Origin of the sequence: Crateriforma conspicua, from assembly GCF_007752935.1 — a bacterium.
Classification (GTDB): Bacteria; Planctomycetota; Planctomycetia; order Pirellulales; family Pirellulaceae; genus Crateriforma; species Crateriforma conspicua.
The window spans coordinates 634,383-692,053 of the sequence record NZ_CP036319.1 but is presented as its reverse complement, the minus strand read 5'-3'; the positions used below and the strand labels follow the sequence as shown (position 1 = coordinate 692,053).

Here is a 57,671-nt window from a genome sequence, read left to right as displayed (position 1 = left end):
TCAATTCCGCGTCGCTCGCTTCCCTTCGCTTTTCATAACCTGGCTGCTGCCCAATGCCAGGCTGGATCGATAGGAAACACCAACAGCATCCCGTTATGATCCGCGTTCATTTTTTGATTCGGATAGGTTCATCAATTCGTTGAGAGTCCGCTGCAATTCGTCGACATAACGGACCAGCCCTCGCCGCGTGGCGGGTAACAATTCTGCGTCCGGGTCTTGTGCCAACGGAGAAACCAGACGAGCCAGGGTGTCGCAGTGCCCCTTTGCATTGCCGAGTAATTCATCCGCGTGCCCGCGGAGCACGACGCCGCTGGGGCCTGGCTCCGAAACTTCCTCGCCGCGGGCAGGGTTTTCTACTTCAGATCGATCATCGGGGCGGTTGGTATTTTCATTTGCGGGGCCATCTTTGGCGCCCCTCGCACAACCATCGTTGGCCGACACGGACGAACCCTCCTCGGACCGGGCCGCCCTTTCGGCTTTTCTGGCCGTTCGTTCCAAACCGCTCGCCGAGATCTCTTCACCGAGCTTCTCCGCGGTCGCCAAATAGGCTTCGAACCATTCATCCGGGATGGAAGCGCGTTTTTGCCAGCGTTTGGAATCGTTATGAGAAATCCCTAGATCCTGCAATTTCAAACGGTCGCCGTGACCACTTGATCGGCGGTCGCCCCCACGAAGTCGCATCGCGGCAAGCATCTTGCCGGCCTTCCGCTCGGCTCGCAGCTTGCTGGCCGCGGCGCGGTTCTGGGCGTCTAGGTTTCTGAACACGGTTCTCGCCATGTCCTGAAGAAACGCGCACTTGTCTCGGATCTCCGCGACTTCCGCCAAATCGTCGCTCTCGGCCAATTGAATGGCCAGTCGGTCGATTTTAGCCAGCTGCCCCGCTTGTGGCTCTAGTTTTTGCATCACCCCTGCACCCCTGCACCCCTGCACCCCTGCACCCCTGCACCCCTGCACCCCTGCACCCCTGCACCCCTGCACCCCTGCACCCCTGCACCCCTGCACCCCTGCACCCCTGCACCCCTGCACCCCTGCACCCCTGCACCCCTGCACCCCTGCCAACGCGACAGACGGTGAATCGGTTGCCTGAATTGGAAGCCGGTGACTGTACACCAACCGGGGGAGGCGGTCAAAAAAACCTTGGTTTGCCGCTGACACGTGTCCGTCGATTCAGCGTCACACGGTTGGCGTATGATGCACTCGGTCCGGGTCGCTAGGATCGGTCACGATGCGGTCAAGGAGGTCTTGCTCAGCAAGGCGGCTGGAAAAGGACCGGGCGTTTGGAAAAAAAGACGGGCGTTTCGGTGAAGACCGACCGGAGTCGGATTTCTTTTAACTTGCTGGGCGAAGAATCCCGCGTACCTTTTTCCCAGATGTCCAGCCAGTTTCCATTCTTCGTCGTCGGTTGCCCGCGATCCGGAACCACTTTCCTGCAGGTGTTGTTGAACCGACACCCGCATGCATGGGTGCCTCCGGAGCTGAAGCTGTTTTTCTTATATCACGGTTGCCCCCGATGGGTCCGACGAAAGACGCTTCGCCGGATTGAATCGGATTGTTCGGTCGCCTTTCCCGCCGACATGCTGCGTGGCGATCGCCGAGTTGATGAGATCTATGCCTACTTGCACCGACTTTATCCAAGTCACGGAATCGATCGGAACCGCGTGTCGACGACCGATGTGGGGCACGCGCCGCAGCAGCAATGTTTGTTGGGCGACAAGACGCCTGAGTACTCGTACCGTCTGGACTGGATCGATGAAGTCTTTCCCGATAGCCGTTGGATATTCGTCGTGCGTGATCCACGGGATGTGGCGTTAAGCCTGACGGGCGTTCCGTGGCTGCGCACCAGCGTGCGAGGTGCGGCATTGCTTTGGGACCGAACACAGCGTCGCTTGTTGGACGCGGCCGAACGTTGGCCACGACGTATTTGCTGGGTGCGTTTCGAACGGTTGGTCACGCGTCCCGAACAGGAACTTGCCGATGCACTGACATTCTTGGGTTTGTCGGCGGACGAATCGATTCTTTCGACGCTTCAGCGGCCTAGCGTCCACGATGCCTCTTGCTTTCCCGAACGCGAACGGGCCTGGAAGCAGACGGCATTGAATCCGCCCGACCTTGCCCGGGTGTCCGCTTGGCGGCGAAATCGTGCCGCCATCGCCGAGCCGGTGGAGCGTGTTTGCGGACAAACCATGGATCGAATCGGATACGATCGTGTAGCGACCAACGGCGGTGGGTGTTCGGTGACCGACCTGATTGCCGCCAATGCTTCACTGGCTCGTTCGTTGATTGGTCTGCCGCCGGCTGTGTGGTGTTCCGAAATGGCTTACCGCTTGAGAGACGGCCGAGGCATCTTCAATCGTTCAGCGCTGCTCAATCGATCAGTATCGCAGGCATGTTCGTCGTAGTTTGGGATCTATTTTGGACGGTGCTTTGGGCGGTGTCGGTCGGGCTGTTGGTGTCCGGCAGTCACCGATTTGCCGCGTTGCAAGTTCCCGACAGACTGACGTCTCGGTTCGCCGCGACGTTGGTGGTGGTCTGGTCGTGCGTGGTCTTGGTGGCATCGTTTTGGGGCTTTTTGGGAATGTTTCACCCTTGGGTGTTTCAGCTTTCGTTGGCTGTGATCGGTGTCGCTTTTCGACGGTGGTTCCCGCCGACGCGCAATGGGCGGCCGACGGGCATGCGAATATTCAGCAAGTCCGGTCGTCACAGGGCCGTGCGGTTGGGATCGGCGTTGATGGTTTCATCAATGATCGCCCACGTGTTGATGTATGGCGTTTCCAGGTATCCGGTCGACTGGGATTCATTGGCCTATCACTTGCCCATCGTAGATCACTGGATCCAGACCGCCGACTTATTCAATCAACGTTGTGCGTTCTGGTATGTTCCGGGCAACAACGAATTGGTCACCTATTTTTGGGTCGCCGGTTACAGCGGGGATTTCTTTGCCGGATTGACCAATCTTTTTGTCGCTTTGTTGCTGCTGTGTGTGGTCAACGAAGCCTTGATCGACGCACGAGTCCCCGCCGTGATGCGATTGGCGGCCTGTGTTTCAGTGTCGGCCACTTCGGTGGTCAGTCGACAGTTGATCAGCCAAGAGAACGACCTGGCCGTCGCCACCTTGCTTGCTTCCGCGGCTTGTTTCGCATGGCGTTGGTTGGCCGACGATCGACAACGGTTACCGTACCTGGCGGCGATGTCCATCGGTTTGTTGTTCGGGATCAAATACTACGCGATCGGATATGCGTTGGTGGTCGTCGGCGTCGTTGCCGTCTTTGCACTGCGGACCGGCGGATGGAAATCGACCGCGACTTGGCTGACGTGTTGCGTGACTGCGATCGTTTTGTTGGCGGGGGTCTGGTACGGTCGCAACTGGCTGCTGGAAGGCACACCACTGTTTCCGAAAGGTTTCAAAGTCTTGGGGATGGCGGATCAATGGGATGCGATGAGGCCGGGAAATCGCTTCAGCACCTTGATGCGTGGTGGCGACGCGGAGATTTTCCGAAAGCTGTCTTGGGCCTGGGCTGAACAGGACGGTCCATCGACATGGCTGGCGACGATGACCGGCGTTTGCGTTTCGATCCCGATCGGACTCTATTACTGGTGGTCAAAGCCGAAGCAAAGCTATCTGGTTTTCCTGGCATGGTTAACGCTGGGATCAACGTGCGTCTATATCATGACGCCCAACGTGATTGAAACGGTTTTTGGCACGCAGAACATGCTGGCGATGCGCTACCACAGCGTCCGCTTCGGTTTCGCGCTGGCGGCGATCGCGACCGTATTATGCTTTGCCACTGTCGCATGGCATCGCGGGCGACTGGGGCAATTCCTGGGCATCGTGGTGGCCGTCTTGGTCGGCATGGACGTCATCCTTCATGCGACGGTGGCCATGGGACTGACGGCGTTGCCAACGATGTTCAGGGTCGAGATGAAGTCGATTGCCCGGGACGCGGGCGAAGCATGGTTCTTTTGGCCGTTGGCAAGCGTCGACATCGCCCTAATTTACTTCATTACTTGTGAATCGAAGGGCTGGCTGTCGCGTCACATACGCACCGCAGGGATCGCCTGTGCCGGGCTTGTTTTAGTGGGCGTTGCGTACGCTTCGCTGACCTGGCACCGTCAATATGAGTCCTTCTATTCGGCCCGAGACACTCGTTCGACTTGGCAAAGCACGATCGACGCCGCCATGGTGGACGAATCGGAACCGCGGATCATGGCATGTTTTTACCGTTATTATTCACTGCTGGGTTCGTACCGGCAGCGGGATGTGGTCCGGCCACTGTACATGCCAACGCTTGATGCAGTCCAACAGGAAATTCACCAGTGGCAGCCGGATATCATTGTGACATTTCACGACGACCGCCACTGGACCAAGACCTATGCACTGGTCCCCGAGTGGATCCAGAATCACCCCGAAGCCTTTCGCCAGCGCGACACCGCAGGACGCTTCCTTGTCGCGGTGCCGAAGCATAAGGAAAAGAGCCATGATGTATCGCCGTAGTGGTTTTACCTTGATCGAATTGTTGGTGGTGATTTCGATTGTGACCGTTCTGATATCGTTGCTGGCACCGGCGACGCAATCGGCACGCGAGGCGGCCAGACGCACACAATGCCTTAGCCAATCCCGACAATTGGGATTGGGGATTCAAATGCACATCGACCGGATGAAATACCTGCCGGGCAACGGTGGCGACGATGGCGAAAGCCGCATCAAGAATACCGACGGTGAAATGGTCCGGGTCGGAACCTTCGATCGACAGATCGATCAACGGTTTTGGTGGGGCGTTGGGATACCGTTTGCGCATCCCACCAAGCAGACCGGCAGTTGGGCCTATGCGATTTTGCCCATGGTGGAGCAAGTGGAATCACATCAAAGCATCCGTGTCGAAAACGCGGGACCGCTGTTTCGTTGTCCCAGCCGGCCGCGAGGCGAACCGCTGCCGCCGGTCAATGATGAAAACGGGGAATACGATGCCGGCGATCGCGCTTGGGCGAAAACCGATTATGCCGGGAATGCGATGATTATGCTGAATTATCCCGAAGCATTGCGCCCGGCGCACATCATTGACGGCTTGAGTCAGACCATCGCTTTCGGTGAAAAGGCGTTTGATCCTTTGGTGCAAACGGAGACCAGTTGGTATTGGGACGAGCCGATTTTTACCGGCGGAAGCCGTGGAACGGTGCGGGACGGCGTGCTGATCCAGCCCGATCAGCCCGAAATTGAATACAAACACAACTGGGGTTCGTCACATCCGGGCGGCGCCGTGTTTGCACGGTTGGACGGCGCAGCAGATCTTGTCTCACGACAAATCGATTGGTTGGTGTTGCGGGGACTGCTAAGTCCGGCCGGTCGCGAAACGGAGCAATCAAGTGAATAGGCGATCAGCAAACATCATCCTCCCGGCGATCAGTGCCTGTATTTGGTTGGGGGCAATCATCATGCCTCACCAAATCGTCAATGCCACGGAACTGACGCATCAATTTGGCCCCGGAAGTTTCGGTGATCCGGCATGGATGCGTCGATACAATCCGGCATTGGAACATTTCCAACTGGATCGCGGTGGTTGGCAAACCAACTATCGCGGCGGCGATGGTGCCCAGCCGATGAACACAGCTGGTTTCAAGAGTCGGTTCAAGGTGGACGGCAATTTTACAGCCGGTCTGAATTACACGTTATTGCAAGCGGACACGCCGCCCAGGGGCGGCGGTGTGGGAATCCTTTTCCGCATTCATTTCGGCGACGACGCGAATATCACCACGATCGGCCACGTGCGTCGGCCCGGCGGTCAAATCATCATGTTCGTCAATAGCAAACACGACGGTGAGTCAACCTATCAACAATTCCCGGCACGATTGGGTGCATCGGAGATGGAAATTCGTCATCTGGGCGACGGACAGTACGCGTTTTTCGGTGGCAGTGGCGGGGCGATGGCCAAGGAACTGTGCAGAGCCACGGGTCCGGTCGGAAAACCCGGACAAATTGATATCTGGGCGACGACCGGTCAGACGACGACACCCTTGAAGGCCACCGTGTCCGCTGTCCACGTTGACGCGGAAGAGTTACCGGTGGGGCAAGTCGCGGCAACGCCACGACGTTTCCCTTGGTATTGGATCGCGTTCTGCGCAGCGATGGTCGGCGGCTTCGGCTGGCTTTACCGAAGCCTTAAAACATCCAGCGAATGACCGCATGCTGGGAACTGTCTATCCATGGGTCGGATCGTGGCATCTGAGCTGAAGACGCTAGCCGCAGGTGAACCGGCGACGCTAGCCGTGGGTGCGACGAAGACAACGCTTGTGATCGGATACCCGACCTTATTAGCCACGATGAAGAAACCGGTTCGACGAGTGAGCGTCAATGACGCCATCGCTGTCGTCAATTCATGACCCCAAACAAGAGAAACGTCCGTAACAGAACGCGAATCTCAAACGTTTACGGTGCTGGATCAATGGTCGCCCGGTTGATCGGCAACGTACATGTCATTTTTGGTCAGACCGAACTTTTCGATCGCTTCGACGAAGCGTCCCATGTCGATCGGTTGATCATCAAAGTTGTTCGTACCGAAACTGAATTTTGCCCCCATCGACTTTGCAAGTCGAATGAACCGGTCACTGGGAAGTCCGCTGCTGGCATTGATCTCCAGCGCCACTTCGTTCTCGATCGCCGCGTCGATGATCGTTCGCATCCTTTCATCGGTCCACAATGCGTCGTACAGGTGTTCCACTGGTGGCGGCAGGTACGTCGGATTGGCCAGGATCGTCACGGGTTCGGACAAAACCTTTAGGTTGTGAAGCATGTAGCGTTCCATCCATGCATCCGGATCCTTGATGTCATAACCTTCAGGCATCCACAGTTTGACCGGTGGGCTGTCCTCGGTCGGCATGGGCATGATCATGGTATCGGCCAAGACGAAATCGAGCCGCTTGAGTAACTGCGGCGAATGACGATCCATCCAATCGCGGTCGTTGACCTGCAGTCCCACAAACACTGGCTTCGATCCGATGGAATCGAGAAAGGATTTGAGTTGCTCGTCAGTTTCGATTGGCCAGCCCGCACCAAGATTGCGTAACACACCCACATTGACGCCGGTGGCACAACGCCGATGAACGGCTTTGTCCACCGTCATGCCACCGCGCAAATGAACGTGATAGTCAATCACGGGAATATTCTGTGACGCCAATCGATCCATTTGTTCGGACGACACGCCATACCCACTAACGCGCGGGTCAGTGGTGGCTTCATCCGATGACTTGTCACTAATCATGCGGATTGCGACACGGCGAAAGGCGATCCGGCTGTCGGGATCGTGGGCCTGCAAAGCCACGGTTCCCCGTGACAGAATTCGTTTCGAACGCGACTCTGCTCGCGGGGCATCGTCTGGTTCGACGTAGTCGACCGTTGGCACATCATTCACCCAAACTCGAATACGTCGGCCCGCCACCTTGATTCTCAATTTGTTCCAGACGCCGTCGCCGGCAAACCGATCGTAGACATTTCGAACACCGTACAGGCTGCCGGTTCGCTTGAGTTCGCGGTAGTTGCCCTTCGCCACATAGGTGTCATTGATTTGGACTTCGTACCCACGCTTCGGCCATCCGGACTGTTGAAATGCGGTATGAAAAAAGACGCCGGAGTTGCACCCCACTTGCGTTCGATATTCTGCAATGAGTTCGAAGTTTTGAAAGTCGTGATTTCCGGCGTTTCCGACATAGAACAAATGGCTCCGCGGTCCATCAGCAACCAGGCAATCGTCTTCGACCCGCCAAGTCTGCGGATTTTCGGCGGCCTTCCATCCTTGTAACGAAACGCCGTCGAACAATTCCTGCCAATCGTCAGCCGACGCCGTGCCCGCGACTAACGCTACGACGCACGCGGTGAGCGCTGCAATCCCTTGCCCATGAAACGGAGGACGTCGAAATACCGAAGAAAGTTGAAGGTTCACGTGATTGTTCCGGTGGAGTCATTCTTGACGCGATCGCCCAAGGGTCGACGGCACAGGCAAAGAATAACCGCCAGCTTCGCCGCTGTTCATTTCAAAGCCCTTGTGCGTCAAGCGGTCGCACACATGTCCTTCGATGCATGGCCTGATAGCCTTAAGACTTCAGCGGCAACGCGGTCAGCGAAAGTCACGTGACTTGGTGGTCAAACCGGTGACCTTTTCGGACAGATCCGTCAGATTGCCGACGATGACATGAATCACGTTTTGGCGGTTTTCCAGTTTGCCGTCGACCATCCATGCATTACTGCCTTTGGCGACGCGAAACTCACGTTTCCATACATCGGCAAACATCACCAAGTTTATCGGTCCCGTTTCGTCTTCGATCGTGACAAAGGTGATCCCTTTGGCGGTCGCCGGTCGCTGGCGCATCAATACCAAACCGGCCACTCGGACGTGACGCCCGTCACGCAATCGGGGCAGGTCACAACTGCGAACACAACGTTGGGCATCCAGTTCACGTCGGACGAACGCGATCGGGTGTCCCTTTAAACTCAGACCCGTCGCCTCATAATCGGCATAGACTTCCTGCAGGTCGCCCATCGGTGTCACCGATTCGGGGACCGCTTCATCGTCATCAGCCGATGCGAACAGCGGTGTGGCATCGGGTCGTTGTTCTTGGGCAAGCGATTGCCAAAGTGCCGCGCGACGATCCCCACAGATGGATTGCAACGCATCGGCATCGGCCAAGCGAGTGATGACCGCTTGCCCGACGCCGGCTTGGCGGGTCAGATCGGCCATCGACCGATACCCGGTTCTTGGACGCCGCTGGATCAAACGTTCGGCATGATCGATCGCCAAGCCGCGAACCGAACGCAGGCCCAATCGCACCGTCTGCCCGGCGTCTTCCAACGTCGCGTCGATCTGGCTGTGATTCACATCGGGCGGTCGCACGGTGACACCATGATTTCGCGCATCAGCGATCAATTGCGCGGGCGCGTAAAATCCCATCGGTTGGCTGTTCAACAGGGCCGCACAAAAAGCGGCGGGGTAATGACACTTCAAGTACGCCGATGCATACACCAACAGTGCAAAACTGGCCGCGTGTGATTCGGGAAATCCGTATTCGCCGAAGCCACGGATTTGGCGAAACACTTGTTCGGCAAAATCACCGGTCAAACCATTGGCGGTCATGCCTTGCAGCAACTTGATTCGAAACTTGTCGATGATTCCCGGACGACGCCACGCCGCCATGGCCCGCCGCAACTGGTCGGCTTCGCCGGGCGTGAATCCCGCCGCAACGACGGCCAACTTCATCGCCTGTTCTTGAAAGATCGGAACCCCCAGGGTCTTTTCCAATACTTTCCGGATCGCATCGTTGGGATAGACCACCGCATCGGGATTTTCACGAGCCTGCAAGAACGGGTGCACCATATTGCCTTGGATCGGCCCCGGACGCACGATCGCCACTTCGATGACCAAGTCGTAATAACACTTGGGTTTCAGCCGCGGCAGCATGCTCATTTGTGCCCGACTTTCGATTTGAAAAACACCGACCGTATCGGCGCGACAAATCATGTCATACGTCGCCGGATCGTCCGGTGGCAGATTGGCCAGATTCCAATCACGACCGTGATGCTGATGAACCAATTCAAACGCCCGCCGAATGGCCGAAAGCATTCCCAGTGAAAGCACATCCACTTTCAAAATGCCCAGTTCATCCAAGTCGTCTTTGTCCCACTGGATGACCGTCCGGCCCGGCATCGCCGCGTTTTCGATCACACACAATTCGCACAGGTTTCCCGCCGTCATCACCATCCCGCCGACGTGTTGCGACAGATGCCGGGGGAATCCGATCAGCGTCATCACCAGATGAATCCAACGCCGCCCGAGTTCCGAATCGGGGTCAATCCCCGACTGGCGACACCGATCGGGTAAATCAGGATTCCGGTCATAACTGCCGGCCAACTTGGCCAACGTGTCGATGGCGTCGGCCGATGCCCCCAAGGCTTTACCGACTTCGCGAATCGCACTTTTGCCGCGATACGTTGTCACCGTGGCGGTCATCCCCGCGCGATCGCGACCATATTTTTCGTACAAGTACTGCAGCACTTCCTCGCGACGTTGATGTTCAAAATCGACGTCGATGTCGGGGGCTTCGTTCCGTTCACGTGAAATGAACCGTTCGAACAGCAGTTCCCCTTGGCCGGGATCAACCGCCGTAATGCCCAGGCAATAGCACACCGAACTGTTGGCCGCCGAACCGCGACCCTGACACAGAATGCCCCGACTGCGGGCGAAACGCACCATGTCCCAAACGGTCAAAAAATAGGCTTCGTATTTCAGTTCTTCGATCAATTGGATTTCGTGCTTCAGCGACGCCAGCACATTGTCGGGCACGCCACCGGGCCATCGTTGCTTGGCGCCTTCCCAAGTCAACCGCTTCAGGTGCTCGATCATCGTCATCCCGGACGGTGCGATTTCCTCGGGATACTCGTAACGCAATTCGCTCAAGCGAAACTGGCAACGCTGTGCGATTTCCAACGTTCGACTGACCGCCCGCGGTTGTTCACGGTAAAGGTGTCGGATTCGGGCCAGCGACTTTAAATGTCGTTGGCTGTTGGCGTATCGATCCGCATGGATTTCGGCGATGGTCTTCCCCAGCCGAATGGCCGTGACACAGTCATGCATCAACATGCGATCGGGCGTGTGATAGGCCACACCACCCGATGCCACCAAGGGAACGTCATAGCGCAATGCCAAATCGGCCAACGTTTGTAACCGCAAGTCATCGTCGACGCCCTGGTGCAGTTCGGCCATCAAGTAGCCGCGGTCACCAAACACGTCGCGAAAGTGGGTCCGGATGAATCGTCCCAGACGGGCCATCGCTTGTGGCGTCATCCCCGATCGGTTACCAGCGCTTTCACCGGAGCCGGCTTCGTCGTCCCACACGGATGACGGATCATCGGGCAACACGCCGGCCAACAAACCATCGTTCAGTTCGACGATGTCCGACCAATGAAGCGTACATTGGCCTTTTTCGCATCGCATTCGTCCGCGTGACAACAGACGGCACAATCGACCATAGGCCGCCCGGTCGGTCGGCCAAACCACCATGGACGGGGCATCGACCGGATGCAATTCCGCGCCGACGATGTACTGAATCCCCAATTCGCTTGCCGGTGCAAAGCCGCGGACGACACCGGCAATCGAATGACGATCGGTGATCGCGATCCCCGCGTACCCCAGTTCCGCAGCCTGTTGGACCAATTCGTCGGGATGGGATGCAGCCCGCAGGAAAGAAAAATTGCTGCGACAGTGCAGTTCGACGTACGACATGGAAACGACGAAATCGGGTCCGTGGGCCGAGTTGATGCGACGCGAAAAACCGCCAACCCCACCGGCAAACCACTTAACAAACGAACAGGTACACCAGCGTGGCAAGTATAGCCAGGTTGACGACCGTGGCGACCGCAAACTTGACCCGATAGCTGCCTTTGATGGTCTTGTGCCGAAACCATCGCGATGCCAGCATCCCCCCGGGCCATCCCCCCAACGCGGCGATGGTCACCAAGGTGGACTCGGGGATTCGTCGTCGGTTGCGAATCGCTGACCACTTGTCCCAGCCATAGGCGGCGATTTCGGCCGAAGAAAAAACAAGCACCCAACCCACCACGACCATCCAGCCGATTTGCCAATCCAACACTGATTCGCTCCGAAGCCCCCATAACCATCCCTCATGTCATCACGCCGCCGCCCGAAACGATCCAAAGACTCATCCAAGCGGGCGCTTCCCGACAGGTTCGCCGAAGGACTGGTCGATCCACAACCGGCCACCGACACCGATTTTCAAGATCCACAACGCTATTTCGATCTCCTGCGACGCTGGTTGGATTTGGAATCCGAAGCGGAACGCCAACGCATGGCGCGACGCCGCCAGATGCAACGCCGCGCCGACGTCGAACGAACCGGCGAAACGCTGTTGGCGATGGACATGTCGGATCACCAAATCGGATTGGCGGGCCGATACCTGTTGGAGTTTGTCAAAGCGACCTCCGCACCGCTGCCCATGAACCGGTTGAAGGTCGGATCGCCGGTGGTTATCAGCGACGACGCCGACGAATCCGATGAAGGCGTCGCCGGCGTTGTCAGTCGCCGCAAGTCCCACACGATCCAAGTGGCCACCGAACGCTGGCCCGAAGGCGATCGTTTTCGCATCGACCTTTCGCCGGATGAAACCACACGCCGTCGTCAGTTGGCCGCGATGGCCAAGAGCCAAACCGCCGAGGGCCGCGCCGCGAAACTGCGTGACGTCATCCTGGGAAACCGACCGCTGCGGTTCGGCCAAGAACCCCAAGTGGAATTTCTGACCGACTTGAACCCGCCGCAACGCGAAGCGGTGCGATTCGCGTTGTCCGCCCAAGACGTGGCCGTCATTCACGGTCCGCCGGGGACCGGCAAAACCACAACCGTTGCCGAAATCATCTATCAAACCGTCCGGCTTGGCGGCCGAGTGCTGGCGTGTGCCCCCAGCAATACCGCCGTCGACAACCTGATGGAAAAATTGGTCGACATGCACGACGCCGTCATCCGCGTGGGGCATCCGGCGAGGGTATTTGAATCGCTGCGGGGGCACACGCTGGATGAACGAGTGGAATCGGATCCGTCGGCCGCCGTCATCGAAGACATGCGCCGAGAAGTCGACCAATTGGTCAACGCCGCATCGAAACGTCCCAGCGGACGTGAAGGTTACAAACGACGCGGGCAACTGTTCGCCGAGGCTGGCCAGCTGCGCGGACAAATCCGTGCACTGGAGCGTTCGATCGTCCGTGGCGTCTTGGACGGCGCGGATGTGATCTGCACCACCACGACCATCGATGATGACCTGTTGGGCAAACGCGATTTTGACTTGGTGGTGATCGACGAAGCCTGTCAGTGCACCGAAACCGGGATCTGGCAAGCCGTGGATCGTGCCGAGCGGTTGGTGATCGCCGGTGATCACTTCCAGCTTCCTCCCACCGTGCTTAGCGACCAAGCCGCCGACGACGGGATGCGGCGATCGACGATGCAGCGTTTGGTCGAACGCGACGGCGAAGCGATCCTTCGACGCTTGAAAGTCCAGTACCGGATGCACCAACAGATCATGCGGTTTTCGTCCGATACGTTCTATGACGGTGATCTTGTGGCCGACGCCTCGGTCAAAGATCGTCTGCTGGCTGACCTGCCGCACGTAGAAAACAACCGCTGGACGGATTCCCCCCTGATGTTGATCGACACCGCCGGCGCGGGGATGGACGAACAATTGGAACCCGACGGTTTAAGCAAACTGAATCCGGGCGAAGCCAACGTGATCGTGTTCCTGGTCCGCCAGTTGATTGAAAGCGGCGTGCGGCCATCGGAAATCGCCATCATTGCCCCCTACGCCGCCCAAGTTCGGTGTCTGCGATCCCGACTGGATGACCATCGCATCGAAGTCGACACCGTCGACGGATTTCAGGGACGCGAAAAAGACGTCGTTCTGTTGACGATGGTCCGCAGCAACGAAACCGGGGAAATCGGTTTTCTGAAAGACACGCGTCGGACCAATGTCGCGATGACCCGCGCTAAACGCCGTCTGGTGGTCGTCGGTGACAGCGGCACGCTTGGCAATGATGCGTTCTATGCCGACATGCTGCAGTACTTCGACGACCAATCGGCCTATCACAGCGTCTGGGAATTCGCGAGCGAAATGGGGCTTTGAAAGACGTCCGCGCCGGGGCCAGCGAATTTACCCCGGCACGGCCCGAGACGGGAAAAAGACAATTCGGCGGTTTTTCTTGTCACGTTTTCCCGTGGCTTCCGCTGGGCACTAAGGGCACATCGAATTCCGCGTTTTGATCCCACGTGAGTCGAACGCATCCGATGTCCGCCTCCAAAAGAACCCCAGATGTCTTGATCCAGATTCGCCGACGGGAGCCGCGCCAGATGATGTCCGAACACACCCAACCGACCGATCCGACCATCGCTTTTGTCGTCATTGCCTTGGCAACCATCGCGGGAATCCTGACCAGTTCGATCCTGTAATCACCGCGACGGTGTCGACGGAATTACGCTCACTGCGATTCGTTCCCCGTGATCCAAACACGGGAACTAGTTCGCCGTGACCCACTGCCACGTGGTCAGTTCATCAATGCCGACCAACGCGCCTTCGCGTCCAAAGCCACTGTCCTTATTGCCGCCAAAAGGCACGTGTGCTTCTTCCTGGACGGTCGGCCCATTGATGTGAACCATCGCACAACCACATTGGTTGGCAAACATCCTGGCATCGCCAAGTGAATCAGTGTGGATGGCGGCACAAAGGGCGAACCGGCGATCATTGATGCGATCGATGGCGTCCTGCAAATCGGTGAAGGGCTGGACACAAATGACCGGCCCAAAGATCTCCTGCTTCATGACGTCCATCGAATCATCGACCTCGGCCAGCACGGTTGGCTGGAACGTACGTCCGGAATGCCCGCCACCACACAGCACTCTGGCGCCGCGATCGACCGCGTCGTCGACCAACCGCTGAACTCTTTCGCACTGCCGATCGCTGATCATCGGTCCGATCACCGTCGCGGGATCACGCAAGTCGCCACCGGGCAAACGCGTCGCCAAGTTGACCAGTCGTTCGCACAAATCGCCATGAACACTTTCGTGGACCAGCGCCCAACTGGTGGACATACAAATCTGGCCTTGGAACAGAAACCCGCCCATCGCAATCATCGGTGCCGCCGACTGCAAATCAACATCACCACAAACGACCGCCGGATTTTTGCCCCCCATTTCCAACGTGACTCGTTTGCCATCGACCGCGGCCCGCGTCGCGACACGGCGACCGATCGTCGTGCTGCCGGTGAAGCCAATCATCCGAACGTCAGGGTGGATGGTGAGTGCATCGCCGACCACATCGCCGTCACCAAAGACGACATTGAACAGCCCACGCGGAACCCCGGCACCCTGATAAATTTTGGCCAACATTGCGGCCATGTGGGGTGCCTGTGGTGACGGCAACATGACCACGGCATTCCCGGTCGCCAGTGGCAACGCGCTGTGCTTGACGGCTTTGATCAGCGGTACGTTGAACGGCGTGATGCCAGCGACCACCCCCAGCGGACGTCGCACGGCAAAGCTCCATCGGCCCGGAACGTCGCTGGGCAATGTCTGTCCCAAGATCCGGCGACAGGCACCGGCGGCCGCGCGCAGCACACCGATCGACGTCGCCACTTCACGCTGTGCTTTACTGATCGGCGAACCGGTATCGACGATCAGCGCGTCGACCACTTCATCGGCTGAGTTTTGCAAACCGTCCGCCGCGGCCAACAACCAGGCCTCGCGGTCACTGGGCTTGGCGTCACGGTTCTGTTCAAAGGCGTCGCGTGCCGATGCGACCGCCGAATCGACATCAGCGACCGACGCCACCGCGAAGCGCCCGGCACACCGCTGATCGATGGGACTGTGGTTTTCCCGCCAAACGCCATCGATGGGATCACGCCAAACACCGTCGATCCAATGTCCGAAGGAATCCGTGCTCTGGTCGTTCATTCTTCCGACTTACGTTCCAGACCCAATTTCGCCCCGGAATCCGGCGCGTTCGACTTGGACCGCAAAAGATACACGCCCACGCCAATCGCAAGTGTGACAAAAGCGGCAATGGTGCCGCCCATGTTCACCCGGGCAGAAACCACCATGGTCATCACGCTGAACAGAACAAAAATCGCCGATGCAATCTTTGGCAACCATTGTGAACCCCATAAATCCAAATCACGCTGCTTCCAAACCATTGCAACCGTCAACGCGGAGCAAAACATCAGCGTGAAAGACAGGTATCCCAGCAGGAATTGAAGGTCCGTCCAAAACACGACGATGATGGATGCCACCGCTTGAATCCAAATCGCCCCCAACGGTACGCGATGCTGAAAGCTGAAGAATCTTGGCAAAAAGCCGTCGTCGGCCATCTTGGCGTACACCCGCGGTCCGGTCATCACCAATGCGGAGATCGACGTGGCCAAGGAAACCACGATCACCCAACGAACCAACGTTTCCAAAGTCGTCCCACCAATCGCGCGCGCCGCGATCGTAGCAACGTCCGGCTGGCCGGCGATGGATTCGCGTGATGGAATCAACACGAATGCTGCGTTCAAGGCGATGTACAAGACCGCAACGACCACGGTCCCAACGACCATCGCCATGGGAACGTTCCGCTGGGGGTCTTTCACTTCACCGGCGATATAGATGGCCGCATTGAAACCCGCATAGCTGAACGAGATGTACAACAGGGACGTCGCGGTTTCGCCCCAAGAAAATGGCGGCGTGTCGGCTGCCTGCAACCCCAGCCAGTTCGATGGTCCCACGGTGGCAGCAAAACAAACCAGGCCCAACAAGACCGCCAGCTTCAATGCCACCACAACATCTTGCACCCGAGCAGACGGGTGCACGCTGATCGAGTGCAAAACGGCGGCCGCCACAATGGCCAAAGCCGCGAAGCTGCCGGCGGGAAGGGCCGACGTTTCCGCATCGACCAGATAGACGTCCAAAGCCAATGCGGCCAAGGCGATTGGACCGGTAAAACCTGCCAGCACCGAAACCCATCCGGCGACGACGCCGGCGACCGGGTGCAGCGTCTTGGACAGAAAAAGATACTCACCGCCGGATTCGGTGAACCGACGCGACAGCGCGGCATAACCAATCGCGCCACACACGGCCGCGAAACCGCCGATGATCCACAACACCACCACGGTCCACGCCGAATCGGCGGTCGCGATGGAAAACCCGCTGGTCGTGTAAACGCCAGCACCGATCATGCTGGCCGCGACGATCGCCACGGCCGACGTCAAATCCAAACATCGACGCCCCTGTGACGTCGGCGGTTTCTGTGTCACTCGTTTGCCGACGGCGTTTTGCCGGAAACCGGTTTACGAACCATCGCCGACAACACGGCCAGACCACCCACAAATAGAGCGGCAACGACGATCGACAGAAAATGTTCGGGGGATGTGGCCTGATGCACCGGCCCTTCGTCCACCAGACCGTGGCCCGGGTGCGCGCTGGCCAGACCGCCGGCACAACAACCGCCCAACACCATCAACATCCGACCGATTGCAGCAAAGCGACTTTTCATAGCAGCACGCCCGTGATTCACATAAAAACAGTTGGGTCGAACGTAACCGGTGGCAAACCGATGGACGATCGACTTTCGAATCGGGAAACGCACAAGGATCCCGGCAAACGAACAGTTTAGCCGAAGCGGGGCAGCCCCGGTCAACGGATCATCGGCGATTCGGCGGCCATGCTGTCGCGGTGATTCGATGGATGTCCGTCGTCACCTTTTCGTCAGTGGATCGCTTCAATATCCGCGGCGGGTGTGCCCGCCGGATCGGCCGCGTCAAGTTGTCGCTGGCGTTCGGTGAAACGCCGTTTCTGGTCTTCGGTCAGCTTGTCGACACAGTGGGGACAATGCACACCACGGACGTATCGCGGGTCCTGCTGGTCATCGGCCGAAACCGGCCAGCCACATCCGAAACACATCACATGTTCGCCCACGGCCAAACCGTGCCCCACGGAAACCCGCTGATCAAACACGAAACAATCACCGTTCCATCGTGATTCGTCCTCGGGCACCGATTCCAAGTACTTCAGGATGCCGCCCCGCAGGTGATACACGTTTTCAAAGCCACACTGTTTCAGATACGCCGTTGATTTTTCGCATCGGATTCCTCCGGTACAAAACATCGCGACTTTCTTGTGGACGGTCGGGTCCAGATTCTTTTCGACGTATTCCGGCAACTGACGAAACGATGTCGTTTGCGGGTTGATTGCGCCGGCAAACGTGCCGATTTCGACCTCATAATCGTTGCGGGTGTCGATCAGCACGACGTCGGGGTCACTGATCAAATCATTCCATTGTTGTGGTTCGACATAGGTCCCGACCGACTGGGCAGGATCGATTTCGTCAACACCCATCGTGACGATCTCCTTTTTCAGACGAACCCGCGTGCGTTTGAACGGCGGCGAATCGCAATAGGAGAACTTCACATCCAAATCGGCCAGACGATCGTCTGCACGCAAGTATTCCAGCAACCCATCGATGCCTTGCCGATCACCGGCGACGGTCCCATTGATGCCTTCGGCGGCCAACAACAAGGTCCCCTTCACACCGCAGCGAAGCATTTGATCCTTGATCGGCGTCTGCAGTGATTCGAAATCCGCCAGGCGAACGAAGCGGTACATCGCGGCAACAACGATCGGATCGGCGGAGCAGGGCGAAGCCGACGGGCGGGGCGAAGCGGACGACTCGGTCGATTGGGGTGCGGTCATGACAACGGGGGATCAAGCTTTGCTTGCGGGAAGATCGCGGCCTTCGGTCACCGAGGTCGCGATCACGTCCAACCCTCATTCTATCGTCGCGGCCTATCCGTCCAACTGCTGCAAAACATGAGCGAACGGCAAATGTTGACACACGCCATAGCCCGCGTGGCGGGTCAACCGAGACCGGATCAACGCGGGTGATGACAAACCGCACAAAAAGCGTGCCTTGTCCCGCGTGTGGGTGAACTGATCGGGATACTGTTTGGTGACATCGCCCAGCAAACGGGCAACCGATGATCCCAGGGGACGCGGTTTGGTGGCGGGGACGGGGCCGGCCGCATCACCGGTGCAGTGACTGCACTGACCACAGCCGTCTTCCAGTGACTGGCCGAAATGCTTAGCCAACCTTGCCGCCATACAGTTGTCGGCCGCGGCCAAGTGATACACCTCGTCGATACGACGCACTTCGCCTTCTTCACGGCGGGCCAAACGATCAAACAAATCATCGGCCACCGTCTTTCGATCATCGAATCGTTTGATCCAACGATAACCGTGCACCAGTTCCGTCGCCTGTAATTCCATCCATCCCTGTTCGGCCATGTGGTCCAGCGCTTTGACGATCCGCTGGCGATCGCCGCCCAGACGCTGGGTCGCCAACACCATGTTCAGCGTGAACCAAGTGCGTCCTTTGGTCAGCGACGACAAAATCCCGGCCACGAATTGTCGTCGTTCACCATCGAAATGTTTCAAGATTGCCTGCGATGTGACCAGCGGCTTGATCTTGTAGGAATCAAACCGCGGTGACGTCGCCTGCAAATGGCCCTCCAGTTCCAAGTACGTCAGCAACGTTCGAATCACCAACACACGAATGTCTGATTCGCTGGACAACCGGTAATGCGATACGTGAAACGTGTCCGCTTGGCCGGCGACCAGATCGATGAACCGGCCCACGGCATGCCGTGACGGGGTGTCACCATAGACAAAGTTTTCCAGCACCACGCGATCTTCGGGGACCAACAGCATTTCGCAAGTCGCCGGTTTGCCGTCGCGCCCGGCACGACCGATTTCCTGGGCGTACGACTCCATCGACTTCGGCGGGTTGTAGTGATACACGTACCGCAGGTTGGATTTGTCGATGCCCATCCCAAAGGCGATCGTTGCGACCACGATGGCATCATCCTCTTGGACAAACGTCTGCTGGATCGATTGGCGTTCATCCTTATCCAGTCCCGCGTGGTAGGCCGTCGCGGGGATGCCGTCGTCGGTCAAACGTTCGGCGACTTCCTCCGCTGTTTTCTGCAGCGTCACATAGACCAGCGTGCTGCCGCGGGGACGGCTGCGAATTCGTTCGGCCAGTGCGTTGTATTGCTGTTCGGCCGAATGCAGCGAACTGCGGAGCCGCAAGTTGGGCCGATGAAATGGGGTTTGAATGCAATCATCCGGCGCGATGTCGAACGCGTCGCGAATGTCGGCCAAGACTTCCGGCGTCGCGGTGGCGGTCAACGCCAACACACGCTCGGCTGCCAAGCGTCGGGTCAACCCGGCCAGTTTCAAATAGTCAGGCCGAAAATTGTGGCCCCATTGGCTGATGCAATGCGCCTCGTCGATCGCGAACAACGAAATCGGTAACCCGTCGATCGACGCCAAGAACCGTTCATTGAAAAAGCGTTCGGGCGAAACGAACAAAATTTTGATCGATCCGTCACGGACACCCTGGCTGGCGGCGCGGAATTCTGCCGGCGTCAAACCCGAATCGCTGCGTGCCGCCGCGACACCACGCGCGGCCAGCGAATCGCATTGGTCTTTCATCAACGCGATCAATGGCGACACCACCACGGTGACGCCGGGCAACATTTGGCTGGGCAATTGATAGCACAGACTTTTTCCGCCGCCCGTCGGAAAGACAGCGGCCACATTTTTGCCTGCCAACAAACGATCGATGACCGCGTATTGGCCGTCGCGAAAGTGCGGCAAACCAAAGGTGTCACGCAAGACTTCGCGAGGATCGCCACCGATCGGTCGTGGTGACGCCGGAGGATCGACGGATCCGGACGCACTTTTCGTCGAACGTTTGGTTGAACGTGCAGAAGACGCCATCAATCACCTCACGACTTCCCTGGTTGGTGTTTGCACATCGGTCTTGCCCATCGGTCGGCCGGCGGGAGCCACAGAATCGACACCGCACCACGGGCCCGACAACTGTACACCTGGCCACACCCGCGTCAAGTGAACAAGACGAAAAGTCGACGGCGGTCGGGGCGCAGAATCAGTCCATGCGGACGCCGATGGACAGCAAAATGTTGGCGTACCGCTGTTGGTCGCCACTTTGGATCGTCAGCACGTGATCGGGAGTTTCGACGGCTTTGTAGAAATCCCACTTTTCGATCGGCTCGATCTGTAAATCCAATCCGGCGTCCCGGATCGACTTTCGATAGTCTTCCCAGACCGGCGGATCGCCGTCCAACGCATAGGGGCCTTCGGTTTCGGTCTGCATCGTCTGGATCCGCTCCACCGGGACGGCCGACAAGACCGCCTGTAGGATCTGATCGCAGGTGACCAACCCCGGCATCAGATTCAAACTGACCAATTCGGCGTTGGGGCCACGTTTGTTCAGGGCAGGGTAGTTGCCGTCGGCGATCAAGATGGTGCTGTGGTGCCCGGCGGCGGCCAGGACGGCGTTGATCTGGGGATGGATCAGGCGGGATCGCAACATGGGAAGCCATCAAGGGTGCTGGAGGATCAAAACTGCGGTGCCGCAAACTTTGGCGGAAACCTAGACTGGGTGGACGCGTAACATACCCTTGGCACCGATGGGCCGCCGCAGGGGACCGTGACGAAAACCAGGGCCCCGGCCATCGGGTGCCAACGCCTCCGATGCCGCCATTGCCTTCTCCACCAACCCGACGAACTGATTGTGCTGGAACGACGCCTGCGACTGGGAACCTTTTTCGGGATCGATCTGTTCGTCCACTGGACGTTCGGATTGTTGATCGCGTACATGGTCGCCACGTCCTGGTCCGAAGGCCCCTTGGGCGTTGTCTACAGCGTCGCCCGTCTGTTCGGCGTCTTCTTGTGCGTGACGCTGCATGAATACGGTCACGCATTGACCGCCCGAATCTTTCATGTGCCCACGGTGGACATCACGCTGTTGCCGATCGGTGGCGTGGCCCGTTTGAAGCAGATGCCGCGTGTGCCTTGGCAAGAATTATTGGTCGCGGTGGCCGGCCCGGCGGTGAACGTGGTCATTGCCGGTTTGCTGATCCTGGGGATCTATGCCTTTACCGGCGGCGATCTGGGAATCCGCTTGGGATGGGACACCCAATCACAGATCGAACTGAGTGATCTGTTGATCGAGCCATCGATTTGGGGATTCGTTCTGACCATGTTGCTGGTCAACATCATGCTGATCGTGTTCAACATGATTCCTGCGTTTCCGATGGACGGCGGCCGTGTTTTGCGAAGCGGTCTGGCGATGTTGATGTCTTACCGCCGCGCGACGTTTATCGCGTCGCGGATCGGATTGTTGTGTGCCGCGCTGATGGCGTTCTATGCGTTGCAGGTGGGCGCTTTCATGCCGGTGTTCATCGCCGCCTTCATCGCCTTTGCTGGAATGAACGAAGCACGACAAGTCGACGTGATGGAATCCGTGCGTGGTCTGTGCGTGGACGATGTGATGGTCCGCGGTGTGGCTGGCATTCCGATGGACACGCCACTGGGTCGCGTTGCGTTCGATTGGAAAAACAACACGGCGGCGACCCAACCGGTCGTTTCACGAATCGGTACCGTGGTCGGTGTGGTGCGTTTGAAAGACGTCGGGGAAGCGATCGAACAACGCGTCGACCCGATGACGCCGATCGGCGGCTTGGCGGACCATTCAATCACACCCGCGACGCTGGACGAAGACTTGGAAACGATTCTGTTGTCCGGTGACCGCAACCAACGTGCGATCCCCGTGGTCGATGACGGGGGCATTTTGATCGGCATGCTGGATCTGGACACGCTGCTGCTGCGTGGAACGTTGAAATCCATCGTTCCCGCGGCGGCCGTGACGTCGCCGATTTCTGCGGCCGACCCCACCGGCGTTGAAAGCCTGGGACCCTACGATCCGCCGCCAAACCATCCCCCCCAGTTCGACGCACTGTCGTGACGACCGGCGGCCCGCTCCCATCCCCGGGACGGCCGAGCGTTTCTTGCAAACGATCATGCGGGTCCAGCGGATAATCCGGACAACGTGAGGCGCAAAGCGATCACGAGTGTCACGGCGCCGCGTTTCTGACCTATCTTGTCATGGACGGCCCCCGCTGCGCGGTGGCACCACCGCGGCCAATTCTGGCTTTCATGAAGGATTTTGCGCCAAGGATCCGCTAGGACCATGCCCACGATCCCAGACCGCCCCCTTCATCCCCGCCGTTTTTCGAATTTCCATGTCCGAATCGATCATCCAATTCCTGGAACGACTATTCGTCGGACCGGTCTGGCCGGCATCGGTCATGGTCGGCGTGATGCTGATCTATGCCATTGTCGTTGCGTTCGGCCTGCTGGACTTTGATTTCGGGCTGGGTGCCGACATCGATCCGGATGCAATGGAAATGGACGCCGGCGACATCGATCTCGGTGACGCCGATGCTTCGATGGAAACGGAGATTCCCGCCGGTGATGCCGCCTGGCAATCCGCCGCCGATGGCGGCACGGTCAGCGGCTTGGGTGCGATGACGGTCCGTTGGCTGAACCTGGGCAAAATCCCTTTGGTGATTTGGTGTTCGGTGTTCACGTCATTGTTTTGGGCCGTCAGTTACGCGATGTGGTACGGCTATGACCAAGACCATTTCGCACCGGCGCTGATCCCGACATTGTTGCTGACGACTCGCAACGTGGTCCTGGCAACACTGGCGACCAAGGTTCTGACCGATCGACTTGGTTTTCTGTCGCGACGCGGTCCGACGTACGAAGCCGCTCGATTGATCGGCAAAACGTGTCGCGTGTCCACCAGTGAAGTTTCGCCGACCTTTGGCCAAGGCGAATTCACAACCGACGCGGCGCCGTTGCTGTTGAACATCCGCACCACCGAAGGCACGGTCCCACGTGACGGCATCGTGCGGATCATTGATTTTGATTCCGACCGACGCATCTACACCGTCACGACCGCCGATGCGAACGCGGCCCAAGATTAAGGTGCCCTTGCCGATGACTTTCCCATTGCCCATTGTCGATTTAACACCCTTGTTGGACTCCACCATGCTTGCGCAATTGATCACCAACAGCGCTGCCGCCGATGCCGCGATCATCTTGATCGGCTTTCTGGCAATCAGCATCTTCATCGCCGCGGCGATCTTTAAAAAGTGTTACATCAAGGTCGGTCCCGATACCGCCCTGGTCCGCAGTGGTTCGGGCGGCCTGAAAGTGGCCACCGGCGACGGCATGTTCGTGGTCCCGCTGCTGCACCAACACGAATTCATGGACCTGACCCTGAAGTCGTTCGAGATCCATCGCCAGGGCAGCGAAGGCCTGATCTGTAAAGACAACATCCGTGCCGACATCAAAGTCGCGTTCTTCGTCCGCGTCGACAAAACGCCGGAAGAAATGAAGGAGGTCGCCCAGTCGATCGGTGCGAAACGCTGTGCCCAAATCGACACGCTGCGTGAATTGTTCGATGCGAAATTCAGCGAAGCCCTGAAGACCGTTGGCAAGCAGTTCGACTTCGTCGACTTGTACGACCAACGCGACAAGTTCAAAGAAGAAATCTTGAAAGTCATCGGGACTGACTTGAACGGTTACCGGCTGGATGATGCCGCAATCGACTACTTGGAACAAACGCCGATCGAACTGCTTTCGCCCAATAACATTCTGGACGCTGAAGGCATCAAGAAAATCACTGAGTTGACCGCCGATGAAAAGGTCAAGGAAAACCAGTTCACCCGCGACAAAGAAAAGACGCTGAAGAAACAAGACGTCGAAGCGGAAGAAACCATCCTGGAACTGGAACGGCAACGCGTCGAAGCAGTCGAAAAACAACAACGCGAAATCGCCGAGATCACCGCTCGCGAAAACGCCGCAGCCGCCAAAGTCCAAGAAGAACAACGTTTGGAAGCCGAACGTGCCCGCATCGCGACCGAAGAAGAAATCGGCATCGCGACCGAAAACAAAGAACGGCAGGTCTTGGTCGCAAAACGGAACAAAGAAAAAACCGATGCGGTGGAACTGGAACGTGTCACCCGTGACCGTGACTTGGAAGCCACCGAACGGATGCGTTTGGTCGGCGTCGCTGATGTCGAGAAAGAAAAAGCGATCGAAGTCGAAAAGCGAAACATCCAAGAAGTGATCCGCGAACGCGTCGCCGTCGAACGTGCGGTCGTCGAAGAACAGGAACGCATCAAGGACACCGAAGAACACGCCGCCGCCGATCGTCTGAAACGCGTCGAAGTGACCGCTGCGGAAATGGCCGCCGAACAAGAACTGATTCGCCAAACCAAACTGGCCCAGGCCGAACGTGACGCCAGTGAACTGTTGGCTGAAAAGATCCGCATCGAAGCGGAAGCCAAACGAGACGCCGCGTCCAAGGACGCTGAAGGTGCGAAGATGCTGGCCGAAGGCGAAACAGCAACCGCCGCAGCCGTCGGATTGGCCGAAGCCAAGGTCCAAGAAGCCAAGGCCGTTGCCATCGAAAAGGAAGGCTTGGCAGAAGCCAAGGTCATGAGCGAAACCTATCACGCCGAAGCCACGGGCATCACCGAAAAGGCCGAAGCGATGAAACTGCTGGACGGCGTCGGCAAGGACCACGAAGAATTCAAGTTGAACTTGGAAAAGACCAAGCAAGTCGAAATCGCTGCGATCGATGCACAACGCGGCATCGCCGAAAGCCAAGCCGGTGTGGTCGCCGACGCGCTGAAGGCGGCACGCATCGACATCGTCGGTGGCGACGGCGAGTTCTTCGACCAAATCACATCCGCGGTCAAGGGCGGCAAAGCCATCGACCGGTTCGTCTACAACAGCAAGGTTGCGACCGATATCAAAGACACGTTCTTTGACGGCAACGCCGACTACTTCCGCGAACAGCTGTCCGAATTGATCAGCCAATTCAATCTGGACACCGACGGCGTCAAAGACCTGTCGATCGCCGCTCTGATCGCCAAAATGATGGGCATGGCGTCGACCGATGACGTCCGCAGCCAGTTGACCAGTCTGCTGTCGATGGCGGGGACCGCCAACATCGCGGATCAAAAAGCCGGCCGAATGCTGTCGAAATCTTGATTCTCTGCGGTTCCCCATGGACACCACCCACGCGCCACACCCACCGTTGCAGCCGGCCTTGCCGCTGCGACGTGACGGCCGTCTCGGTGACCAATCGCCAACCATCCAGCCATCGATGAACGCCTAGTGCCATGACCGACACCCAGCTGGCCGCCGGGACGTACGAAGTCCTGCGTCAACGCATCCGCGATGCCGCCAAGGACCTGCGCGACCGACTGCGTCGCTTGAACGATTCACGCAGCGAAGTCTTTGGCAACATCGAAACGAAATTGGTGACGACCGAACGCGTCACCACCACACACAATTGTGTCCCGCGCGATCTGATCAGCGTCGGCGACCGCTTTCTGTTCGGATACAACGTCCAGTTCGGTTTAAAACTGGAAACCGAAATCGGCGACGTGTTTTCCGCCTATCGATTCGATGACCACCAATTCCACACCGAATCGCTGGACTTGATCGGCGACGACCGATTCCACAGCGATTTCGCCGAACTGTATCGATTCTATAAAGGCACGACCTTCGCCCGCTTTTTTCGCGACGGGCCATTGTTGCACATGGTCTTTCGCGTCGGCAAAACGCCGCGTGATATCAAATCGTTCAAATGGCGGATCGAAGATGACCGTTTGGTCTATGTCGACAACCGCAGCGAACACGAAGTCCGTGACCCCGCGCAGCACGAATTCCGCTGGACGCGAACCACCCGCGACCAACACGTCTACGGAAAACATCCGCACATCAGTCTGGATGACCGGGTCTTCGTCGAAACGGTCGGCGGCGATCTGACGATCAAGATCGAAGACAACACCGAAAGCGGCGAAGGCATCCTGGCCGAACCGGTCGAAAATCCGGATCAAACCCTGGACGACGCGGAGGTCTATTACGCGGTCGTCGGAAACTTGATTCTGATCCGGATCAAACCGTACCAAGAAAACACGTTCCGCCATTTTGTGTTCAATGGAAAGTTGGGCCAGGCGATGCGTCTGGACGAAATCGAACACGCTTGTGTGATGTTGCCCAGCGACCAGGGGCTGATTTTCCCCGGCGGTTATTATCTGCAGACGGGTCAGTTCAAACGCTTCGATCACGGCCTGATCGACATGCGTTACCAGCGGACCGTGGCATCGCCCAACGGCGAAGACTTTCTGTACTTGTTTTACAACCCGGAAAGCGGCACCTACATCCAGCTTCGCTACAACCTGATCAACCAAACCGTGGACACGCCGTTGGTCTGTCATGGCCAGACGTTTTTCCAGCGTGGCGAAATGGTTTGCTTCACCGGAAACGACCAGCCACAAAAACACCACGCGATCCAGGTCTGGCAGACCCCGTTTACCGGACCCGATTTTATCGCCGAACACCAAAGCGATTCGCTTCTGTTCAAAATCGGCAACCAAGAAATCGTTCGGGGCATGTCCGAATGCAACGAAGTGTTGCAACTGATCGACAAAGACGACAGCTATGAAGGTCTGTACGTCGACATTGCCAAGAAAACTGGCGACATCCTGGATTCATACTTTTGGATCGACAAAGCGGAAACACAGGAACTGAACCAGCCGCTGAATCAGATCCGCCAAGCGGCCAATACGGCCATCGAAGAATTTGAAAAGGTCGTCCGCGCAAAGAACGAAACGGAATCTGCGACCAAACGCGTCGCCAAAGAGATTGATGAATTGTTGAAGGCGGTTGATCGCAGCCGTTTCGAATCAATCGATGACTTCGTCGACGTCCTGTCAAAACTGCGACGTCAACGGGCCGCTGCATTGGCGTTGAAAGACCTCCGGTACGTCGATAAAACTCGGGTGCAATCCCTGGAAACGTCTGTCGTTGAAAAATCCGAAAGGATCAGCCGGCGGTGTGTCGATTTTCTTCTGGGCAACGACGCACTTGCCCCGTACACGCAACGCGTTGCAGAAATCGATGCGACGATCCGGCAAACGGAAACCGTTGCGGCCGCAAAAGAGATCCAGGAACGCATCGACCAAACGGCCGAACATCTGGAAATGCTGACCGAAACCGTCAGCAACCTTAAAATCGATGACACCACCAAACGCACCACCATCGTCGATAACATCGGCGACGTGCTGGCGTCGGTCAATCGCGTCCGCAGCGCGCTAAAGGCCCGAATCCAGGACCTTCAATCGGTCGAGGGTCGTGCGGAGTTTGCGTCACAGATGAAGTTGCTGGCCCAAAGCACGGCCGGATACCTGGACATCTGCGACACGCCCGCCAAGTGTGACCAGTACCTGACCAAGGTCATGTTGCAACTGGAGGAACTGGAAGGCCGCTTTGCGGAATTCGACGACTTCATTCCGCAATTGGCAACTCGGCGGGAAGAGATCTACGCGGCGTTTGAAAGCCGCAAGGTCGCGCTGGTCGAAAAGCAAAACCGGCGGGCACAATCGCTGGCGACCGCAGCGGACCGGATCCTGCAGAGCATCAAGTCGCGCATCGATACGATTGAAACTCCTGAGGAAATCGCCGCCTACTTTGCCGGCGATCTGATGGTTCAAAAGGTCCGCGACATCGTCGATTCGCTGGACGACTTGAATGATGCCGTCCGCGCCGAAGACCTGCGTGGACGTCTGAAATCGGCTCGCGAAGACGCCGTTCGGCAATTGAAGGATCGTCGCGAGTTGTACGAGGACGGCGGCGAAGTCATCCGTCTGGGCGACAAGCGTTTTGCCGTCAACACACAACCGCTGGACCTGACCACCGTCTTGCGTGATGGTCAAATGTGCCTTCACCTGACCGGCACCCAGTACTTTGATCCTCTGCACGATGCGGCGTTGGAAGATGCCCGCGATCTTTGGGATCAAGCATTGATCAGCGAAAACCGCGATGTCTATCGTGGCGAATACCTGGCATACGACCTGTTTCGTTCAATCAGCAGCGGCAGGCTTCCAACCGAACTTGACGCGGACGATCCCGAGGCATTGCCGCAATGGACCACATGGGTTCAAAAACAGATGGCGGGTCGTTTTGAAGAAGGCTATGCCAAAGGCGTGCACGATCATGATGCGGCGATCGTGCTGACCACGCTGCTTGCGATGGACCGGCAACTAGGGTTGTTGCGTCATTCGCCAACGGTCCGCGCGGCGTCACTGCTGTGGCTGAAGAAGCTAGCCGACACCGCCACGCAAAAATCGTTTTCTGATTGGGTCGGCGGCTACGGCCGACTTGCCAAAGCCTATCCCAACGCCACACCGGCGCGTCAATTTCACCAGCAATTGTGCGACGCAATCACCGCACAATTCGATGAATTTTCGTCTCTGTTTGATTCGACTTTGACTCCGCAGCGGATGGCTGACTACCTGTTCGACCAACTGACGACATCCGTCCGCAAGTCGACGATCAGCCGTGACGCGGCAGAACTGTACACACAGTTCCAAACCGCGGGAAAAATGCCGGCCACTGGAAAACCATCCAGTGTTTCGGCGACGCAAGCCTTTGTTCTTGCCCGCAACTGGGCAGACGCACATATCGATTCGCTTTCCGATTCCGATCGTCAAAAGGCCATCGCGCACCGCAATGAACTGGCCTTGTTGATCCAGTGGGGTGGTGCAGATTCGTTCAAGACCGCCACCGCCACGACGGCCCAAATGCTTTCCGGAATCGTTGGCAGCCATTCACGGATCAGCGGTGGCAAGTTGTCGTTGGACTATCACGAGTTCACCGACCGAATGAGCCATTACGTCCGTTCGGTCGTTCCGAGTTTTCAGCGGCTACACGAATCAAAAAACCGGATCGTCGAACAGTCGCGTGACTCCATGCGTTTGGATGAATTCAAACCAAGGGTCTTGACCAGTTTTGTCCGTAACCGGTTGCTGGACGAAGTCTATCTGCCGCTGATCGGTGACAACTTGGCCAAACAAATCGGTGCCGCGGGTGACGGCAAACGCACCGATCGTATGGGACTGTTGCTACTGATTTCGCCACCGGGGTACGGCAAGACGACGTTGATGGAATACATCGCCAATCGGTTGGGGATCGTCTTCATGAAGATCAACGGCCCGGCGATCGGCCACGGTGTCACTTCGCTGGATCCCGCCGAAGCCCCCAACGCCGCCGCCAGGGAAGAAGTCCAGCGATTGAATTTAGCTCTGGAAATGGGTGACAACGTGATGCTGTACCTGGACGATATACAGCACACCAACCCGGAACTACTGCAGAAGTTCATCTCCTTGTGCGATGCGACGCGGAAGATCGAAGGTGTCCGCGACGGCAAAACACGTACCTACGATTTGCGTGGTCGTCGTGTCGCGGTTGTCATGGCGGGCAACCCCTACACCGAATCGGGCGAACGGTTCCAGATCCCCGACATGCTGTCCAATCGTGCGGACGTGTACAACTTGGGCGAAATCATCGGAGAATCTTCCGATGCATTTGAAATGTCGTATTTGGAAAACTGCTTGACCAGCAATCCAACCCTCGCACCGCTATCGACCGCGCCACCATCGGACGCCCGCGCCATCATCGCCGCGGCCCAGCGTGATTCGATGGAAGGGATCGAACTGGAAACCAAGATCAGCCCCGACCAGTTGAACGACATGTACGAAGTCATTCGCAAACTGTTGCGTGTGCGTGACGTCGTCTTGAAAGTCAACCGAACCTACATCCAAAGTGCCGCCCAAGCGGATGCCTATCGAACTGAACCACCGTTCAAACTGCAAGGCAGCTACCGAAACATGAACCGGATCGCCGAAAAGGTCGCGCCGGTGATGAACGACCGCGAATTGCAGTCACTGATCGTCAGCAGCTATGAACAAGACGCCCAGACGCTGACCACGGATAACGAAGCGAACATGCTGAAGTTCCGTGAACTGCTGGGCGTCCTGACACCAGAACAGAAAGAACGTTGGGACGGCATCAAATACGCCTTCGTCGAAAGCGTCCGTATGTCGGGCCTGGACGACAGCGACACGACCGGGCAATTGCTGCGGCAACTTGCGTCGATGCGCGACGGTCTAGAATCGATCCGTGCGGTCATCAGCCGGGCGATCGCGGTCGGTGATGAAGACCAACAACGCCGCATGGACCAACGTGTCGAATCGATCCGAGACGGACTGGTCACTTCGGGAGCTCAGCTTTCCGAATCCCTGAACACCACCGCCGAACGTCTGGAACAAATTGCCCGACAACAAGCGACGTCACCACCGGACCAAAAAGTGCTGGTTCAACACAAAGTTCCCCGCGTTCTAGCGGAGTTGGTCAAAGGGCAGTTCCACTTGATGCAGGAATGGCTCCGTCCGATCCTACAAAACCAGATCGAAAGTGGCAGCGACTTGCAACAATTGCAGCAGCAACTCGATCGAATGGTAAAAACCTACCAAGACGTCGAAAAGGCCTTTCAAGATGGGAAGACCGACGAGGGTCCTTAACCTCGATGTTCCGCGGGTGATTGCTGCTTGACGCCGGACGCTTGGCCCAGGGTGTAAACGGTCAATCCCGTCAAATCTTGCCTCGGTCGGCCGAAGGCCAGACTGCTGATCATTCCGACCACAACACAAGACGTGATGCCCGTTGCGGTATACAAGAAACCGTTGACCTGTGTGAATCTCCACAGACAAAACATCACGGTGGCACCGACAAGGGCACCAATCATCGCACCCGTTGCATTGGCACGTCGGGTCAATGCGCCAAGAACAAACAAACCGCCCAGCACGCCCATGAACAGACCGATGACACGCAAAAACGTGTCAAATAACGATTTGATTTCAGGGTTCACAAACACCAATCCCAATAGCGTACCGACAACGCCAATCAGAAAAGTGCACCACCGGGCAGCGGTCAAATAACCGGTTTCGGAACGGCAAACGTTCAACGGTCGCATGAAGTCGGTCACAACCGCGGTCGCCGCGGAATTCATGCTGGTCGAAACGGTCGACTGAGCGGCAGCAAAAACACCGGCCACGATCAATCCGGCAAAACCTATCGGCATCTCCCGAGCGATGAACAGTGGAAAGACCTGGTCGGTGGTGATCGTCGGATCAAGCTTGCCGGGATGCGAATGATAATACGCAAACAATGCCGTTCCGATCCCGAAGAACAAGATCGTCGCCGGAATGGTTAGCACCGCATTGGCCCAAATCGAACGCGCTGCCAACCGCGTATCCGCGGTCGTCTTGTAACGCTGCACCCCGGCCTGATCGGCGGTGGAGGACGAAATGTTCTGGGCAAAGGCCCCCACGACGATTTCATCAAACCGACGTGCCCACCTTCGTATCGAGTCGAAAGACTGCACATCGTCCTGATGTCCCAACAGGTTCGATCGGGGTGCATGGCGAAATCCGTCGGCGTGTCAGACGCGCCAATCTGGGACAGGCCACACAAACTTGCTTTCCCACCGTGGTGCGAAGACAATGCGGGCTGATTTCCCGCACGTTTGCGGCGCAGTGGCGTCTTCCGACGCACGTCGCTCCGCGATTTCAATGAAAGCCCGCCGATGTCCCAACCTGATGAAAAAAACGTTCTTTCACGCCGTCAAGCCATCGCCGGAACCGTGGGCGGTGCGGCTGCAGGCCTTGCCGCAACCACCAGTGTCACATCCGCCGATGACAAGCCCGCCACGGCAACCGAGAATGTCGATGCCAAGCAGGGCCGGCTGAATCAATCGGTGTGCAAGTGGTGTTACAAGATGTTTTCGCTGGAGGAGATGGCTGCCACAGCCGCCAACCTTGGATTGGTCGGCATCGACCTGTTGGGCCCCAACGACTTTCCCACGCTGAAAAAGCACGGATTGATCTGCACGATGGTCAGTTCACACTCCCTGGGCAAAGGCCTGTGTGACACCAAGTATCACGATGAAGCACTGGAAAAGATGAATGCGGCGATCGAAGCGACCGCAAAGGAAGGCTGGCGGAACGTGATCTGTTTCAGCGGCAACGCGAGAGGCATCGATCGCGAAACGGGGATGAAGAACTGTGTGGATGCCCTCAAGAAAATCACCCCAGTGGCGGAAAAACACAACGTCATCCTGAACATGGAATTGCTGAACAGCAAAGTCAATCACCCCGATTACATGTGCGACAACAGCACCTGGGGCGTCGAACTGGTCAAACGCGTCGGCAGTGACAATTTTAAGTTGCTGTATGACATCTATCACATGCAAATCATGGAAGGCGACATCATCCGCACCATCCGCGAAAATCATGATGCGTTTGGTCACTATCACACCGGTGGCAATCCGGGACGGCACGAGTTGGATGAAACGCAAGAACTGTATTACCCGCCGATCGCCCAAGCGATCGCTGAAACCGGATTCGACGGCTATTTTGCCCATGAATTCATTCCCGCCGGCGATCCGCTTGCGGGACTGACCGACGCCGTCCGACAGTGCGTGGTCTAGCAACCGGCTATTTTCTGAACGCATTCCCCGTTTTCACATCACGTTAGGTTTTGATCCATGGATCGTCGTCAGTTTCTGCGCGGATCTGCGACCGCGGCAACCACCGCGGCCATTGCTCGGTCGGCCCACGCGGCCGGAAATGATTCGCCACGCAAAGTCGGGCTGATCGGATCGGGCTGGTACGGCAAGTGCGACACGCTGCAGTTGCTGAACATTGCACCGGTGGAGATCGTTTCGGTCTGTGACGTCGATTCGGCGATGCGTGAAGAGGCGGCGGACCTGTTCGCCAAACGCCAACCGTCGGGCAATCGCCCCCAAACCTATGGCGATTACCGCAAACAGCTGGCCGAACACCAACACGACATCGTGATCATCGGCACGCCCGATCACTGGCATGCATTGCCCATGATCGCGGCGGTCGAATCCGGTGCCGACGTTTACGTTCAAAAGCCTACGGGCGTCGACGTTTTGGAAAGCAAGGCGATGCTGGACGCCGCACGAAAGCACGACCGTGTCGTTCAGGTGGGGACGCAGCGACGGAGCACGCCGCACCTGATCGAAGCCAAGCAAAAGGTGGTCGACGCAGGACTGTTGGGCGACGTGGCCTATGCCGAAGTCTGCTGTTATTACCACATGCGAGCCAAAGGCAATCCGCCGGATCAACAGCCACCGGCGAACTTGGATTACGACATGTGGACCGGTCCGGCTCCGATGCGTCCGTACAACGAGTGGGTGCACCCGAGGCGTTGGCGCGCATTCATGGAATACGGCAACGGCATTGTCGGCGACATGTGTGTGCACATGTTGGATTTGGTCCGCTGGCAATTGGATTTGGGTTGGCCCAAACGCATCAGCAGCACCGGTGGAATCTTGGTGGATACCGAATCCAAGGCCAACATCACGGACACGCAAACCGCCACCTTCGACTTTGATGGGCTGGATGTTGTGTGGACGCACCGGAGTTGGGGATCGCCACCCGATCCGGAATATCCCTGGGCCGCCATCATTTATGGCACCAAGGGCACGCTGAAACTTAGCGTGCACAAATACGACTTCATCCCACGTCAGGGCGGCGAACGCTTGCACGGCGAACCGCTGATCCAAACCGACAAGTACCCGACCGACTTGACGGACAAAGATAAGTGGCGTCTGGAATTACATGTCGCTTCGGCCATTCGCGGACACATGCAGAACTTCCTGGACTGCATCGACGATCGCAGTCGACCGGTGGCCGATATTGAACAAGGTCACATCAGCAGCGCGTCATGCATCATGGCAAACGTGGCAATGGAACTGGGACGCACGCTTGAATTCGACCCTGCGACGCATACCGTCGTCGGCGACGACGAAGCGACCGCGCGGCTGGCTCGTGCTTACCGCGAACCTTGGCAGCACCCGCATCAAGCGTGATGGCTTGGTGCACAGAACATCGGGGCTTGGTTCACCGGACCGTCGATCCGCTGGCCATCGCGACGAAGAATTCGTCGCGATGGAAACGATTTGAAAACCGGTGAATCTCGATCAAGCGCCGGCCGGGTCTTTGCCGTCGATCCAGGGGCCTTCCAGCTTTTGGTAATCCGGATCAAAGATCTTGGATCCCGTATCGCCGGCTTCCCAGCCCGGAATATGCTCGGGCTTGCCACGCTGATGAGACCGATCTTCCCAACGTTTGGCCCATGAACCGTCGGCTTCGGAAACCGCCATTTCATCGCCGTCAAAGCGGTACACCTTACCTTGGCGATAGCTGCGTGCCCCTAAGTTGACGATCACGATCGCGGCGGCACCCAGGTCCGGCGTGTTGTTACAAAGTTGGGGATCGTCCGCGACCATCGCGTCGATCCAATTTTGGAAGTGGGCGTGATTCTTGTTTTCCGGCATCCGCTGATCGGGGCGAATAATCTGCGGTTCATAGGGAACTTCTTTTGGACTGATGTGCGTCACCTGGGGTCGTTCGGGGACGAACGTGAACTGGTCAAAGTCTTCTTGGTTGCCAAACACAAACGATCCATGGTGCCCACGAATGACTTGCTTGATCGGCGTTTCCGATGACGCCATGGTCGCAGTGACCAAGCCTTGCACGCCCTCGTTAAATTCCGCCACGACCGTTGACACGTCGGGAACGTCGCGGCCGTCATACTCCAGATAGATTCCGCCCGAACCGGTCACACGAGCCGGATATCGCAGCCCGGTCGCCTTCAACATCGTCGTCGTTCGGTGGACGAACAGATCGGTGAACATGCCGCTGCCGAACGGCCAGAAGCGACGCCACTGGCGATAAACCGCGCGGTCAAATGGCACTTCTTCGGACAAGCCATCGTCTACGCCCAGGAACCGTCGCCAGTCGATATTGCTGGGATTCATTTCCTTGGTCAATTCATAGTACCGCCACTGACCGAGATCCGAGTTTCGGAAGTATTCGGTCTGGTACATCAGAACCTTGCCAAGCTGGCCGGCACGGATCAATCGATTGGCGTGATCCCAAACCGGCAAGCTGGTCGACTGGACACCGACTTGCATGACGACACCGGTCTTGCGCCAAACTTTGACCAGGTCGATGGCTTCTTCGACCTTTTTCACCATCGGCTTTTCACAGTACACATTCATGCCCGCCTGCATGGCTTCGATCGCCTGCTTGGCGTGCCAGTGATCCGGCGTACCGATGCAGACGGCGTCCAAATTTTCCTTGGCATACATGTCGCGAAAATCGACGTGCTGGGCCGGTTGGTTACCCAAGTTGGACTGAATGTATTTCGCAGCCTTTTCACGGTTGACGCTATACACGTCGCAAACGGCAACCAATTCGATCGGCGCGCCTTCCTTTGCCAACTTCGTCAAGCTTTTGACATGGGCTCCGAAACCACGGCCTCCCACACCCACGAAACCGATCCGCATCTTTGAATTTGCATTGGCCATCGCACGTTTGGGAAACGCCAGTGCGGCGGTTCCCGCGGCTAACAAGCCGGCGGATGTCTTGGTGAATTGACGGCGATTGGTGCGCAGGTGGGACGAATCGTTTTTCATGGCGGTTTAGAACCAAAGAAAGGGGGCGGGAAAGAATCCATCCAGTGGGATTGGGCGGGTCAACGGGGCGAATCGGCAGGCGAAGGTTCGCCATCGGACAGCCACACGGTGATGCCGCCTATTGTAAAACAAACCGTGCCGCTTGTTTCGTTTTCTGTGCCACCACGTTGCCGGAGCCCACCGTGAACCGAGTCACCCGTCATCGGAACCAACGATTGATTTTGCCATGTGCCGCGGCGGTGGGTCTTTGGTGGCTTTGCCTGGGCGGGACAGGGCAACCGTTGTGTGCCGAAATGCCACAGCGGAAACCCAACATCCTATGGATCGTGGGCGAAAACTTCGGCTTGGATTTCCAGTGCTACGGTGCCAAGAACGTTCGCACCCCGAATGTCGACGCGATGGCCGACCGTGGTGTCCGCTATGTCAATGCGTTTTCCACGTCACCGGTCTGTGCCCCCAGTCGCAGTGCGTTCATGACCGGGATGTACCAAACAACCACGGACACCCATCACATGCGGTCGCATCGCGACGACGGCTTTCGATTGCCCGAAGGTGTCCGGCCGATCACCCATCGATTAAGTGACGTGGGTTACTACACCGCGAACATCACCAACATCGGTGACGCCGTGGTCGGCACCGGCAAACTGGATTTAAATTTCACTGCGGAAGGCCCCCTGTATCACACTGAAAACTGGGACACGTTGAAGTCGCATCAACCGTTCTTCGCGACGATCAATTTGCCCGAAGCCGAGTACGACATCTACGATCGCCGATCGGCCGAGAAGGATCGTGTCGTCTGGGTCGGTGAACAGTGGCATCCGAAAGTCGCGACCGAGCAGAATGTCAGCCCGCCTCCCTATTACCCTGATCACCCCGTCGTCCGCCAAGAATGGGCACGCTACCTGAACAGCGTCTCCGGTGCAGACGTTCGTATCGGAAAGATTCTGAATCGCTTGCGGACCGATGGCATGGAAGATGACACGGTCGTGATTTTCTTTGGCGACAACGGTCGGTTGGAAGCCAGGGGCATCCACTGGGTCTGGGACTCGGGTATCCGTGTCCCGCTGGTCATCCAGTGGGCCGCGAACCACGAGCCCCCGATCGGCTTTGCACCCGGACAACAACGCGACGAAGTGGTCAGCTTGATCGACCTGACGGCGACCACCCTGTCCATCGCCGGCATCAACCCACCCATCGTCATGCAGGGCCGTCCACTGTTTGGCTCGGTCGACCCACCGGAACGTCGCTATGCGTTCAGCGCGCGAGACCGCATCGATGAAACCGAGATTACGCAACGCAGTGTTCATGATGGACGGTATCACTACATTCGCAACCTGACCCCCGGTGCGGGGTTCGCAACACTGAATCGCTACAAAGAAAAGTGTTTCTTGGTCAAACCGTTGATGCGTGACCTGCATCGACAGGGTTTGTTAATCGGCCCCGCAGCAGAACTGATGAAACCGATGCCGGCCGAGTCGTTGTATGACACGCAAGCCGATCCCCATGAGATCAACAACCTGGCCGAATCAGACACCCCCGAGCATCGCGAAACGCTGATTCGAATGCGGACCGCCCTGCGGACATGGATGACCGAAACAGGGGACCGGGGATGGATCGCCGAACCACGCGACGTCGTCGCACCGTTCGAAAATGAAATGCACGACTGGTTCGGCACGCCCGCGTGGGCCCAATAGCGTGCCCACGGTGATTCGGCCGAATCCGATGGCGGCGATTCAACATGCGAAGCTTTCCAGCTGTCCAATGGAAGAAGTCTGGAACGCCATTGCCGGTCGGCTGGACCATTGGAAACTGCCATCGGGCGAAGCCATTGGCGGACATCGCGCCCCGACTTCGCTTTCACGTCGGTGGTCGTTGTCGGAATTCATGACAACCTGACCCAGGGAAGCTCCTGACGTGGTGGCGGAGGTCATGGATCGGCGTCTAACGCAGCGACCGAACACATCGTTTCGGCCGATCGCTGAATTTCTGTTCCATTTCTGCCCGATACTTTTGTCTTGCTGCGGCGTTAACCCCTTGGTGCACCATGACACTCATCACGCGCCCGGACACTCTGCAAAGGTTTTTCACCGATGTTTCGTTCCTGGAGTTCCGTCACCAAGTTGATTGCCACCTTGATCGCTTTAGGGCTGATCGCGGGTGCGACCATTGCGCGTGCACAGAATTCCGCCCCTGGAACCGTCCCAAAGCAGCAAACGACGCGGAATCAGGACGCTGCCGAATCAGCCATCGATGAGATTGCACACCACCTGACGTCCGCAACCCCGACGGCTGGTGGTGATGCGTAGCAAGGGATTGGTTTGATCGATTTGGTCAGACAATTTCGGCCGCTTGGTTCCGGCAAACCCGACAAATCGTGATCGTCGGGACGTCGCGGACAACGGGGCGGCGGCGTGTCGGGAGGATCGATACGACACGGCGGTGGCAGCCATGGCCATCACGATGGTGGTCACAGCGGCGGCAATTCGTAAATCGCGTAGGTGCCATTGGTTTCCGGATCGCGAGGATACACCTGGACCAATGGCAAGTGTTGCCCGCAGACCCGTCGGTCGACCAACATGTAACGCACGCCGTATTTCCGGCGATACTCTCGTAGCTTGGCATACTGGATCGTGACTCGCATGGTGCCAAGCCGCTGAGGAAAGACATCGCGGAACCGATCTTCCCACTGGATCAATGATTCCGCATCCTGTGGGACGTCCTTGAAATTCACCACCTCGGCACGCTGGGCGTACCACTTGAACGTCTGCTGATGCCGCGGAGTCAAAAACACTTCGTCCGTGTCGGTGCTGTAGCGAATGAAGTCACAAACCTTCAGCCAATCCGCAAAGACTTTGCGTTGCACATGAATCGGGGCGTGCGGGTCATAGCCCAACAATCGATTGCTGGCCGATGGTGGGACGCCCAGTGCAACTCGCCGATACGTCGTTTCTGTTGCCAACACGATCGCAATTGTGATCAGTATCAATGCGGTCAACGTTGCGGGACGGCGTAGACCGATCATCGCACCGCCGGCCCCCTCGCTTGCCCGCAGCGATGACACCAACACACCGGTGGTCGCCACACCCAGCTGAAGCGGCACCATCACATCCGTCATGCGAAACCAATAGTATCGCAACAGGCTTGCTTTGAAATCCGATCCCAACCACGGCATCACATCCACCAACCAACCGGCCAATGCGATCAACACGGTTCCCGACGTGAATATCGACAGACGCCGGATCACACCGTTGGCATGCGATTGGTTCCCCTTGGAGAATCGCAGAAGCCGATCGTAGATCCATGTCATTACTGCGGTGATTGCGATCAGCCCCAAGTGCCGCGTGAACCAGTGGGCGGGAAAACTGCTGGACAGCAAATGGTGGGGCAGACGAACGTAGACGTAGATCTTCGCCGCTTGAACGGACAATTCCTGTGGTTGGTCAATGGTCAGCCAAAGCGCCGGAACCAAGCCCGCCAGGGCTATCAATCCGCCAGCGAACAGCCCGGGCTGGAAAATGCGTGGCACGGGAAGCGGCATCGATGCCAGCGGGCGATGCCAAATCGGTCGCTGCGTCAGACCCCATACCAGCATCGCCGACAACACGCTCCATCCGCCGACCAATACGTGGAACGCCGACGATGCGCCCATGAATATCCAACAGCGATTCCACTGTTGCCGCATCATCGCGGTGATCCCAAACAACAGCAAACCATAAGCAGGGATCTTTGCTTCGGTGCCACCGAACACCCATTCGCCGGCCAAGTTCGCGCGTTCGATTCCGACGGCCCAAAGAACCAAGACGGTCCATGCAAACCAAGGTCGGCCGAACACCGCGCGGCACAGCCGTTGAAGCCCCGCAGCCAACAGTGCCCAGCCGATCCACCGCGCGATCCAAGCCGTCGCTTCCAGGCTGAAGAACTTAGTCAGCCAACCGAACACCCAATAATAAGTGGCGTGTGCCTTTCCCGATGCAGCGAACAGGTCGCCCGAGCACCAATCCGGATTCCAAAAATTCTTTGCTTTGACCAGGTAATGGGCTTCGTTGACCATCGGGGGCAGGTCGCCGCTGAATCCAAAGATCAGCAGGGTCAACAACAACCATTCGGAACCATCGACCGCCCAGCGGAACGGGGAATCGTCGACAGACCGGGTGGGAACGTTCTTTAGCTTCGCAGCCATCTTCACGGGCCGGCTACCTTTGGATTGGCCGGCTATTTTTGAATGTCATACTCGGCAATTTTTCGATAAGCCGTCGCACGACTGATTCCCAACATTTTGGCGGCCTTGGGAACGCTGCCATCGCTTTTTTCCAAAGCCTGTCGGATCAGTCGTCGTTCCCATTCATCGATACGCAGCGTGTCCAAGCGGCTGATGCCCGCGTCGCGCAGCCCTAAATCGTCGGCTTGGATCATTGGATCGTCCGCCATCACGACCGCACTATCGATGACGTTTCGCAATTGCCGGACGTTCCCCGGCCAGGGGTATTCGTGCATCCGGTCGCGTGCATCTTCGGACAAGCGCAATTTCAACCGACCATGCTGGCGACAGAAATGTGCCAAGAAGTGATCGATCAACAGATCCAAATCACTATCACGTTCACGCAGCGGCGGGACGAACAGTTCAAAAACGCTGAGTCGATAAAACAGGTCTTCGCGGAAATGGCCTTCGCGGACAAATTCGGCCAAGTCGCGATTGGTCGCCGCGATCACCCGCACGTCCACCAACACCTGTTCGGTCGCACCGACGGGTAGGAAAGGATGGCCTTCCAAGATTCGCAACAGCTTCGCTTGACCTTCCAAAGTCAGTTCGCCGATTTCGTCCAAAAACAGCGTTCCGGTGTGGGCTTGTTCGAACCAGCCGACGTGATCGGTATCGGCGCCGGTGAAGGAACCCTTCTTGTGACCGAACAACTGGCTTTCAATCAGATCCTGTGGAATCGCGGCACAGTTGACCGTCAACATCGGTCGATCGGCACGCGGGCTGGCGCGATGGACCGCCCGCGCGACCAGTTCTTTTCCGCTGCCCGATTCGCCACGGATCAGGACCGATCCACTGGCGCGACCGACCCGGGTGATTCGCTCCTTCAACCGGGTCATCGCGTCACATTGACCGATCAACTCGGGGCCTTCGGCGTTTCGTTCGGCCAAGTGAGCACGTTCGACCGCCAACGAGTGTGTCTTTTGATATTGGATCAAACCGATCGCCAACAACCGCGATGCCGCCACGACGAAATCATAGTGCTGGTGATCGAACGCCGAATCATCGCGGAACATCGCCAGCATTCCGATCGCGTTGTCGTCGATGGACAACGGACAAACAATCAGATCGGACCATGGCTTGCCGTCGGCCGCCTTGATTTCGCCACGCACCTTCGGATCGTATTCGCGATCGATCCACATCGGTTCGCTGCTGCGTTGAATGCGTCGGATCAGCCGTCGGCTAAGTTGCAGACGCTTGTGCGAATCCTTGGGATAGCTGGATTGGGGAACCAGCCGTCCTTCGTGCGTTTCGTGATAAAGGGTGACACCCGATGCGACGGTGCGATCGCGCAACAGTTCCAGCACCGTTTCGATGGTGTCGACGCCGCTGGAGCCCGACATCAGATTCAGACTTATCTGGTACAAATCCAGCAAGTATTCCGTCTGTGCCAGCTTGTTGATCGGATCGACCTCTCGATCCTGCAAGCGTTCCTTTAAATCATCGGGATCGGCGATCCAGGTTTGTTTGATCGATGATTCTTCGACGTCTTCGGTGTCGCCTTCGACCAATTGCAGATCCGTTTCGCCGATCGTGATGATCGACTTGTCCAGCAGTCGCGCGGTGTCCGCTTTCTGGCCGTTGACCAAGGTGCCGTTGCGGCTGCTGGTGTCGCGAAGATGCCAATTCCCGTCTTCGAAAAAGACGACGGCATGGAACCGCGAACTCATCGGATCGGTCAGCAAGATCTCACAACTTGTGCCACGCCCGATATGCGCAGGTCGGGACGGATCGAGGGTGTAATTTCGATCTTTGTCGGGACCCGATCTTGCATGCAGGATGGCGAACATGACTCATTCATGCTGATGTAAGCTTGCTGTGGCGGTCATCATAGGTGGCCGAATCGATCCTGGCGACGGCAAAGCGGGCCGGTTGGGGGGTGCATCACCATTGGGCCTCGTGCTCGCGGGATCCAAACGAACTTCCTCCATGGTCCATCTAGACGGACCATCGCGTCGTCTTGTTCGTCAAGACGACGCCCAACACTATGCATCAACCATGCCACGGCGGGTCCGTTTTTTCGACAAAGGCTTGGATTCCCTGGGCGGCGGTTTCGTGGCTGCAACCGGCGGCACCGGCCGCGGCGGCAGCTGAAATCTGGCTGATCAGTTCTTCACCGATCGATTCATTGATCACACGTTTGGTGGCTTGGATCGCGGCGGCAGGCCCCTGAGTGCAACGTCGCGCCCAGTCGCAAGCGGCCACCCAGATTTGGTCGGAACCCACGGCCTGGCAGGCGATTCCGCGGGTGACGGCGACTTTGGCATTCATAGGCTCGCCCGATAACGCCATTTGCGAAGCTAGTGCGCCGCCGTGGCGAAACGCCAAAAGGGATGCCGTGACGCCCCCGACCAAACCGTGCCGGATCGCCGGCGCCGACAGCGTCGCGCTGTGGCTAAGGACCATCAGATCGCTGGCCAACGCCAGCGTTAGACCAGCACCGGCGGCCAGACCGTCGACCGCGGCGACGACCGGTTTTGGAAAACGCAAAAGGACCTCAATCGACTCGGCCCATTGACGCCAATACTGGTGCGACTGGGCCAGAGATTCCGATTCAGGAAGCTCGTTAATTTCGTTCAGAACCGCCAGGTCCAATCCGCTACAGAAATCGGATCCGGCGCCGGTCAGCACGACCGCCTTGACGCGTTTTTCTTGATGAACATCCGAAAACGCTTGGTTCAGATCTTCCAATAACCCGGGACTGAGCGCGTTTCGAACTTGGGGTCGGTCCAAAACGATCGTTGCGATTTCTTCGTGAACTTTGACATCAACGTGTTGCAACGTTGCGGTCCCCCTGGGATGACGAATGGCTTCGTGACGACAAGACTGGTGGCGACGATATCGCCCCGTTGTCGTGACGATTGTAGATGGCTAACCAGCCGATCAGTGCGTCATCAAAGAATTCATCAGCGCTTCGCTGGGTTGGCGAATGGTCAACACGCGCGGCTGGGTGTCGGGTTGGTCGGGATCGCGAATGATCACAATCACTTCACGACGATCTTGGCCGGCCGGATTGGCCAGGGCCGAAGGCTGAACCACGCCCGCGTCAAAGCCTCCCGCCGGTGCATCCAGTGCGGCCAAGCGGACCGGTGGTTCGGTGGCAGGTAATTCAGCGGCCGGTGTGGGCGCGGAAAATTGATTCGTTTGGGCGACAACCGTGCCGGCATCGCCTTGGGCCAGATGCGCCAGATTCACGCGTTCCAACTGCCAGTGGATCGATCCCGGTCCGGTGTAGATGCCGACATCGCTTTTGTAGTCCGCAGCGTTGCAGACGCCGATCAGACATCCGTTCTGGTCGAACAATCCACCACCGCTGCGACCATCGATCGGTGCGCCGTCGATTTCCAGATTGCTGACGCCCAAATGTTGGTTGTACTTATTGACACCGGTGACGCGGGTATCACGCCGCGAGGGATCGGCACCGCGGTCGCATCCGAAACTGAAAGCGGCTTGTCCGGTGGTGACCTTTTGGCTGTGCTTGATGACCTTGACCGGTTGGATGTTGATCCCCGGCTGGATCGCCACCACGGCGATGTCACGGTCTTCGGCGTCATAATCGACCAACTGGCCGGGCACGGTTTTGGTTTCGCCACCGACGAACAAATCGACTTCGATCCGGCCTTCGCCGTCGGTGTCGCGGAACAGGTGACCGCAGGTCATGACCAGCGATTCCTGACCATGCGAATCGATGATCGTTCCGGTGCCGACGCCGAAGCCATGGCCGTCATAAACACGTAAGCGAACCGTTGCGGCGCGAGCACGTTCCACCGCATCGGCCATCGTGACGTTCGGCATGGTTTCGGCCATCGTGTTGCCGGCCGGTGCGACGGATGGCACGTTTTGTGGTCGAACGTCGGAGCGTCCAAAGGCGGCCAAGCGTGGCGGGTTTGTTGCACCCGGACCGGCCGCAGCCAGACGTGTTCGAGGAGTGTCCACGAATTCGGCCGCCCGTGGCGGCGCGGCGGATTGCTGTGAACCGGTCGGGATGTGGGGTCCGCCCGGATTGGTTTGCAAAGCTTGACGAAGTTCGTCGATGCTGTGGCTGCCGACCAAGCGTGTGACTTCTTTGCCGTCGGCGATGACCAGATAAGTTGGCGTTTGGCGAACGCCGTAACGGCGAACCAAATGCGGTTCGCTGGACACGTCGACGCGGCGGATTGCAACGCCCGATCGTTCCAGTTGTGCCAGCACGGGCTTCATCGTTTCACAGTGCTGGCACTGTTTGGACGTGAATTCCACCAAGATGGCGTTGGCCGATACCGACAGCATCGACAACCAAGAAATAGCGACGGACGCTAGCGCGAACTTGATACCAGTCAAGGTCGTCCCTCCCTGGACGCATTGGACGGCGTGTCGTCCGCACGGCTTTCGGCGAAACGACGCGATTCGAGGTCGGCGTACCCGGATCCGCACATGAGTGGTCATCCTGACCGGTGGGATCGGCACCGAGGCGATCCTGCCTGATGTCCGTCGATCGCCACAAGGGCAATGAGCGTGACTTGAATTTTTTTCCAGTTTCACGGGCTGTTTTTCGATCTTTTCCCCGATCGACCGGCTCGCGAACGTCACCGTCATCCCCCGCCTTGAAAGGCATTGCAGGCAACGGCACCCGCGAGCAGTGTGAGGGCTTCGTGCCATCGACGACGGCCGGATGAACGCCGCACAAGACACGTCGTCGCTTTGTCTCTGGATCGTTACAATCCGCCGGTTCCGTGCCCGAATCTTCCCATTCATTTCCACCACAACGCCCAAACTTGTCATGACACGACGTCTGTTGGTCACCAGCGCGTTGCCCTATGCCAACGGTCCGATCCACATCGGGCACTTGGTCGAATACATCCAGACCGACATCTGGGTCCGCTTTCAAAAGCTGATGGGCAACCGCGCGATTTACATGTGCGCCGACGACACCCATGGCACGGCGATCATGATCCGGGCGAAGGCCGAAGGACGCAGCGAAGAAGCGTTGATTGCCAGCATGAGCGAGGCTCATCAACGTGATTTCGCCGGCTTTGACATCCGTTTCGACCATTACGGCAGCACCCACAGCGAAGAAAACCGCCAGCTTTGTCACCAATTCTGGGAATCCCTTCGCAAGGCCGGACTGATCGCCGAACGCAGCATTGAACAACTGTACGATCCCGAGGCGGAAACGTTTCTGGCCGATCGCTTTGTTCGAGGCACTTGTCCGGTTTGTGGGCTGGAGGGTCAGGCGGGGGACAACTGCAACAACGGCCACACCTATTCGCCCACCGAATTGATCGATCCCAAAAGCACTCTAAGCGGTGCGACGCCGGTGCTGAAGGAAGCGACACACCTGTTCGTGGAATTGGAAAAGCTGCACGACTTTTTGAACGACTGGGTTGATTCGGCCGATGCCTTGCAAAGCGAAACGGCGAACTACCTGAAGGGCTACTTCCTGTCGGCGGAACTGAAGGACTGGGACATCAGTCGCCCGGCACCCTATTTCGGGTTCGAGATCCCCGACGCGCCGGGCAATTATTGGTACGTCTGGTTCGACGCCCCGATCGGTTACATCGCGTCGACCGCCCAGTGGTGTGCGGCCAACAACGAAACCCTGGCCGATTGGTGGCAAAGCGACGACTGTGAAGTGCACCACTTCATCGGCAAGGACATCACTTACTTTCACACACTGTTTTGGCCGGGGATGCTGAAAACGGCGGGATTCAGTCTGCCGACCAAAGTGCATATCCACGGCTTTTTGAATGTGGACGGCAAGAAGATGTCCAAACGCGACGGGACGTTGGTCGCGGCGGAAACCTATTTGAAGCACTTGGAACCCAGTTACCTGCGATATTTCTATGCGACGAAACTGACATCGCGGGTCGAGGATTTGGACTTGGGGTTGGATGAGTTTGCGGAAAAGGTCAACAGCGACTTGGTCGGAAAAGTCGTCAATCTGGCCAGCCGTGTTGGCAAGTTCGCCGCCAAACTGGGGCTTAGCAAAACGTATCCCGAGGATGGTGGGTTGTTCCAAGCCGCCGCGGCGAAGGGCAAGGACATTGCCGATGCCTATGAACAATGCGAATACGCCAAGGCCATGCGTTTGATCATGGAATTGGCGGACGCCGCCAATCCCTTCGTCGAGCATGCCAAGCCGTGGGAGATGAAAAAGGATCCAGAGCGGGAAGATGAGCTTCGTGACATTTGCACGGTCGCCCTGAACCTGTTCCGCCAATTGGCCATCTATTTGTCCCCCGTGTTGCCAAAGCTGGCACAGCAGTGTGGTGAATTGCTGAATGATCCGATCACGTCGTGGGAACAGTCGCAAACGCCGTTGGTCGGTTCCCCGGTCAACAAATTTCAACGCATGATGAATCGCGTCCAAGTAGAGGATTTGCAAAAGATGATCGACGAAGGAAAACAAGAATCGGCAGCTGATGAGAAACCCGTCAACCCGTTTGGCGATTCCGATCAGCCGCTGAAGGACGAACCGATCGCCGATGAGATCACCATCGACGACTTCGCCAAAGTGGACTTGCGGGTCGCGCGTGTCTTGTCGGCCGAACAGGTTCCCGAGGCGAACAAGTTGCTGAAGTTGACTCTGGGGCTTGGCGGTGACGAAACGCGTCAAGTCTTCGCCGGCATCAAAGCCGCCTACGAACCGGAAAAGCTGGTCGGTCGTTTGGTGGTCATGGTCGCCAACTTGAAACCGCGCAAGATGCGATTCGGGCTGAGCGAAGGCATGGTGACCGCAGCCGGCCCCGGCGGCGCGGACGTCTTCGTCCTGGGAGTCGACGATGGCGCTCTGCCAGGGCAACGTGTTCACTGATCGGCGACATGGCCCATGAAGATTCGCCCGGCCTGTGTCGATGACGCCAGCGAAATCGCTGAGATCTATAACCACTATGTATCGGCCGGCGGATCAACGTTTGACACGATCCGCTGGACCGAAAGTATGGTTCAGCGTTGGATCCCGCCAAAGCCACCGGGCGGTTGGTATGTCGCGGTCGACGATGACGCGACGGTGATCGGCTGGACCACATTGCGACCGATCAGCCAGCGCGAGGGGTTTCGGCACACGTGCGAATCGGCCATCTATCTGTTGCCGGCCGCCCAAGGACGTGGTATCGCCGATCCGCTACAAAACGCGATCTTTGATCATTGTCGACGCCATGGCGTCCATCACGTGATGGCACGGATCATCGCGGACAACCAGCGAAGCGTGGCGTTTCACCAACGTCACGGCTTTGAAACGGTGGGCGTCCAAAAGGAAGTCGGCTATCTGAATAAGCGTTGGGTCGATTTGGTCGTGATGCAATTGCTGGTCGACATCCAGATCGATGATTGATGCGGACCAAGGCACGCGTTCGCGCGTGTGATGGGGTGGTGTCCGCCGCGATTTTGCCAAACACCGTCGGGTGGGTACGGCGCAAAGCCCACTGCGAATCATTGTGCCCGCACCGCCCGACGGCTCACTTACCCCGCCGTGTTTGGGGTAAGATCGCGGCTGGCAATCGAAGTGCCGTCACTGGGCGATGGCATGTCGCGGGTCTGACACGCCGAAAGGAATGCACGTTCGATGGATGAATCAATAGTCGATACGGATCAATCGCCGGCGGCCCCCGCCAGTGCATCTTTGCGTGATCTGTTGCAACTGGTGCTGTTGCCCGGCCTGGGGCCACGGACTTTGGCGCGTTTGTTGGAACGTTTTGGCACCGCCACCAAAGTCCTCACGGCGGACGGGGAAGCTTTGGCGTGCGTCCCCAATGTTGGACGCAAGCTGGTCCATACGATTCGCACGGCCGGCGATCACGTTTGTGCGGATCAAGTGCTGCGGTGGTGCGATGACCAGGGCGTCCGTCTGGTCCGCGACACCGATGCCGATTACCCGATGGGGTTGAAGGACTTGGACGATGCCCCGCCGCTGTTGTTCCTGCGAGGCGATTGGGTGGACCAGGACCAGCTTTCGGTTGCGATGGTGGGTACGCGTCATGCGACCACGTATGGATTGAAACAAGCCGAGCGTTTGGCATTCGGATTGGCCAAAGCGGGCATCACCGTGGTCAGCGGGTTGGCGCGTGGCATCGACACCGCGGCCCACCGTGGCTGTTTGGATGGAGGCGGCCGAACGTTGGCCGTTCTGGGCGGCGGCCTGGGCGAAATCTATCCCGCCGAAAACAAACCCTTGGCCGACCGGTGCAGCCAAAGCGGCGCGGTCATCAGCGAACAACCGCCCTATGCCAAACCGCGCAGCGGTCATTTCCCACAGCGGAATCGGCTAATCGCCGCCATGTCATTGGCCACGTTGGTGATCGAAGCCCCGGATCGCAGCGGATCCTTGATCACCGCACGCCAGGCATACGAACTGAATCGCGACGTCTTGGCCCTTCCCGGTCCGGTAACCAGTCGCACCTCGCGTGGATGCAATCAATTGATCCGTGATGGGGCAGTGCTGGTGCAAACCGTTGACGACGTGTTGGAAGCGATCGGCCCCATGTCCAACCCCGTGACCACCGACGAACAGACAACGATCCGCAGTGGCGCTGAACTGCAGCTCAATGACATCGAACGGTCCGTGCTACAGGCGATCGCACCGGAGAGCACCTCCATCGATACGGTCATCGCGCAAAGCGGTTTACCGGCGCACCGAGTCATCAGTACGATCAGCGTTTTGGAAATGCGTCGTCTGATCCGTCGGCTTAGCAGTCAATACGTCGCGCGTATCTAGCGGACCACGCCCCACTCACAAGACTTTGATGCCGGACCAGGAAGCCCACCGGCGACCGCGCCCCGTCCAGTCTTCATGCTCCGCCCGTTCGACAGGTCACACATCGGTGACACGCCGCAAGCGTCTGGCTTGACGCGCCGCGGGCGTGGTCGTCGGGTGTCCGCCATCGACACGCTGGACCGACTGTGAGGCATTCGGATCATCGAAGGCCGCCGGCGTCCATGCTTCTTGGGCAACCGGTGACTCCGAAGCGGTTGCAATCGGACTGGCTTCGCCCAAGGCAGTGGGCGCGCCGCTGGCGGATCCATCCAAATCACCTAAATATTCTTCACGGACCTTCGGATGCCGCTTGACCTCATCGGGCGAACCGTCGATCAACACTTGGCCCTTGTAGATCACATAGCATCGATCCACGACGCTTAAGATTTCCCGCGCCGCGTGGTCGGTGATCAAGACGCTGATCCCCGAATCTCGCAACTGACGAATCACCCCCTGGATCGACTGAACGGTGACGGGGTCGATTCCGGCAAACGGCTCGTCCAACATCACGATGGTCGGATCCGAAACCAAACAACGGGCAATCTCCAAACGTCGACGTTCGCCACCGGACAGCCCCGCCGCTTTGCTTTTGCGGATGTGGGTGATGTTGAATTCCTGCAGCAATTCATCGGTGCGTTGGCGACGTGTGGCTCGATCCGCGCCCAACAATTCCAACAAGGACGAGATGTTTTGCTCGACCGTCAGCTTTTTGAAAACGCTGGGTTCCTGGGGCAGATAACCCATTCGCCCGTCACGCGCGCGGCGGAACATCGGCCAATCGGTCACGTCCTGACCGCCCAGATACACGTTGCCACGATCCGGTTCGACCATGCCGCAGATCATCCGAAAACTGGTCGATTTGCCGGCACCGTTGGGTCCCAGCAGACCGACGATTTCGGCTTGGCCGACTTGCAGATTCACGCCGTCGACCACACGCCGTCGGCCGTAGGTCTTCTGCAGATCGACCGCCTGCAAGACCATCGATTCACGATCCATCGCTTGATCGACTGATTGAAAAACGTTCATCAATGCGGATTCCTTCCCGCGCCGCGGCGATGCGGCTAGCGGATCAATTTCATGCGTTTGAAATTTGGCGTGAACGGAATGGGGCGGTTCCACGGGTGAGGCCAAAAGACCAACAGCGCTTTGCCGACCAGCAAGTCGCGAGGCACGTAGTGGGCTTCGGAATACAAGTACGCGTCTTCGTCCACGCTGCGAGGCTGTCCGAATTCTTTGGTGCCTGCCCAGCACCGTGCGTCCAGACTTTCCGGGCTGTTGTCACCCATGGGAAAGAACTGGTCTTTCTCCATCACGAATTCGGCACTCCGCCGTGCATTCCAAATGGACAGGTTTTCCCAGCTTTCAGGATCAGCCAACCGGGCCTGCAACTGCGGTCCCCAGCCCGACATGTCCATCGCGCCGCCGACTTCGCTGACCAAACGCAAGTCGTAATCATGGACGCCGCCACGGCTGTCGGTCGTTGCCACATAGTATTTGTCGCGATCAATGCGAACTTGGTGAACCGTTGCCGCCCCATCGACACCGATCGCCGCGGGCGCGGCGTCCAGCGGATTTCCGGGGCCATCGAATCGCGGACGTCGTTGATCAAACGGAACAATCGACAGTCCCGCATAGCTGGTCGGCGAATCGAAAGAAACTAAATCGCCGTCGACCCACAACAACAATTGGTCATCAAAATTGCTAAAGCGAATTTGGTGCCGGCCGCCGGCACGAACGCTCGTCGAAGCGGACGGCGTCGCAACGTCGTCATCAAAAGCGAACGATTGTCCATCGCGGACGATCGACAGCTTTGCCGTCCCATCGGACAAATCGATGTCGCACCGAAACTGGACACCGCTTTCGACCAATTCCAAGGTGGCCGTCTTCGCATCAGCATCGGTTTCGATGTCAGCCTGGATCATCAGATCACCGACCCAGTGCATGCCGTCGGTGCCGGTCTGATAGGTGCCGAATTGGTAGCGACTGAACTGGTCCAAATCGCCGCCAGATTGAAAGTCATCACGAAATTCGCCGCCGCCGTAACCGCCACCCAACATGCGTGACAGTCCGTTTCCGCGGAACGTCGCAGGCTTGGTGTTATAGATCGCTCCCGCTTCGACAATGGCAAACGAATTGTATTGATAGAAATCTGTGATCGCGCGACTGCTGTAGGGATCGACCGATGCCAGGCTAAGCCCCTGATCGGCTTGGTCCCACTGCGATTGCGATGGCCAGCGATGGTAGTAACGCAGCCACTGGGTCCCCGACGCGGGCGCCGTATCCAGACGCGCCGTCATGCCATCGCCGTCCCGCGAAACCTGCCAGGAATCTTGCGGTGGCTGCGTCGCACCGGGACGCCAGGGTTGAAACCGGCTGGGGTAATCCGCTTGGATCAATTCCGGCGACTGATGATCACTGTCGTAAACCAGGTGCCGCATCGACAACAGCGTCCGATCCGGTTTGCGAAGAATTTGGTCCGCGTCCTGTGATCCGGTCGGACGCGCGTAGACGTCGCCATGGCGCAGCGTCACAGTCTCCTCCGGTAATCCCACCAGCCGTTTGATGTAGTTTTGTTTCGGATTGCCCGGAAACTTGAACACGATGACGTCCCAGCGCTCCGGATCACTTAGCGCGTAGGAAAACTTGCTGACCAGAATCCGATCGCCGCTGAAGGTCGCGTCATTGGCCTCGTTTCGCAGATCCAGCGAATTGGCATGACGACAATTCGGACACACGCCACCAACGACCACGTTTTCCGTGACCGGTCCCCGCTGTTCCCAACTGGCACCGATCCGAAACCTCTGGCCACACCGGTCGCAATCGATTTCCTTGTGCGCCCCCATCAGGGTCGGGGCCATCGATCCGGTGGGAATCACGAAAGCTTCGGCCAAAAACGCGCGAAACAGCAACGCTAGAATGAACGCGACGACGAAAGCTTCGACAGTTTCACGCTGGGCCCCCGTGCGGATTTCCTGCGCCCGCGCGGCCGCGGGGCTCAGCTTCACCTCGTCGCCCCCGGCGTCGTTGCCATCGGGCTGATTTCCGCCGTTTTGGTCATCGCGTTGTCCGGACGGGCGGTTCTTGTTTCGACGATTCATAGACCAGCCACGACGATCAAATACGAAATTGCGGAAATTGAAGGTTGATAACGCGACCGATACCACGGACAAATTTGCAGTCGGCCTGCTGCGTAACGAGCACACGGGTGGAGCATAACCGGCGTCAATCCTAGCCATTTTGCCCATCCGCCGGAACTTCGATTCAAAGGCGAAAATCTTGGCAAGGATTCCAACCACGGTTTTCCCGGTCGCAGCCCCCCTATTTCCTCGACCCGACCTGGCCCCCACGGGACCGGGCCGAGTCGGACCTTGGACCGGTGAACAGTAATGAAAAACGCTCGCAAAGCATTCACGCTGATCGAATTGCTGGTTGTGATCGCCATCATTGGTGTGCTTGTCGCCTTGCTGTCACCCGCCATCCAGTCGGCCCGCGAGGCGGCGCGACTGGTCCAGTGCCAAAACCATCTGAAACAGATCGTCCTGGCCGGGCATAACTACCAGTCACAATTTCGCTATCTGCCGGGCTATGCAGGAGAACGCCCCCCGTACTTCGTCGATTATCAGGACCGACACCGGTACAACCCGGATTTGGATGGTGCCAACTGGATCAGCCAATCGTTGCCTTCGTTGGAACAGAATCACTTGTTCGAATTGACGGGCGATCTAAACACGCGTCCCATCGACCGTCCGGATGCCCAAATCATTGATTCGGTCCAGATCGCAGTCGAAACGCTGCACTGTCCCAGTCGGCGATCGGCGACCGCCTATCCGTTGGACCCCCGATATCAACAACGTTTCGGTCCCGCCGCGGCGAGAAACGATTACGCCATGTGTGGGGGCGCCGCAGACGCCGACGGGGAATCCGAGAAGCTAATCGACAACATTCGGGTCGGTGTTTGGACTTTGGGCAAGCGGACGCGTTTCCGAGACGTCTTGGACGGCCTAAGCCAGACGTACTACGCGGGCGAAAAGGCGATGGATCTGTTGGAGTATCACAGCGGAATCGATTTCGGTGATCGATCCCCGATGGTCGGCTGGAACCAGATGCGGACCTCGGCACACTCGTACGTTCGGTACGCCGCCCGCCAACCCGTCCGTGACAAACCCGACAACTGTCTTTCCTGTCATGATTTCGGCAGCGCGCATCCCGCCGGTTGGAATGCGGCCTTTGCCGATGGGTCGGTCCGTTTGATCAGTTATTCACGGGACCTGGAGATCCACCGGGCCATGGCTTCGATCGCCGCGGGCGAGATTCAGTCCAACGACTGAGATCCATTGTCGACGATTCGACGGTGCAGAATCGTCGTGCCCCCGGGGCACGACTAGGCGGATGTCTTGCGAAGCCACTTGTCACACCGCTGCGGCGAAATTTTGGTCGCGGTGCCAAGCGGTTGTGCGAACAGACTGACCCGCAGTTCTTCGATCATCCAGCGAAATTCATTGTCGACGTGCAAGTCGGCCTGCTGGTGTTCCGGCGGCAGGGTTTGCAACCATCGATCCCACAAGTCACTGACGATCTTTCGCCCTTCGTCGTCGCGGGCGGCCGCACCACTTCGGTTCTTGTCGATTCGATAAGCGATCGCACGAAAATATCGTGGATAGTGCTGCAGATGTGCCCAAGGAATGATGGCCATGAATCGCTCCGGTGCAAGCCAGCGTAACTGATCGCGAACGTCGTCCAGCATCGCTTGCTGGTTGGTTGGTGCTGATTCCAATTCACGCCGGATTTCGAAATAGGCTTCCGACAGCGTGGCAAGCCAGGGCGCGACTTGTTGGGTGGCGCGACCGATGCGTTCGCCACGATCACGACGTCTGGCTTCAAATTCGGCTTGGCTGCGGATTTCGGGCTGGCTTTCAACAAAAGCGACTCGGGCGATCAGGTCTGTTAATTGCGATTCCATCTGGTCGGCGGAAATCAGCGAACCCAATCGCAGCTTGGCGTCTTCCAGTGCGGGCAACCACCGCACCTGGCTGCGGATTTCCTTTCTTTCGGCCAAGGCATACAGACGCACCAACCCACCGGCGTGTTGCCGCATCGCGGTTTGCCGATCGGGGTAAACGCCGGTGGCGGCATGATCACCACGATCCACGACGGCCGGATACTGCGCCACATGCACGCCACCGCGCCGCCGAATGACTTCGACGGGCAACTGTTCAATGTCAAAGACGGTCATCGATTTCCGCGACCAATCCGATTCCTGTTCGGATTCCACGGCCGCTTGTGGCGACGCGGCGCGAGGCGAAATTTGACGTTGCAGCCGATCGGCGCTGCGGTCGGAGGCGATCGGTTTGCCATCGTCATCGACGACTTCGACCAAAAAATCCAGATAGCCGTCCAGCTTTTCGGCCTGGAAATCAGTGGGCTGGACCGGCATTTCGGCGTGCTGTGAAAACGCTTGGCAAACCGCCGTCATGAATGGCGTTTGGCCATACACCGGCATCAATTCGTCGGCGACCTGTTTGGCGATATCGGCGGCGGGCACCAAGTTTCGTCGAATGCGTTTGGGAAGAGATTTGATCATCGCGATCAACTTGGGTTGCAACAAGCCGGGGACGAGCCATCCCAAACGGTCGTCGCTGATCTGGGGCAGGGCGTCTTGATGAACCCGCACCGCGACGCCGTCCCGCTGATCACCGGGCAAGAATCGATAGGTCAACGGCAACGTGGTGGCACCCACTTGCAATTGATCGGGAAAGTCTTGCTGAGTGATCAATTCGCTTTCGCTTTGGACCAGGTCGCTGACCCGCATGTACGGCGTCGGACACTGCTGCACCGTTTCGTGATCCGGATCAGCGGGTGGTTCCTGCTGCAGCCAACGCGAAACGTCTTCGGAATTCTTCAGCTGCGACGCCCACTGCGGCGGCACCATCAAACGGTCATGCTTCTCCAAACGCCCGCGGTCGCAGACGTCGTCCGGCAAAACCCTGGCATAAAAGGATTGCACCGCGAACGGATCGACGACCAAATCACGGCGTCGGGTTTTGGCAGCCAACACCTCGATCGCATCACACAAACGTCGGTTGTGACGGACAAAGGATGCATTGGTGGTCAGTTCACCATCGACCAAGCCGTTGCGGATCAACAAATCTCGAGCGGTGGATCGGTCGATCGGTGGCAGCGGAACTCGGCGGCGAACGACAATCGGCAATCCGAACAGCGTCGACTGCTGATAACAGAACGCCCCGTTTGATTTCTGGCTCCAATGCGGATCGCTGTAGGAATGTTTCAACAAGTGTGCGCCGACTTGTTCGATCCAACCGGGCTGGATCCGTGCGACCATGCGAGCGTATTGCCGTGATGTTTCCACCAATTCGGCGGCCATGATCCATTTCGGTTTGGCGTCAAAGACATGGCTTCCCGGCCACAAGAACAACTTCAAGTTGCCCGCGCCGGTGTATTCGTTCTTGTCCCCGACTTTGGCCACCCCCGACAGCAAACCGGACAGCAAAGTTTGATGCACACCGACGGATCGGTCTTCGTCGATCACCCGGTCGGGATGGTCATCCCAGCGAATCTTGCCGACCGACGATCGGTTGCTCTGGCGTTTCTGTAACGTCAACGCCATTTCGCGTAATTGGCGATACACGTCGGCCCATTCCCGCATCCGAGACGGCGACAGAAAGTTCTTTCGCAGCGTGCGTTGCAACTGGTTGCGACTGAGATCGTCGCGCCATTGACCGAACTGTTTCCAAAGCCGCAGGTCGGCCAAGAAATCACTTTGGGGATCCGCAAACTGGGCGTGGCACTCGTCGGCGGCTTGCCGTTTCTCCGGGGGCCGTTCGCGTGGATCTTGGATTTCCATCGCCGCGACAATGGGCAACACCTCCGGCAACACGCTGGATTGGGTCGCGGCCAGCAAGATACGTCCGACGCGAGGGTCCACCGGCATGCGTCCCAGTTCCCAGCCGATGTCGGTCAATTCTTGGGATGAATCGATCGCATTGAGTTCTTGCAGCGTGCGGATGCCCTGTCGAATCGCATCGGGACGGGGCGGGTCCAACAGCGGAAAGTCTTCCAGATTGCCCAGTCGCAGCGTTTTGGTTTTCAGAACGACCGACGCCAGATTGGTTCGTCGAATTTCCGGGGTCGTGAACGCATCACGGTTGTCATAGTCGTCTTCGCTGTACAGCCGAATGCAGATCCCCGGACCGATCCGGCCACAACGACCGGCCCGTTGATCGGCGCTGGCACGGCTGATCGGTTCGATCGGCAATCGCTGGACCTTGGTCCGCTGGCTGTAGCGGCTGATCCGAGCGGTCCCCGAATCGATGACAAAGTGGATGCCCGGCACAGTCAACGACGACTCGGCGACATTGGTCGCGAAGATCACACGACGCTTTGCACCGGAGGGGTGAAAGATCTGTTGTTGCTGTGCGGCGGGCAGTCGGGCATACAGCGGCAATAGGTCATACCGCTGGGCCAGTCCCAAACGACGATAGTGTCCGGCGACTTGGTGCGACACTTCGCGGATGTCTCGTTCGGTCGGCAAAAACACCAGCGTGTCACCGCCACCGGAGCGAGATAGCATTTCCAGCGCTGCGATGACATGTTGCCCCAGATCTTGGTTGGCGTCGTCCTCATTCACCTGTTCCCAAGGCAGGTAGCGAATTTCGACGGGATAGCCGCGACCTTGGACGTTCAGAATCGGCGCCGGACCATCGGCGTCGGCGAAGTGTTGGGCGAATCGATCCGCGTCGATGGTTGCCGAGGTAATGATCAGTTTCAAATCATCGCGTCGGTCGATCAGCCGACGCAGGTACCCCAACAAAAAATCGATGTTCAGCGACCGCTCGTGTGCCTCGTCGATGATGATCGCTTCGTATTGACGTAACTGTCGGTCGGATTGCGTTTCCGCCAACAAGATCCCATCGGTCATCAGCTTGATGATGGTTTCGTCGGAGGTTTTGTCGCCGAACCGGATCTGATAGCCCACTTGCTTGCCAATCTGGGCCCCCAATTCTTCGCTCAGACGGTCGGCGATGCTGCGTGCCGCCAGCCGTCGTGGTTGGGTATGGCCGATGCGTCCTCGTTGTCCGAGCCCGGCTTCGACACAAAACTTGGGCAACTGGGTCGATTTCCCGCTGCCCGTTTCTCCACAGACCACGATGACCTGTCGTGACTGCAATAGTTCGATGATCTGCCCGCGATACTGCGCGATGGGCAATTCATCGGGCGTTTCCAGACGGATCGATCCCAGATCGCGACGGACCTCGGGCGCATCGTCATTCGGTTCCGCGGTCTTTGCGGCGCCCAGCTTGGGGCTTTCGGGTTTGAACGTCACAGAAAGAAAACGGCGGGTGGGGCGTTGAATCGATCAGAACGGAAACACGCGGGGGATCACCACCATCGCAACGGCAAAGACGATCAGGGTCAACGGCAAACCGAACCGCACGTAGTCGCCGAACCGATACCCGCCCACGCCATAAACCATCGCATTGGTTTGATAACCGAATGGGGTCAGGAAGCTGGCCGAAGCGGCGATCATCACGGCAATCACAAAGGGTGTTTCGTCGACGTTCAGGTTCGCGGCCGTTTGCGTGGCGATATAAAACATCAGCGTGGCTGCGGCGACATTGGTCACAAATTCGGTGCAGATCATCGTGGCCAAGTAGACCGCAGCCAAGCAATAGTAAGGGTGCCGGCCGGCTAACGACAGCAAGCCGTCGGCGATCGCCTTGGCCGCCCCGCTTTTTTCCAGGGCTGATCCGATACCGATGGCCGCGCCGATTACAATCAGGATGGCCCAATCCACGCTGC

At 58.0% G+C, this 57,671-nt stretch carries 36 protein-coding genes and 1 pseudogene (1 of these 37 only partly in view); 17 read left to right on the top strand and 20 right to left on the bottom strand.

All coding sequences use genetic code 11. The features are described from left to right. Positions 1 to 93 precede the first annotated feature (93 nt). Positions 94 to 903: a hypothetical protein gene (locus tag Mal65_RS02605; protein WP_145293396.1), complete on the bottom strand. Its 810-nt coding sequence runs from the start codon at positions 901 to 903 to the stop codon at positions 94 to 96. A gap of 467 nt (positions 904 to 1,370) precedes the next feature. Between Mal65_RS02605 and Mal65_RS02595 the strand changes: the two genes are divergently transcribed. The 4 genes from Mal65_RS02595 (at position 1,371) to Mal65_RS02580 (ending at position 6,174) form a co-directional block, all read left to right on the top strand. Further along, positions 1,371 to 2,399: a sulfotransferase family protein gene (locus Mal65_RS02595; protein WP_145293392.1), complete on the top strand. Its 1,029-nt coding sequence runs from the start codon at positions 1,371 to 1,373 to the stop codon at positions 2,397 to 2,399. Between the two features lie 329 nt (positions 2,400 to 2,728). Next, complete coding sequence (locus Mal65_RS02590) at positions 2,729 to 4,492, top strand: hypothetical protein (RefSeq protein WP_165701017.1); 1,764 nt, start codon at positions 2,729 to 2,731, stop codon at positions 4,490 to 4,492. Further along, on the top strand, positions 4,476 to 5,369 hold the full coding sequence (locus Mal65_RS02585; protein WP_145293388.1) for a DUF1559 family PulG-like putative transporter: 894 nt from the start codon (positions 4,476 to 4,478) through the stop codon (positions 5,367 to 5,369). Before Mal65_RS02590 ends, Mal65_RS02585 begins: the two co-directional genes overlap by 17 nt. 61 nt (positions 5,370 to 5,430) lie before the next feature. Continuing rightward, positions 5,431 to 6,174 (top strand): hypothetical protein, encoded by a 744-nt coding sequence (locus tag Mal65_RS02580; RefSeq protein WP_145293386.1) that lies wholly within the window; start codon positions 5,431 to 5,433, stop codon positions 6,172 to 6,174. 260 nt (positions 6,175 to 6,434) lie between these two features. Here the strand turns inward: Mal65_RS02580 and Mal65_RS02575 are convergent, their stop codons facing one another. The 3 genes from Mal65_RS02575 to Mal65_RS02565 form a co-directional block, all read right to left on the bottom strand. Continuing rightward, positions 6,435 to 7,931: a DUF1080 domain-containing protein gene (locus tag Mal65_RS02575; protein WP_145293384.1), complete on the bottom strand. Its 1,497-nt coding sequence runs from the start codon at positions 7,929 to 7,931 to the stop codon at positions 6,435 to 6,437. A gap of 174 nt (positions 7,932 to 8,105) precedes the next feature. Beyond that, positions 8,106 to 11,264: an error-prone DNA polymerase gene (locus tag Mal65_RS02570; RefSeq protein ID WP_145293382.1), complete on the bottom strand. Its 3,159-nt coding sequence runs from the start codon at positions 11,262 to 11,264 to the stop codon at positions 8,106 to 8,108. Positions 11,265 to 11,337: 73 nt separating this feature from the next. Further along, positions 11,338 to 11,631 (bottom strand): DUF1294 domain-containing protein, encoded by a 294-nt coding sequence (locus Mal65_RS02565; protein ID WP_165701016.1) that lies wholly within the window; start codon positions 11,629 to 11,631, stop codon positions 11,338 to 11,340. Between the two features lie 33 nt (positions 11,632 to 11,664). Between Mal65_RS02565 and Mal65_RS02560 the strand changes: the two genes are divergently transcribed. Beyond that, entirely contained in the window at positions 11,665 to 13,665 is a 2,001-nt protein-coding gene (locus Mal65_RS02560; protein ID WP_145293378.1) for an AAA domain-containing protein, read from the top strand. A 389-nt stretch (positions 13,666 to 14,054) separates the two neighbouring features. Here Mal65_RS02560 and Mal65_RS02555 read toward each other — a convergent pair whose 3' ends face one another. The 6 genes from Mal65_RS02555 to Mal65_RS02530 all read right to left on the bottom strand — a co-directional run bounded on the left by Mal65_RS02555 (position 14,055) and on the right by Mal65_RS02530 (position 20,964). Then, a complete protein-coding gene (locus Mal65_RS02555) occupies positions 14,055 to 15,488 on the bottom strand; it encodes an aldehyde dehydrogenase family protein (RefSeq protein WP_145293376.1) in 1,434 nt (477 codons plus the stop codon). Then, the gene (locus tag Mal65_RS02550) at positions 15,485 to 16,825 is read right to left on the bottom strand and encodes an APC family permease (protein ID WP_145293374.1); all 1,341 of its coding nucleotides are present in this window, start codon (positions 16,823 to 16,825) and stop codon (positions 15,485 to 15,487) included. Before Mal65_RS02550 ends, Mal65_RS02555 begins: the two co-directional genes overlap by 4 nt. Beyond that, positions 16,822 to 17,064 carry a hypothetical protein gene (locus tag Mal65_RS02545; protein WP_145293372.1) on the bottom strand — a complete coding sequence of 81 codons (243 nt, stop codon included), beginning with the start codon at positions 17,062 to 17,064 and terminating at the stop codon, positions 16,822 to 16,824. Before Mal65_RS02545 ends, Mal65_RS02550 begins: the two co-directional genes overlap by 4 nt. A gap of 212 nt (positions 17,065 to 17,276) precedes the next feature. Then, on the bottom strand, positions 17,277 to 18,260 hold the full coding sequence (gene trhO / locus Mal65_RS02540; RefSeq protein ID WP_145293370.1) for an oxygen-dependent tRNA uridine(34) hydroxylase TrhO: 984 nt from the start codon (positions 18,258 to 18,260) through the stop codon (positions 17,277 to 17,279). A gap of 93 nt (positions 18,261 to 18,353) precedes the next feature. Then, positions 18,354 to 20,348 carry a RecQ family ATP-dependent DNA helicase gene (locus Mal65_RS02535; RefSeq protein WP_145293368.1) on the bottom strand — a complete coding sequence of 665 codons (1,995 nt, stop codon included), beginning with the start codon at positions 20,346 to 20,348 and terminating at the stop codon, positions 18,354 to 18,356. 169 nt (positions 20,349 to 20,517) lie between these two features. Continuing rightward, positions 20,518 to 20,964, bottom strand: a complete 447-nt coding sequence (locus Mal65_RS02530; protein ID WP_145293366.1) for an RbsD/FucU family protein — start codon at positions 20,962 to 20,964, stop codon at positions 20,518 to 20,520. A 201-nt stretch (positions 20,965 to 21,165) separates the two neighbouring features. On the opposite strand from Mal65_RS02530, the gene Mal65_RS02525 reads away from it, so the two are divergent. The 4 genes from Mal65_RS02525 to Mal65_RS02510 all read left to right on the top strand — a co-directional run bounded on the left by Mal65_RS02525 (position 21,166) and on the right by Mal65_RS02510 (position 30,877). Then, entirely contained in the window at positions 21,166 to 22,398 is a 1,233-nt protein-coding gene (locus Mal65_RS02525) for a site-2 protease family protein (protein WP_145293364.1), read from the top strand. Between the two features lie 277 nt (positions 22,399 to 22,675). Beyond that, positions 22,676 to 23,422, top strand: a complete 747-nt coding sequence (locus Mal65_RS02520) for an OB-fold-containig protein (RefSeq protein WP_145293362.1) — start codon at positions 22,676 to 22,678, stop codon at positions 23,420 to 23,422. 64 nt (positions 23,423 to 23,486) lie between these two features. Beyond that, positions 23,487 to 25,499 (top strand): flotillin family protein, encoded by a 2,013-nt coding sequence (locus Mal65_RS02515; RefSeq protein ID WP_145293360.1) that lies wholly within the window; start codon positions 23,487 to 23,489, stop codon positions 25,497 to 25,499. A gap of 131 nt (positions 25,500 to 25,630) precedes the next feature. Continuing rightward, positions 25,631 to 30,877 (top strand): DNA repair ATPase, encoded by a 5,247-nt coding sequence (locus Mal65_RS02510; RefSeq protein WP_145293358.1) that lies wholly within the window; start codon positions 25,631 to 25,633, stop codon positions 30,875 to 30,877. Here Mal65_RS02510 and Mal65_RS02505 read toward each other — a convergent pair. After that, a pseudogene (locus tag Mal65_RS02505) lies at positions 30,874 to 31,692 on the bottom strand (sodium:solute symporter family transporter); the annotation flags it as partial. The gene Mal65_RS02510 and the pseudogene Mal65_RS02505 overlap by 4 nt on opposite strands. Positions 31,693 to 31,941: 249 nt before the next feature. Here Mal65_RS02505 and Mal65_RS02500 point away from each other — a divergent pair. Both Mal65_RS02500 and Mal65_RS02495 read left to right on the top strand, forming a co-directional pair. After that, positions 31,942 to 32,844 carry a hydroxypyruvate isomerase family protein gene (locus Mal65_RS02500; protein WP_145293353.1) on the top strand — a complete coding sequence of 301 codons (903 nt, stop codon included), beginning with the start codon at positions 31,942 to 31,944 and terminating at the stop codon, positions 32,842 to 32,844. 57 nt (positions 32,845 to 32,901) lie between these two features. Continuing rightward, positions 32,902 to 34,254, top strand: coding sequence for a Gfo/Idh/MocA family protein (locus Mal65_RS02495; RefSeq protein WP_145293351.1), 1,353 nt, complete (start codon positions 32,902 to 32,904; stop codon positions 34,252 to 34,254). Between the two features lie 111 nt (positions 34,255 to 34,365). Here Mal65_RS02495 and Mal65_RS02490 read toward each other — a convergent pair whose 3' ends face one another. Continuing rightward, positions 34,366 to 35,865, bottom strand: coding sequence for a Gfo/Idh/MocA family protein (locus Mal65_RS02490; protein ID WP_145293349.1), 1,500 nt, complete (start codon positions 35,863 to 35,865; stop codon positions 34,366 to 34,368). Positions 35,866 to 36,047: 182 nt separating this feature from the next. Between Mal65_RS02490 and Mal65_RS02485 the strand changes: the two genes are divergently transcribed. After that, positions 36,048 to 37,559, top strand: coding sequence for a sulfatase family protein (locus Mal65_RS02485; RefSeq protein ID WP_165701015.1), 1,512 nt, complete (start codon positions 36,048 to 36,050; stop codon positions 37,557 to 37,559). 396 nt (positions 37,560 to 37,955) lie between these two features. Further along, positions 37,956 to 38,171 carry a hypothetical protein gene (locus tag Mal65_RS02480; RefSeq protein ID WP_145293345.1) on the top strand — a complete coding sequence of 72 codons (216 nt, stop codon included), beginning with the start codon at positions 37,956 to 37,958 and terminating at the stop codon, positions 38,169 to 38,171. Positions 38,172 to 38,332: 161 nt separating this feature from the next. On the opposite strand, the gene Mal65_RS02475 is transcribed toward Mal65_RS02480, so the two are convergent. The 4 genes from Mal65_RS02475 to Mal65_RS02460 all read right to left on the bottom strand — a co-directional run bounded on the left by Mal65_RS02475 (position 38,333) and on the right by Mal65_RS02460 (position 44,443). Further along, the gene (locus tag Mal65_RS02475; RefSeq protein WP_145293343.1) at positions 38,333 to 40,045 is read right to left on the bottom strand and encodes a DUF6798 domain-containing protein; all 1,713 of its coding nucleotides are present in this window, start codon (positions 40,043 to 40,045) and stop codon (positions 38,333 to 38,335) included. Positions 40,046 to 40,077: 32 nt separating this feature from the next. Further along, entirely contained in the window at positions 40,078 to 41,913 is a 1,836-nt protein-coding gene (locus tag Mal65_RS02470; RefSeq protein WP_145293341.1) for a sigma 54-interacting transcriptional regulator, read from the bottom strand. Positions 41,914 to 42,115: 202 nt separating this feature from the next. Continuing rightward, the gene (locus Mal65_RS02465; protein WP_145293339.1) at positions 42,116 to 42,904 is read right to left on the bottom strand and encodes an enoyl-CoA hydratase/isomerase family protein; all 789 of its coding nucleotides are present in this window, start codon (positions 42,902 to 42,904) and stop codon (positions 42,116 to 42,118) included. A gap of 102 nt (positions 42,905 to 43,006) precedes the next feature. Continuing rightward, positions 43,007 to 44,443 (bottom strand): trypsin-like peptidase domain-containing protein, encoded by a 1,437-nt coding sequence (locus Mal65_RS02460; protein ID WP_196784510.1) that lies wholly within the window; start codon positions 44,441 to 44,443, stop codon positions 43,007 to 43,009. A gap of 439 nt (positions 44,444 to 44,882) precedes the next feature. On the opposite strand from Mal65_RS02460, the gene metG reads away from it, so the two are divergent. From metG to dprA, 3 genes are all read left to right on the top strand, one after another. Further along, positions 44,883 to 46,916 carry a methionine--tRNA ligase gene (gene metG / locus Mal65_RS02455; RefSeq protein ID WP_145293338.1) on the top strand — a complete coding sequence of 678 codons (2,034 nt, stop codon included), beginning with the start codon at positions 44,883 to 44,885 and terminating at the stop codon, positions 46,914 to 46,916. A gap of 15 nt (positions 46,917 to 46,931) precedes the next feature. Next, on the top strand, positions 46,932 to 47,435 hold the full coding sequence (locus Mal65_RS02450) for a GNAT family N-acetyltransferase (protein ID WP_145293336.1): 504 nt from the start codon (positions 46,932 to 46,934) through the stop codon (positions 47,433 to 47,435). Between the two features lie 231 nt (positions 47,436 to 47,666). After that, positions 47,667 to 48,815 (top strand): DNA-processing protein DprA, encoded by a 1,149-nt coding sequence (dprA, locus tag Mal65_RS02445; protein ID WP_145293334.1) that lies wholly within the window; start codon positions 47,667 to 47,669, stop codon positions 48,813 to 48,815. A gap of 96 nt (positions 48,816 to 48,911) precedes the next feature. On the opposite strand, the gene lptB is transcribed toward dprA, so the two are convergent. Together lptB and lepB are read right to left on the bottom strand one after the other, a co-directional pair. Beyond that, positions 48,912 to 49,880, bottom strand: coding sequence for an LPS export ABC transporter ATP-binding protein (lptB, locus tag Mal65_RS02440; protein ID WP_145293332.1), 969 nt, complete (start codon positions 49,878 to 49,880; stop codon positions 48,912 to 48,914). A 35-nt stretch (positions 49,881 to 49,915) separates the two neighbouring features. Beyond that, on the bottom strand, positions 49,916 to 51,952 hold the full coding sequence (gene lepB, locus Mal65_RS02435; protein WP_145293330.1) for a signal peptidase I: 2,037 nt from the start codon (positions 51,950 to 51,952) through the stop codon (positions 49,916 to 49,918). A 288-nt stretch (positions 51,953 to 52,240) separates the two neighbouring features. On the opposite strand from lepB, the gene Mal65_RS02430 reads away from it, so the two are divergent. Further along, complete coding sequence (locus tag Mal65_RS02430) at positions 52,241 to 53,182, top strand: DUF1559 domain-containing protein (RefSeq protein ID WP_145293328.1); 942 nt, start codon at positions 52,241 to 52,243, stop codon at positions 53,180 to 53,182. A 53-nt stretch (positions 53,183 to 53,235) separates the two neighbouring features. Here the strand turns inward: Mal65_RS02430 and hrpA are convergent, their stop codons facing one another. Together hrpA and Mal65_RS02420 are read right to left on the bottom strand one after the other, a co-directional pair. Beyond that, positions 53,236 to 57,195, bottom strand: a complete 3,960-nt coding sequence (gene hrpA / locus Mal65_RS02425) for an ATP-dependent RNA helicase HrpA (protein WP_196784509.1) — start codon at positions 57,193 to 57,195, stop codon at positions 53,236 to 53,238. Positions 57,196 to 57,228: 33 nt separating this feature from the next. Further along, positions 57,229 to 57,671: the final stretch of an SLC13 family permease gene (locus Mal65_RS02420; RefSeq protein WP_145293325.1), read on the bottom strand. The gene runs 1,357 nt beyond the window's last position; 443 of the gene's 1,800 nt are visible here — the last part of the coding sequence; its start codon lies off the right edge, out of view — the gene reads right to left on this strand; the stop codon is at positions 57,229 to 57,231.

Coding starts and splice junctions, on each gene's coding strand:
- Mal65_RS02510 (WP_145293358.1), top strand. CDS start 25,631: ATGACCGACACCCAGCTGGCCGCCGGGACGTACGAAGTCCTGCGTCAA.
- Mal65_RS02555 (WP_145293376.1), bottom strand. CDS start 15,488: ATGAACGACCAGAGCACGGATTCCTTCGGACATTGGATCGACGGTGTT.
- Mal65_RS02570 (WP_145293382.1), bottom strand. CDS start 11,264: ATGTCGTACGTCGAACTGCACTGTCGCAGCAATTTTTCTTTCCTGCGG.
- lepB (WP_145293330.1), bottom strand. CDS start 51,952: ATGAATCGTCGAAACAAGAACCGCCCGTCCGGACAACGCGATGACCAA.
- Mal65_RS02450 (WP_145293336.1), top strand. CDS start 46,932: ATGAAGATTCGCCCGGCCTGTGTCGATGACGCCAGCGAAATCGCTGAG.
- Mal65_RS02480 (WP_145293345.1), top strand. CDS start 37,956: ATGTTTCGTTCCTGGAGTTCCGTCACCAAGTTGATTGCCACCTTGATC.
- dprA (WP_145293334.1), top strand. CDS start 47,667: ATGGATGAATCAATAGTCGATACGGATCAATCGCCGGCGGCCCCCGCC.
- trhO (WP_145293370.1), bottom strand. CDS start 18,260: ATGACCGCACCCCAATCGACCGAGTCGTCCGCTTCGCCCCGCCCGTCG.
- Mal65_RS02530 (WP_145293366.1), bottom strand. CDS start 20,964: ATGTTGCGATCCCGCCTGATCCATCCCCAGATCAACGCCGTCCTGGCC.
- Mal65_RS02535 (WP_145293368.1), bottom strand. CDS start 20,348: ATGGCGTCTTCTGCACGTTCAACCAAACGTTCGACGAAAAGTGCGTCC.
- Mal65_RS02580 (WP_145293386.1), top strand. CDS start 5,431: ATGCCTCACCAAATCGTCAATGCCACGGAACTGACGCATCAATTTGGC.
- metG (WP_145293338.1), top strand. CDS start 44,883: ATGACACGACGTCTGTTGGTCACCAGCGCGTTGCCCTATGCCAACGGT.
- Mal65_RS02430 (WP_145293328.1), top strand. CDS start 52,241: ATGAAAAACGCTCGCAAAGCATTCACGCTGATCGAATTGCTGGTTGTG.
- Mal65_RS02595 (WP_145293392.1), top strand. CDS start 1,371: ATGTCCAGCCAGTTTCCATTCTTCGTCGTCGGTTGCCCGCGATCCGGA.
- lptB (WP_145293332.1), bottom strand. CDS start 49,880: ATGAACGTTTTTCAATCAGTCGATCAAGCGATGGATCGTGAATCGATG.
- Mal65_RS02520 (WP_145293362.1), top strand. CDS start 22,676: ATGTCCGAATCGATCATCCAATTCCTGGAACGACTATTCGTCGGACCG.
- Mal65_RS02470 (WP_145293341.1), bottom strand. CDS start 41,913: ATGTTCGCCATCCTGCATGCAAGATCGGGTCCCGACAAAGATCGAAAT.
- Mal65_RS02590 (WP_165701017.1), top strand. CDS start 2,729: ATGGTTTCATCAATGATCGCCCACGTGTTGATGTATGGCGTTTCCAGG.
- Mal65_RS02500 (WP_145293353.1), top strand. CDS start 31,942: ATGTCCCAACCTGATGAAAAAAACGTTCTTTCACGCCGTCAAGCCATC.
- Mal65_RS02585 (WP_145293388.1), top strand. CDS start 4,476: ATGATGTATCGCCGTAGTGGTTTTACCTTGATCGAATTGTTGGTGGTG.
- Mal65_RS02495 (WP_145293351.1), top strand. CDS start 32,902: ATGGATCGTCGTCAGTTTCTGCGCGGATCTGCGACCGCGGCAACCACC.
- Mal65_RS02605 (WP_145293396.1), bottom strand. CDS start 903: ATGCAAAAACTAGAGCCACAAGCGGGGCAGCTGGCTAAAATCGACCGA.
- Mal65_RS02560 (WP_145293378.1), top strand. CDS start 11,665: ATGTCATCACGCCGCCGCCCGAAACGATCCAAAGACTCATCCAAGCGG.
- Mal65_RS02515 (WP_145293360.1), top strand. CDS start 23,487: ATGCTTGCGCAATTGATCACCAACAGCGCTGCCGCCGATGCCGCGATC.
- Mal65_RS02545 (WP_145293372.1), bottom strand. CDS start 17,064: ATGAAAAGTCGCTTTGCTGCAATCGGTCGGATGTTGATGGTGTTGGGC.
- Mal65_RS02490 (WP_145293349.1), bottom strand. CDS start 35,865: ATGAAAAACGATTCGTCCCACCTGCGCACCAATCGCCGTCAATTCACC.
- Mal65_RS02475 (WP_145293343.1), bottom strand. CDS start 40,045: ATGGCTGCGAAGCTAAAGAACGTTCCCACCCGGTCTGTCGACGATTCC.